The sequence below is a fragment of the Bacillus sp. z60-11 genome, from assembly GCF_046464135.1.
Taxonomy (GTDB): domain Bacteria; phylum Bacillota; class Bacilli; order Bacillales; family Bacillaceae; genus Bacillus; species Bacillus sonorensis_A.
The window spans coordinates 452,218-508,156 of sequence record NZ_JBIYSN010000002.1; the positions used below are offsets into that span (position 1 = coordinate 452,218).

A 55,939-nucleotide genomic window follows, 5' to 3' on the forward strand; every position below is an offset into this window, starting at 1 on the left:
AGGCAATGCTTTGCACTTGAACGCCACCCCGATCTTGTGTGTAAATGGCGACAAGCGGCTTCTCTGCACCTGTTTGAAAACCGCTTGTATTATGCCAATCTACCACGGCGCTTCCGGAAAAAATCGTCCCTTTATCATCCGGTTCGAGCGCAACCGGAAGGTGTTCCCATGAGACTAAATCTTTGCTTACCGCATGACCCCAGTGCATCGGCCCCCATTTGAGGCCGTATGGATGATATTGATAGAACAGATGGTATTCCCCTTTATAATAAACCATTCCGTTTGGATCGTTCATCCAGTTGGCTTCAGGTGTGAAATGGTACTTTGGCCGATGCTTTTCATCATAGTAGCCCGGGTCGGCTGCAGAAACAGGAAGGGCTGACAACCACATCATCATCAAAATGATTCCAACTTGCATACATGCCTTTTTCACTTTTTTGCTCCTCTCTTTTTCCTTTTTAACACCTTACCGCCGCTTCCTGCTGCAGCTAAGCTACTATGATTATTGTCCAACAGCTGCTAAACGGCCAAGAATGTCTACGGCCGCACAGCCCGCTTCCATTTCGCGGCTGACTTTCTCCCTACTTCAAAAATCCAGCCCAATAGCCGAGAATCCCAATTACAAAAATACCCAATATAATCAACAGAGGATTCACACCTTTGCGCAGCATCCAGGCCACGAACAATGTCAATCCCAAAGGGAGAGCTCCCGGCATGATGCTGTCTAACACATTTTGCACCGTTTGAACATCGACTTTGCCTGACTCATCCTTAATTCTTGACACCACGACCGGGATGTTGATGGTGGTCCACTTGGAGACGAGGGCTCCCATGACAAACAAGCCGAGGATGGTGGCGCCTTCCGTCAACTTTTGAATGCGGTTTCCGACCAAGTCTTGCAGAATTTCCATTCCTTTTACATAACCGTATTTTAAACCGTAATACTTCGTGCTTAATCGAATCGCATTGATTAAGAAGAAAAACAGCAAAGGACCGGCGATGTTCCCGCCTAAAGCGAGCGATGCCCCTAAAGCCGCCAGTACCGGGCGCAATGTTCCCCAGAAAATAGGGTCGCCCACACCGGCCAAAGGTCCCATTAATCCGATTTTCATTCCGCTGATCGCTTTGGCGTCAATTCCTTTATTGTTGGCCATTTCTTCTTCCATGGCGGCTGTGACGCCGAAAATGGGCGCTGTCAGCCATGGATGCGTGTTGAACCATTCCAGGTGGCGCTGGAGCGCTTCACTTCTTTTCGCTCCCGGGCCGTAAAGCTTTTTAATCGCCGGAATCATGACATAGCAATACCCCATGGCCTGAACACGCTCAAAGTTAAATGATCCCAGCAAAAAATTGGAACGTATAAACATGCTGAAAATTTCTCTTTTCGTTAATCTTTTTTCTGTATCCATCTTCATCCCTCCTTATGATTTAGGCATCGAGATCATCATCGTCGTCATCATAGACAGCCACACTGCTGTCGCTGGCAGCGGCGACTGCGCCATGCGCGGTGTTTTTTTGCATGACCTGCTGATATAAGAGCGCCAGACAAAGCCCCAGTGCGCCAAACCCAACCAGGTTGAAATCTGTAAATGCTGCCAGTAAAAATCCGATATAGAAAAATGGCTTTAAATAAGGGATGTTCATCATATTGATGACCATGGCATACCCGACGACAACGATAATTCCCCCGCCTACCTGCAAACCTTTTGTGATGACTTCAGGTATATTTCCCAAGAAGGCCTGAACGGCGCTGACGCTGATCAATGCCACAATCAAAGTCGGGATCATGACCCGCAGCGCTTGAAAGACCATCGCGGTGATGTGCATGATTTCGATTCCTTTAAAATTCCCGTCTTTCGCATATTTGTCAGCGCGATGAATGAGAAAGACGGTGATTGTGCGGACAAAAATGGTCAGCGCCTGCCCTGCAGCGGCGAGTGCGACAGCCACGGCAATGCCTTCACCGATTCCCTGATCAGCGGTAATGACTAAAATCGTTGAAATCACAGAGGCGATCGCTGTATCCGGCGCCATGGCAAGACCGACATTCATCCAGCCGAGCGCCATCAGCTCAAGTGTTCCACCGAGAATGATTCCCGTCTTTAAATCACCGAGCACCAAGCCGACCAATGTGCAGGCAATCAGCGGACGGTGCGTCTGCCCCTCGTCCAGCACGCTGCCTATGCCTGTAATGGCTGCGATGATCAGCAACAAAACGATTTGTATGGTCGTCATCTTGTTTCATCCTCCTTTTATTTTGCGGCGTTTCTTAAAAGCTGCATAAAATCTTCACTGTTATCGGAAGGAAGCTGCCGCAGCTCCAGTTTCACACCCATTTCATGCAGTGCTTCAAACGCCTCGATATCTTTTTCTGTAACACTGACCGATTTTGTTATTTGCCTGCGGTTATTCTCAAAGCGCATGCCGCCGACATTGACTGTCTCGATTGGTACACCTGCTTCAACGAGGGACACGATATCACCCGGTTTTTCAAATAAAAGCATCGCTGTTGTATCCTGATAGCGCGGACTGTGAAACGCTTTGGCCATCTTCGAAATCGAGACGGCGCTCGCTTTTACATTAGAAGGCGCCACAGAAAGGATCAGCGTTTTTCTCATTTCATCAGCCGCAATCTCATCTGAGACGATGATGATGCGGTCGGCGGCATGAATTTTAATCCACCTTGTTAGCACCTGGCCGTGAATGAAGCGGTCGTCAATTCTTGCAAGTACAATCTTCATAATAATTCATCCTCTCTTTCTTGATGGGAGATTTTTACTTTTTCTAAATGTTCACTGCACACTTGAAAGGTTTCTTGACTCATCTTTTTCAAATTGCCGAGCAGCTCTTTCAGCGGCATATGTCCTCTCAAGCTTAAGGCTTCCAACAGAATCGGCAGGTTGACGCCGGCGGCCATATCGATTCTTCGGTCGCTGACGATGTAAGGGGTGGCCGCGTTATATGGCGTCCCTCCAAAAATATCCACCAAAAACAGAACTTCATGTTCCTCGGGAATGCCCTTCAGCGTCTCTTTATATTTTTCTTGCAATGTTTGGATGCCTTCACCTTTCAAAAACGGCACCGCCATGAGGTTGTCTTCTTCACCGAATATCATGCCTGAAGACTCTTTTAATGCTGTGGGAAAATGTCCATGTCCACTGATAATGACTGAAATCATGATGTTTGCTCCTTTCCTTTTTTCGTTCGCTTATTATTCATGCAAGTATCGTGCCAAGGTAGGAGTATCAGCATTTTTTATTGAATCTTAAGTCGGTGATTTTTTCGGTATGAAACACATTTCAAATAAAAAATAAACCTGTATTAAAATGGGGGTCCATTTAATACAGGTTTATAGAAAAAAGGCGGATTTAAAACAGCCTGCATTTCATGAAGACTGCAATTCTTCGGCAAAAATCGAGGCGATAAACAGTTTTTCATCACGGCTGATGTTGAGTCCGAGCTTTTCTTCGTAAGGTATTAATGTCTGCTCCGTCACGCGGTAGACCCGTTCCAGCTGATCGGTTATCTCTTCTTCGTCCGCAAAAGCGATCGGGTTCTGTTTGATCACCCTTTCAAAAGCAAATGCGGTGTGTACGATGACTTTGATCATCACTGAGTTGTTTAAGATGATGCCCAATTCGTCCTGGATTGTTTGCAGCCACTCCAATAAAATCTCTGTAATATGGTACGGGTTCAAAAAGACCAGATACTTTTTCAAACTATCTTCGCAAAGCTCCCGCACAACGATATTCGGGCTGGTTAGTCCGACGTTTGCCGGTGCATGACCTTTTGTGATCGCCTGCTGAAGAATTTTTTCGCCTTCTCCTTCAATTAATACTTCCAAAGATACATGGGGAGCGTCGATTTTCGGGTTTTTCGTTCCGACTGTGGCAACGATCTCATATTCTTGTTCGATTTTTTTGATGCTGTTTGCCAATTTCATGGATGAAACGGTCAGGATTTTAATCGGATCATCAGATGCTTTGTTGACGATCGTTGTTAAAATCTCTTCCAGCTTTTTGGCCGTTCCGCTGCCTGTCGTGCAAATCGAGACCAGCGCCTTCCTTTTGCCGGATGCCGCAGGCTGCTGGTCCCATAATTCGATAAAGTCCTTTTTAACCGAATCATAGATCGCATGAAGGTTTAGATTCAGATAGTTCACCTTTCGAACCGCATCCAGCACCATTGCTGTGGTAACATTGCTGATCGTTTTGATTTTGACGCCGGTTTTTTCTTCGAGCCTGCTTCCCAGCATTGCAAGCGATCCCATGTCGACGAGCATTAAAACGCCCTCTCCTTCGTCCACTTCCTCAACCTTTACCGCCAGGCATTCGATGATTTCCGCCGGTGATACAGTAAGGGGCATATCCACGGCTACAATCGGGGTGCTGCCCAACAGTTCAGTTGCCACCTCCACCAGGGAACTTGCCATGCTGTTTCCGTGTGCAGCCACGACAATCCCCACCCTTTTCGTTTCCTCCAATGATTTGATCGAATGAATGAGCATCGTTAAATAGATGACTTCGATTTCCGGAATGACGACTCTAAAATATTCTTCAATCTTATCTTTGAAAATCAGGGCGACCTGATATTCTTTCACATGGGTGTCACGGATTTCGTCCGTCTCCTGTGTATTCAAGACATCAATTTGCTTTCCGCGCTTTAAAAATGAGTCGATATGCATGCTTAAAAAGTAGATGAATTTACGGTCAAATTTGCAATTCAGCTCATGTTCGGCAACTTCTTTTAATGCTTTCGTAATGTGAAGCACATCGTCTTCCACAAATTTCAGCAGGCTGTAGTTTTGAAATGTTCGTTGATGGAAAAAGCTGCGGACATGCAAATGGATATCAGTTAAAATGTATTGATTAATCTCCTTTTTTGATAAACCTTCCTGATTTAAGATTTTGACTTTTTCCTCTATCAAATGATACAGATTAAAGGAAAGATCGTCTTCGATCTTGGTTGTTTCATCCTCGACAATCGGCGAAATGATCGTGGTAATATTGACATATTCAGAAATCATTTTGCTTCTTTCAATATTTTTGCTGCTGGAAATCCAGTCTTGCTTGATGTCCTCCGGAAGGTCGCGGACGGTCAGTTCCACAACATCTTCCCGGTCCAGGTGGTTTAAAAACCCGTGTGCACAAACAAGCTGTACATTCGATTTCAGCTGTCCCACATTTCCGAATTTCGCCGAATGAATCAGCGCGTTGTACACATCAATGTGGACGCTTAAATTTTTCTTGATCCGCTCTGCTTCTTTCCCCAACAAAAACGTCGTCAGCTCGACTCTTTCCTGCAATGATCGTTCATCAAGCGAGGGAATATGTATCGTCATCGGAATTCTTCGCAGAAATGTTTTTAATAGAGCAGAGCTCGGGTTTTCTGTCGTCGCGCATATGAACAATACCTTTGCTGTCCGTTTATGTTCCGTCTCCCCAAGCCTGTTATATGTTCCGCTGTCAATAAAATAAAACAGCATTTCCTGTCCTTCCGGGGGAAGGCGGTGGATCTCATCCATAAACAGAATGCCGCCGTCGGCCTGTTCGACCAAACCGACTTTATCGTCGCCGGCGCCGGTAAAGCTCCCTTTTTTATGTCCAAACAATTGCGAAAGCAGCAATTGCGGATTGTTATAGTAGTCTGCACAGTTAAATGTAATAAATGGAGCGCCCGGCTTCAATATGTCGGAATAAATGGCGAACTGGTAAATCCGGTTGGCAAAAAGCGATTTGCCCGAACCCGTCGGTCCTAAAAGGAGCATATGGAGGCCGTGCGGAGGATAAAAGACAGCGGCTTTCGCTTGCGAGATCGCTTTTTTTAAGCTGCCTTTCGCCCCGATCATAAGTTCCAGCGGATTCGTGGAAATATCCCGGCGGGGCTTTTTCGAATGGCCGGCATACTGCTTCAGTTCCTCGACTTCCATCACGTCTTTATTCCATTTACGTCCGAACGTTTTTTCCACCGTTTCAACAGGGACATAACGAACAGGGAATGTTTTAACTTTGATGACCTTTTTCGAGCGTACAAGGTTGTTCAATTCAAAGCTAACATTGGAGCGCTCCATTTTCAGCTGTTCAGCGATTTCTTTTGCAGAATATCCTTGCACCTTTAAAAGGTGATCCAAGGTTGTTTCATGAAAATTTTGCATAAGCTGCTGATACACTTTATCGATTCTTTTCATGTCTATCATCCTTTGTCCTTTTTGGATATTGTCCGTTGCCGTTTGCTAGTTTTTTAGAAAATTCCGAATACGAATCCTGAGTGTTAGCCGGACGTTTGAACGCATCAAGCGTTTCATCTCATATTAAAAAGGATTCTAGATATTCCATATGCGATATTGGTCATAGATACCCCCTTCCAAAGTACTGTTTGTCAATAGTTTACCATTCTCTGAAACGATCATATATATCGATGATGATATTTTTCTTGCAAATGACAAGAGCGGAAGGTAAGGAATATTGATGCCTATTCAGATGAGTAGGATGCGGGGGAACGATTTCAAATCAAACGGCCCTCATCTGATGAGGGCCGTTTTAACCTTTGGCGGGAACATTCGCTTACTTGCCTCTATGCTTCGCTTTTGCCTTTTGCTTTTTCAAGCGGTATTTTTGCATGTTTTCCTGTTCCCGGCGGTGTTTATTCAAGCGTTTTTTCTTTTCTTTTTTGGCTTGCTGTTCCTGTTTGATGGCTTCTTGAGCTTTAGTGGATATCCGGGCATGCTTCATTTCTTTGGCCACTTGGCGCTGAAGCCTTTTCGGATTGATTTTCCTTTCGGGTTCAGCTTGTATCCGAATCCCTTCCTGTTCAGCATCTGCAATGATCCGCATAAGCTGATGGTTGACAAACTCGAGCACTTCCTTATCTTTCGGCTCCTGGCCAAACATATGGCGAAATGCCCTTAATTTGCCTTCCCGTACAACTTCAATAATCCCGACGTAAAACTGGCCATCATGGTAAATCGTTAATTTCATCACGATTCCCTCCTCTATTAAAACTTACGAAGAATGATGGACATCCCGAGGAGGGGAAGGTTACTGACATCATCAAGATGCATCTGGACTACCAACCGGATCGTGTTTTTTCATTCTTCTAGATCAATGTAGCAGACTTTTCAATTCAATGGAAGGGTGTTCCGTTTATTTTCTATGACCTTTTATGTCGCCCCCATCAGTTGCGGGCATTCGATGTGAATGTAAATGTCTCCTTTAACATTCTTCCTTCAGTTCCTTTTTCCGTCCATAGGATATCGACTTCTAATTCCGATGCTTTTTCGGCTACTAAAATATTGCTGTAGCTGACAGGCGTTCCATTATTCAAACTTTTGGCCAACAAAGCTTCCTCCTTGTGATCACGACGTTCGTCACGCTTGCCGAAAAGAGAATACTTCGTTTCGGAGTGCGGATCATTTCTAAAAAGATGAATTTCCGCTGAAGCTATATCGCGGCCGATTTTTTGAACCTTGACCGAATATGTTTGATATTTTCCTTGTTCAGCTTTTGCCAGGTTCTTTCCTTCTTTCGCTTTGCCGATTTCAACCGTCCATTGGTCTGTCTTCTGCTTGACCGGCAATTGCTGAATATTGAGCGCGTTTGCTGCCGAAATTGGCGAAAGCGCGCTTGCAATACAAAATGCACCAATGGTAAACAACAGTTTTTTCATCATAAACCTCCTCATGACGTTTTTAATATGTTGGCCCTCCCCCGTATGGATGATGCATTTGTTCATGAAAAAAGGAAGCGGATTGATCCGCTCCCTTTACGATTTAGACAATAACATTCTCAGTTTTGAAATCGTGTTTTCTTTTTCCAACGGTCTATACACCGTGAGCTTTAAATCAGGCGCATCGTATAATTGCAGAGTGACATGCTCCATAAACATCGTGCCGGCCGAAGGGTGATTAATTTCTTTTTCACCGGCGGGCGTGCCGAGGATGTCATGATGATTCCACCAGCTGCGAAATTCAGCGCTTTTTTGCGACAACTCATCGATCAACTCGTTGATCCATTCTTCTCCAATGAAGCGGGAAGCTGTGAATCGAAATTGCGCCAGCAGTCTTTTCGCATGGCTTTCCCAATCAGCCAGAAGTTTTTGATAGTCCTTGGAACAAAAACAGCGCCAAATCGCATTTTTTTCTTTATGACTCATCCGTTTAAAATCGCCGAACACCAAACACGCCGCTTCATTCCAGGCAATCACGTCCCACTTTTCATCTGTGACGTAGACGGGACAATCTTTTAAATGCTCAATCAGATGCTGAACGGCCGGGTTCAAGTGTTGTTTGGTGCTTTGCAGTTCATAGAGCGGGATTTGCTGTCCAGCCAACAGAAAGACATGCTTTTTTTCCTCATAGTTTAATTTGAGAACTCTCGAAATGCTTTCCAGCACCTGTGTCGATACTTGGATATCCCTCCCCTGCTCAAGCCACGTATACCAGGTCACCCCAATGCCGGCAAGCTGGGCCAGTTCTTCTCTTCTCAGACCTTTCGTTCTTCTTCTCTGTCCGAGCGGCATCCCGTATTCTTCGGGGGATACTGTTGACCTTTTTAATTTCAAAAAATCGCCCAACTCTTTTCTTTTCTCTTTCATTCCATCCAAAATACTCACTCCTCCTGCGTGGCGAACATCTTCTATTTAAGATTCTACATGAAAAAGGAGCGGAATGAAGATAGAACCTGCTATTTATTGTGATGAGTGGGATTCTTCTGGATCCCCGTTTCGCTCGGCAAACACTTCTGAGGCGACCGTTAATATTGTGTTAAGGCCGTTTGGAAAACCTGAATAAATGATCATCTGCATCATCACTTCGATGATCTCTTCCTTTGTCCATCCGGCATTTAGCGCACCATTGATATAAAACGGCAGCTGCTCTGTGTTTCCAAGCGCGGTTAGACCCGCTACTGACGCCAGCAGCCTGGACTTCAATTCAAGGCCCGGTCTTGAAAAGATCTGGCCGTAGTTAAACTCCACGGCCAACTTTCCAAGATCAGGGGCAATCGATTCTTTGAAACTGTTTACAATTTCTTCGTAATGGTCTTGATCAATTTGTTCTAATACTTTAAGTCCTTTTTTATAATTGTCGCACATTTGCATGATCTATTCTCTCCTCGCATTGAATTTTTTGGGCAGGCTTGTCGGAAATCAACAGTGATGTGAAGGCGATACCGGTCATCAGTATTCCGAGCGCACAAACACCTGGCCAATTGAAGCTGCTCCAGGTCAAAACGCCCAGGAATGAACCCAAGGCGCCGCCGAGGAAAACCATAACCATCAACATACCGTTGAGACGGCTTCTCATCTCACCGGACAATTGAAAGATCATAGCCTGGCTTACAACCTGATTGGCTTGCGTGCCCATGGTGACAAAGAGCGCTCCTATAATGACGGCTATTAAAGATATTTTCCCTAAAAAAAGGAGGATAAAAGCAAATAATGATAATGACATGCACAGCACATTTGCAAAAACGTGCCCCCTCTTGTCAATAATTCGCCCGATCACAGGAGCAGCAAAGGCGCCTCCGATTCCGACAAGCCCAATCATTCCTGCGCCCTGGCTTCCATAGGTATAAGGTGGATCATTCAGCAGAAAAACAAGCGTCGTCCAAAACAAACTAAAAGCGCCAAACATAAGACCTTGGCTCAAACAGGCTTTTCTCAGAGTTTTTTCCTGCAGGAGCAAAGGCCCCAGAGATGCCAAAAGTTTTCTATAGTGAACGGTGTTTGCAACCTTGCTTTTCGGCAAAAACAAACGAATCAGCACCATGATCATGACTGATGCCGCACACGTGATCCAATACACCGACCTCCAGCCGTACTGCGAATCAATGATGCCGCTAAAAAGCCTTGCTCCCAAAATTCCGCACACCAGGCCGATTGCAACATTGCCGATCACTTTTCCTCTCTCCGTCTCACGGGCAAGGTCTGCTGCAAAAGGAACGATCAATTGCGGGATGATCGTAAAAAACCCCAGCAGAAGCTGTACTGTCACAAGCCAGAAAAAATTCACGGCAATCGCTGAACTGGCAGAACAGAGACAGACAAGTAACAACAGATTTAAAATCAGCCGGCGCCTTTCAAACATATCGCCAAGAGGAACCAGCATTAAATTTCCCAATGCGTAGCCTGCCTGGGTGATTGTCGCGATCATGCCCGTCTCGGCGGCTGTTGTGTGAAACGTATGCGCCATGCTGACCAGAAGCGTTTGATTTAAATAGATATTTGCCACAGTAAATCCTGAAATCACCGCCATTAGGAGAATCAACCCTTTCGAGACCCCAGAATTCAGCTTTTCCATTTTGTCACCCCCTTACGCTATGCATTATAAGTGACTTCGAACATAGGAAAATAGCAGTGTATTGATCATAGTATCAGGAGTACCATGACTAAGAGCACCTGCTCTTCACGTTTTACTTTTACTTCCTCAAGGGTAAGAAAAAAGAGATGGGGGGAATGGAACAATGTCAAAAGAAGCAAACGAGATGCAGCAGCATATGGACCGATATGAATTGTTTTTCAAAAAAAGATATAAGGTGCTCCATACAGTAAACGACTTTCTCATCGGTCTTTTATTTTTTGTCGGGAGCTTCTTCTTTTTTTCGGCCACGTTGAAGCCCGCGGGAATCTGGCTGTTTGTCATCGGAAGTTTTCAGCTGATGACAAGACCTGCGATTCGCTTCATACACGATGTTCATTACAGAAGATATCTTGAACGCCGGTTGATGCGGACGAATTCAGATTAGGCGAACCTTTATATGAATCTTTTATTTGTGCTAAAATAAAGTCATCTTTTGACAGAAAGGAGTGCTACGATGAAAAAATATCTACTTATGACAACCAGAACCGAGAACTTTAACGATCAATATGTGCCGGCCCATTATGAATTTTTGGACAGGCTGAAAGCCGAGAACCGCCTGGACATGTTCGGCCCTTTCAGCGATGCATCCGGAGGTGCGTATCTCATCAGGGCAAAGTCTCTCAAAGAAGCAACAGAAATCGGACATTCCGATCCGATTGTTGAAAGCGGCTCTTCCACACTGGTGATCAAAGAATGGCAGATCAAATAAAAGCTTCATATGCAATATAAACCTTCCCTGCGCGGGAGGTTTTTTTATGAACATACTCCGTCCGAAAAAATATAAAGAAACGGCCTTTTCGACCGATACTTATTTTGACTCCAAAAAAACCTATTGAAAAATTGGGTATTTTAACCTATGATAATAGGAGTGTTCGTACTGAGAACAGGAGGTGGATATTCGAACAGATCAAAAGCCCGCTTATTTCAGCTGTATGGAGCGATTGAAAGAGGATCATTCCAAAAAGAACGTTGCCGGCAGGATGTAGGCCTAAAAAACAAGGTTCATTTTGGGGTGCAGAAAATCTTCATGGGCAACAATCTTAAACTTTTATTCTTTCACAGCAATTGGAATATGCAATGATTAAAACATTTATTTTTATTGCCGCTGTTCATAGAAGAAGTTTACGGTTGCTTGAAGCTTCGTTGCTGGAAGGGCAGATCATAAACAATGATGCAAGCATTTGACGGGTGACGGCAGCGATTTTGGACAAAGAAGCCTGTGCCAGTAACGGTACCGGCAAAAAAAAGGAGTTTTTACATATGAAAAGAACGACAGAATTTGTACTAGGTCTAATTGGCGGTATTTTCGGTTTTATCGGCGCTTTTATTGCATTGATGATCGGCGGCATCGACGCTGCATTCAGCTCATCCGGCACAAGTCAAATCGTTGGACTTGGATGGGGAGCGGTCTTCTTTTCCATTCTCGGTATTGTTGGATCAGTCATAGTGAGGAATAAAGCAAAACTTGGCGGAATCATGCTTTTAATTTCTGCAATCGGCGGATTTATTTGTATTTTCATGTTCTACATTTTATCGGGCGTTCTGCTTTTCATCGCCGGTATCATGGGATTGGTCAGAAAAGAGAAAACAATAGCTGCATAACGTATCAAAAAGAGGCCGGGTGTGTATCCGGCCTCTTTTCATTCCATTCACTTTTTCAGCCATTCCTCGCCGGAGTCAGCCAACCTCTGTAATTCATTCATAAAAACACCCGCATGCCAGCCGTCACACACCGCATGGTGAACCTGCAGGGAAACCGGCAGCAGCGTCTCTGTTCCATTCGAAAAGAATTTCCCGTTTGTGATGATCGGCAGCAAATGTCCGCTGTTTGCAAGGTTCAAATTGAAGCTTGTAAAGCTTACCCATGGAATAGAGGAGATCGAAAACGCGTTGGCCGGGATATTTTCCTTAGCCCACAGTCCTTTGTTGTTTCCAAAGCGAAGCATGTCTTTCAGATGGTTATGATAAAACCGCGAAAAATCAATATCATACTCCGTCCATACGGCGGAAAAGGTTTGTTCTTTATGATGAAAAACCGTATAGCAGGGATTCATCTGCTCCCATACCCCGAGCTCACCCTTCTCATTGTAGCCCGTTCTGAATTCTGGATAGGCTTGAACAACCCTTGAAACCATGTAAATAAACGCGGGATAAAGCTTGATGTTCTGTTCTTTCAGCACCTCCAGCATTGCACTGATATTCAGGTTTGCCGTCAGGCTGAAAGAGCATTTCCCTTCTGACATGAAGTGTTCAAAATAAGGTTTTCGATGCCAATGCTCCAGGTCTATTCTTTTAAAATTCATGCTTGATCCTCCTAAAATAATAGAATATTTATTTTAGGAGGCGAACTTCTCTGATTTCTTCATCAGTCTCACCCCATGGGTCTTTTATCCAAGTGTAGTCCTTTAAAGATTCAGAATCAAGTGCGGTCAGCCGCTTTCTGAGCACATGATTTTTTTCTTTGTCATCTTGCGATCCCATTCTTTACACGAACACATACACCCTTTTTCAGGTTATACTGACATACAGCGGGGTGATCATATGAACAGTAAATCGGAATTGACGCCTGAACGGTGGCGGGCGATTGTCGAAAACGACCGGTCTTATGACGGCGCTTTTCTTTATGCGGTAAAAACAACGGGAATCTTTTGCCGTCCCTCCTGTAAATCAAGGGCTCCCCAAATTGAAAATGTCCGTATATTCCAAAATGCAGAGCAAGCTCTAGCAGCGGGCTTTCGTCCGTGCAAGCGCTGCCGGCCGGACGGTGCGCTGCTTCCCGATGAAGAGCTTGCAGAACAAGTCGCACACATCATCGCCACACATTACCGTGAACCCTTGACGCTCAAAGCACTAGCCGACATAAGCCATGTCAGCCCTTTTCACCTGCAGCGGATATTCAAACGGATCAAGGGTGTTTCTCCGGTAGACTATATCCGGCAAAAAAGAATCTCTGAAGCGGGCAAGCTGCTCGCCTCTTCAAATCAACCGATGGCGGAAATTGCCGCGGCGATCGGCATCGCAAATGCGGATTATTTTGCCGTCCTCTTTAAAAAAATCAAAGGACAAACGCCGACAGAGTACCGGCAGATGAAGCGGAGGAAGTAGCCAATGATTGAAAAAATCTTGCAGTGGAGTCAGTTTGAATGGGGCAGCTGGACTCTCACAATCGCGGCATCAGCAAAAGGGCTTTGCTATACAGACTTCGATCAGAAGGGCTCACGGAAGCTGGCCGACTGGGCCAGTAAAAGGTTTCCGGACCTTGCTGTCGTCCGCGATGATGAAAAGCTTCAGCCATACACGGATGAATTGACGGCTTATTTTAGCGGGCGGTGCAGGCATTTCAGCCTGCCCGTTGCTCTCACCGGCACGCCTTTTCAGCTCTCGGTCTGGCACGCTTTGCGCATGATTCCTTATGGAGAAACACGCACATATTCGGAAATCGCCGTTGTGATCCAAAGGCCGGACGCTGTTCGGGCCGTTGGCGCCGCGATCGGCGCCAATCCGCTTTTAATCGTCATCCCCTGCCATCGTGTCATCGGAAAAAACGGCAAGTTGACAGGCTACCGGGGCGGTCTGGAGATGAAACAGCACTTGCTCAGGCTTGAAGGCCGACAGAGCGGAGATTTGGGAGACTAAGGCGCTGTTTGCTGTCAAATCTAAACTTTTTCATCTGAGACGATATGAATGTCGATACCGTCCGTATGCCGCATGATGCTGTTGACAATGGAACCTTTCGTGATTTCCTCCCATCTTGAGCGAGCGGACTGCCCCAGCACAATCTGGGTGATGCTTTTTTTCTTCGCGATCTCGGTAATCGTTTCTGACACATAGCGTTTGCCGGAAGGTTTAAATATAAAAATAAACTCGGCGCCAAATTGGGCACAGAGGCGTTCCCATTGACTGATTTTGTCGCGTTCGTGTTTTCCCAGCCGCTCTTTTGACTGGGGGGAAACCGTCAGCACAAACAGATTGGCTTTCAGCCTGCTCGCAATTCTCCAGCCGCGGCGAATCAGTTTTTCGGCATTTTTCCGTGCTGCACGCAGACGAGTATTTTTTCATTTGTTCCCCTTGGCCGCCGGCTCCCATTGAAACCGGTCCGCTCCATCCGGTCATCCACATCATCTGCCACTTCGCGCAAAGCGAGTTCTCTGAGCGCCGCTAAATTATTTTTGGTGAAAAAGTGGGATAAAGCCTGTTTTATTTTATGTTTTTCATAAATTTTTCCTTCCCGCAGCCGTTTTTGCAATGTTTCAGGGGTGACATCGATCAGGATAATTTCATGAGCCCTATCCAAGACGCGGTCAGGAATCCGTTCCCTTACTTTTACACCCGTCACATGCTGAACAATATCATGAACGCTCTCTACATGCTGAATATTGACCGCAGAGAGAACGTTGATCCCTTCTTTCAAAATATCTTCTGCGTCCATATAGCGTTTTTCATTCTTCGATCCGGGAATGTTTGTATGCGCTAGTTCATCTATGATCACAAGATCGGGCTTACGCTCAATGATCGCGTCGACATCCATTTCTTCGAGCATTTTTCCTTTGTATTCGATTTTCCTCTTTGGAATGATCTCCAAATCATTCATTAAAGCGGCCGTCTCTTTCCTGCCGTGCGTTTCGATTAGACCGATGACCACATCTATGCCCTCACGTTTTAAACCATCGGCCTCCTGCAGCATTCGGTACGTTTTCCCGACGCCGGGAGCCGAACCGATAAAAATCGTCCAATGCCCACTTTTCAGCATTTCAATTTCAGCCAATAGTTCCTCCGGTGTTTTTCTTCTAAAGTCCCGGGGGTTTTTTTGCAATAGTCAGCCCTCCTCGGAATGTCTTCCCCAATGTCTGCAGTATCTAGACATTGAGGAGACATCACTAATTCAGCCTTTCCTTCAAATCAATGTTTAGGAGCAGTACATTCACACGCGGTTCACTGAAGATGGAAGCATTTTTTGTATGTCTATGAACCAATTGTTCAAGATCTCTCTGTGAAACTCCTGTCAGTCTGCTGATTCTTGGAATTTGAACTCGTGCGCCGTCCGGGCTGATATCGGGGTCTAACCCCGATGCAGAATTCGTGATGACATCAACCGGAATCCCTTTGACAGGAACATCGGGATTTTCCTTTTTCCATGATTCAATTGAAGTTTTGATCCGCTTCAACAAAGCTGGATTTGACGATGCCTCATTCGGTGATCCCGACCCTGCCGCATCATAGCCGATGCTTGATTCCCTGCCGTGAAAAAAACGCGGATCTGTAAATGACTGCCCGATTAGCGCCGAGCCGATGATTTCTCCTTTTGGATTATAAACAAGACTTCCGTTTGATTTTTCAGGCATAACCGTCTGGGAAATTCCTGTCATCGCCAAGGGATACGCCAGCCCGCACATGATCATAAGTAGCAAGCTGACCCTGACAACCGCTCCTAATTCTTTCATTATCATCATCTGTCCTCCTTACATGATCTGAATCAACATATCAATCAGCTTAATCCCGATAAACGGAACAATCACACCTCCAAGTCCATAGATCAATAAGTTGCGGGCCAATAAAGCATTTGAGCTCATCGGTTTGTATGCTACTCCCTTTATCGCCAACGGGATGAGAAGCGGAATGATCACCGCGTTAAAAATCAGTGCCGATAAAATGGCCGACAACGGTGAAGCAAGCCCCATAATGTTCAGTGCTTTGATGTCGGGAATGGCCAGCATAAACATCGCCGGAATAATGGCAAAGTATTTGGCAATATCATTTGCAATGCTAAACGTCGTTAAAGCGCCGCGGGTCATGAGCAGCTGCTTTCCAATCGACACCACTTCAATAATCTTCGTCGGATTCGAGTCAAGATCCACCATGTTCGCCGCTTCTTTTGCCGCAGTCGTCCCGCTGTTCATGGCAATCCCTACGTCAGCTTGGGCCAGCGCCGGCGCATCATTTGTCCCATCTCCCGTCATGGCGACTAATTTTCCCTTCAATTGTTCCTCTTTGATGACGTTGATTTTATCTTCCGGTTTGCATTCCGCGATAAAATCATCGACCCCGGCCTCTTTGGCGATGGTTGCAGCGGTAAGCGGATTATCACCCGTACACATCACCGTTTTTATTCCCATTTTGCGAAGCTCTTCAAAACGTTCTCTCATCCCCGGTTTGACGGTGTCCTTCAAATAAATCAAACCGAACATTCGATCATCGGCCGCCACGGCCAGCGGAGTACCGCCTTCTTTTGAAATCTGTTCGCTTTTTTGATCAAGATCCTGCGGAATCGTTCCGCCGTTTTCTTCGACCCACTGTTTCACGGCATCGACGGCACCTTTGCGTATTTTTCTTCCATCCGGAAGATCAGCTCCGCTCATTCTTGTTTCCGCTTTGAAGTCGACGAAATCTCCGCCTTCAACAACAGATGAGTCGTATTGGATTGTCCGTTTTTTGGCGAGTTCGATGACAGAGCGCCCTTCCGGTGTTTCATCATGAACCGAACTGAGAGCTGCATATTCGCCGACAGACTGCAGTGTTTCTTCTCCGACCGGCACAAACTCACTAGCCATCCGGTTCCCAAACGTGATCGTTCCCGTTTTATCGAGAATGATCGTGTTAATATCACCGGCGGCCTCGACAGCTTTCCCCGACATCGCCAGCACGTTAAACCGGGTGACACGATCCATCCCCGCAATCCCGATCGCCGACAAAAGCCCTCCAATCGTCGTCGGGATCAGACAGACAAGCAGTGCAATCAGGATCGCGGGATCAAGTTGAAAACCGAGGTAAGCCGTAAACAACGGAAGTGTCACAACAACAATCAGAAAAATGATGGTCAAGCTCATTAACACGGTGTTCAAGGCAATTTCATTCGGGGTTTTCTGCCTTTCCGCTCCTTCGACCAAGGCAATCATCTGATCCAAAAAGGTTTCACCGGGATCGCTTGTGATTTCGATTGTAATCGAATCGCTGATGACGCGGGTCCCACCCGTGACAGAACTAAAATCGCCACCCGCTTCTTTGATAACCGGGGCGGACTCACCTGTAATGGCCGATTCATCAACGGAGGCGAGACCATCGATCACTTCGCCGTCTCCGGGAATCATTTCACCTTGGGATACAATGACAATATCCCCTTTTCGCAGATCGTCTGATGACACTTTTTCGCTTCTGCCATCCATTACTTTATTGGCCCAGATCCTTTTTTTCGTCTGTTTTAAAGAATCCGCCTGCGCTTTTCCCCTTCCTTCAGCCAATGCTTCAGCGAAGTTGGCGAACAAAACCGTAAAAAGCAAGATCACGGAAACTGCCGGGTTGAACCAAGGAGCCGCCGCGCTTCCGAAATACTGCGGAAAAATGGAAAGCAGAACGGCAATCAAAAAACCAACTTCCACCATAAATATAATCGGATTTTTAACCATACGTCTCGGATCTAATTTTAAAAAAGCATCTTTGATCGCAGCTTTTATGATTGTTTTGTCCATCATACGCTTTGGCTTGCGAACCGAATCTGAAACGATCGGCAAATCGTTCATTGATAAAGCCCCCCTATCATCATGTTAAAAACTCTGCAACCGGCCCCAACACCAACACAGGAAAGAAGGTGAGTGCTCCGACAATCAAAATCGAGGCAACAAAAATGCCGCCAAACAGACTTGTATCCGTCCGGAATGTGCCGGTCGTTTCCGGGACGGCTTGTTTTTTCAACAAAGATCCCGTGACAGCCAGCAATGTGACGATTGAGAAATAACGGCCGATGAACATCACGATCCCGGTTGTTATATTCCAGAATGGTGTGGCATCTCCCAGTCCTTCAAAGCCGGAACCGTTATTCGCGGCTGAGGATGTATACTCATATAAAACCTGGCTGATCCCGTGAAAACCGGGATTTGAGATCGCATCTTGCCCGGCCTGTGTATACATTGCAAGCGCTGACGCCCCTAGAATCAACAGGGGATGAATCAGCAGCGTGACAGCAATGAGCTTCATTTCTTTTCCTTCAATTTTTTTGCCTAAAAACTCAGGTGTTCTCCCCACCATTAAACCGGAGAGAAAAACGGAGACCATCGCATACAAAAGCATGTTCATAAATCCGGCACCAATTCCGCCAAAAACCGTGTTCAGCATCATGTTGAGCAATGCCATAAGCCCTGTGAGAGGCGCCAGCGTATCGTGCATCGTATTGACCGCACCCGTTTCAGTTGCGGTGGTGACCATCGCATAAAAGGCTGAATTCAATGTTCCAAAACGGACTTCTTTTCCCTCCATACTGCCTTCATCATGGCTGATCCCCAGCTCGCTGACAGCGGTGTTTCCTCCCGATTCCGTCATAAAGGCTGCACCGGCGGCGATTAAAAACAAAAGACCGGCCGATACAAAAAGGATCCGTCCCTGTTTTTTGTTCCCTACCATTTTCCCGTAGGTAAACGGCAGTGAAATGGTGATGAGAAGCATCAACAAGATTTGAACCGCATTGCTCCATCCATTTGGATTTTCATATGGATGGGAAGAGTTGACCCCGAAATACCCTCCTCCGTTGTTTCCCAGTTCTTTGATGGATAAAAAAGAAGCGACCGGCCCGCGCAAAATCGTCTGCTCCCCTCCGGTTAGCGTATGGGCTGTGGCGGTCGGGCTGAGCGTCTGAGGTACCCCTAAACCGACAAAAACAAGGGCCGCAACAACGGAGATCGGCAGTAAAATCCGGGTGATAGAGCGAATCAGATCGACAAAGAAATTGCCGAGCGGCTTTCCGGCAAGCCCCCGAATCATCGCCATCGCTGCAGAGAGGGCGGTGGCAGGCGCCGCAAACATTAAAAAGGTAATGGCGATCATTTGCGACAACAGAGAAAGACCGCTTTCACCGCTGTAATGCTGTAAATTCGTATTGGTCATAAAACTGACGGCTGTATTAAAGGCAAGCGTCGGCTCCATACCCGCAACGTTTGTCGGATTGAAAGGCAATACCCCTTGCAGGCGGAAAACGAGATAGACCGTGCAAATCATCACCGTGTTGGTCAAAACAAGGGAGACAGCGTATTTCCTCCATGATTGATTTTCCGTTTTCACACCGCCAATTCGATAAAACAGACGTTCAGCCGGCAGAAAAATACGGTCGATTTGAGACGGAGCGTAATCAAACACTTTAGCTATGTAAAGCCCCATCGGTTTAGCCGCCGACAATGCGATCAGCAGAATGAAACAGATCGACAAAAGCGATGTCATTTTCTTTTACCCCCAGTTAAAATTTTTCCGGATTCAACAAAGCATAGGTTAAATAAACAAACATGGCGATCACTATGGCAAAGAGACATATCATTTGGATTCACCCTCTCTATGAATGATCAGTCGTTTTTCCCGCCCACTTCACCAATAAAAGCAGCATCGCCGTTAAAGATGCGGTCACAGCCAGCATCACGATATCACGCACGTTTACTCACCTCCTCTCATTTCTGTTTTGAAGGCATGAAAAAAAGCCGCAAGAGAACAAACCTCTTACGGCTTTTTTTAGGCACAGTTAAGAAACCGTGCTTTCCGCACGTATTTGGGTTCTCTTTAAACGCTTACGAGGTTAGCTGTCGGATTCAGGTGCAAAGAGTCACCTTACCTTGAAAAAGGATTCACCCCAAGTGGCATGCCACAAAAAATTGGTTCCCCCGCTTCCGGTTGGAATTCAGCGGTTACGTAAATTGGAAATTTTATTCAGTTTTTTGATGAGATTTATATTACGCCCGTAAAACAGAAGTGTAAAGTTTCATAAGTGGTCAAATATGACGATATTCACCTTTTATCCCTCTATTATCATACTTTATTTCATACTTTCGTCTCTTTTCTTTAAAAATCTCACTTTTTCTAAAACGCAATTGTGAAAAAGCTGGACAACAAACACCGTTCGACCATCGAACGGTGTCATGACTTAAAAGTCAAAATTGTCAGGATCAGGGCCGACGCGGGTGTTCTCATTCAACCCGTCAATTTGCCTCATCTCCTCTTGTGTCAGCTCAAAATCGAATATATCCGCGTTTTCCGCAATCCGCTGCGGTTTGGTTGATTTCGGAATCGTGATGACGCCGTTTTGCAAATCCCAGCGCAATATAACTTGGGCAGCGGTTTTGCCGTGTTTTTTGGCGATGTCTTGTAAAAGCGGATGGTCGAGCAGCTGCCCCTGCATTAACGGAGACCAAGCTTCAAGCTGAATCCCGTGAACGCTGCAAAATGAATGAAGTTCTTTCTGTGTCAGGCGCGGATGGTACTCGACTTGATTGATCATCGGTTTGATTTTGGCATCCTTCAACAAATCTTCGAGATGGTGGATTTGAAAATTGCTGACTCCGATCGCTTTCACGCGCCCTGCTTCATAAAGGGTTTCCAGCGCCCTCCAGGCCTCTTTATACCGCCCTTCGACAGGCCAATGGATCAGATATAAATCCAGCGCATCAAGCCCCAATTTTTCAAGGCTCGCTTCATAGGCGGAGATGGTAGACTCATAGCCTAAATCATCATTCCATACTTTTGACGTGACAAATATATCATCTCTTGAAATACCGGCCGCCTTGATCCCTTCACGGATTCCCTGTCCGACTCCTGCTTCATTTCCGTAGATTGCCGCCGTATCAATGCTGCGATAGCCGTGGGCAATCGCCGTTTTGACCGCCTGAACCAGCTCAGGCCCTTCTTCCACCTTAAATACACCGAGCCCAAACCAGGGCATGTCCTTGCCGTTATGCAAAGTGATTCGATCTTGTAAATGTTTTGCAGTCATGATTGACCTCCTGATTAGTGTTGTTTTGATCAAGCGCAGTCTCCATCATCGGCAAAGAAGACTTTGTCAGCTTGATCATGTTTTTCATCTTTTCGTTCAAAGCTCCTGCATAAGCCTGTCAAAAGGACAGCGCCGAGCACCATAAACCCGCCGGCCCATGGCGTGTGGATCAGCCCGATCGAGTCTGTGATGATTCCTCCCACGTAAGAGCCGATGGCAATGCCTGCGTTAAACGCGGCGATATTAACGGCTGATGCGACATCCACCGCTCCCGGAACAAACCGCTCAGCCAGCATGACGACATAGACCTGAAGTCCGGGAACATTCATAAAAGCTAAAAACCCCATCAAAATGATCGTGATCAGCCCGGCTGTTTTAAACGGGGCTGTCGCTGTGAGAATGAAAAGCACTGCCGCCTGGGCTATAAACATATAAAATAATGCATCAAGCGGCTTTTGGTTTGCCGCCTTTCCGCCAATGATGTTGCCGAGGGCAATCGCAGCCCCGTATACGAGCAAAATAACCGCAACGGCTTCTGCCTTAAAGCCTGTTACATGCTGAAGCAGCGGAGATAAATACGTGAAGACGACAAATGTTCCTCCGTATCCAAGGGCCGTAATGATAAATAACAGGAGCAAGCGGCCGTTCGCCACAAGTTTAAACTGGCTCCGGAACGTCGTTCGCGCACCTTTCGGCAAATCAGCCGGGACAAGGATGCTGTTGGCGATCAACGCGAGCGCTCCAACGGCAACGATGGCCATAAAGGCCAATCTCCAGCCGAATTGCTGGCCGATGAAGGTGCCGATTGGAACACCTGTGATCGTCGCTACGGTCAGTCCGGTAAACATAATCGAAATCGCGCCGGCCCGTTTGTTTTCCGGCACCAGGCTCGCAGCAATCGTTGAACCGATTGACATAAACACACCGTGCGAAAACGCGGAAAGCACACGGGCGGCGAGCAAAACACCGATCGTTCCGGCACAAGCGGCGATCCCGTTTCCGATCATAAAAACGACCATAATCAAAAGCAGCAGCGTTTTCCGCGGGATCCGCGATGTCAATGATGTTAAAACAGGCGCTCCAAACGTCACGCCCAGCGCATATAAAGAAACCGTCAGCCCGGCCGTCGTCACGGGGATGTGCATGTCCCCGGCGATCAAAGGCAAGAGCCCGACGCTGATAAATTCCGTCGTTCCGATGGCAAATGCGCTGACAGCCAAAGCTAACAGCGCCAATATACTGCGCTTTTTATGCTGAATAGAAGACATTTTTCTCCTCCTTTTGTTATCGTGTATAGCAAACAACAGCCGGCACATGATATTATCATCCATATAGAGATCAAAGAAAAGTACGCACTTTTAAGTATGATAGGAACCTAAAAGTGATATAGGCACTTTTTTGTACCCAAAAGGAGGATAAACATGAAGCAGAAAAAGTACAATATATCAGTTGAAGCGACCCTTGAAGTGATCGGGGGAAAATGGAAATGCGTCATCCTGTGCCACTTGACGCACGGAAAAAAACGGACAAGTGAATTGAAACGCCTCATGCCGAACATCACTCAAAAAATGCTGACCCAGCAGCTGCGCGAGCTGGAAGAAGACGGCGTCATCAATCGAATTGTCTACCAGCAGGTTCCCCCAAAAGTCGAATATGAATTGAGCGAATACGGACGGACGCTTGAGGGCATCTTAGACTCCCTGTGCGCCTGGGGCGAAAAACATATTACGAAAGTATACGGTGATAAATTCGCTGTTTTGGAGGACAGTGTGTTGAATGATAAATTGAAACAGGATCATGAATAAAAATGAAAAAGGAATGGGGATTGATGGGGAAATTGTTTCTTTCCGGCGGCGGAGACAAAGAGCAGACGCAAGCGCTGGATCGGCGGTTTGCAGAGGAAGCGGGGCCAAGAAAGCCGCTATTGTATATTCCGATTGCAATGGATGCCTCCATGTTTGATGATGGCTTTCAGTGGATCCAAAGGGTTTTTAAGCCGCTCGGCATAAAAGACATCACCATGTGGACAAATCTGAAAAACAAAACGATTCAAGATTTAGATCATTTTTCCGCCGTTTATATCGGCGGCGGAAATACCTTTCAATTATTAAAGCATATTCGCGATGCCCAGTTCAGCGATGTATTCAAAAACTATTTCGCAAACGGCGGCATCATCTATGGGGGAAGTGCGGGAGCCGTCATTTTAGGGCAAAATATCATGACTTGTTCCCATCTTGATAAAAACACTTTCGGGGTGCGCCGTTTTCAAGGTTTACAGCTTGCAGGAGAGTACTCGATTTGGTGCCACTACAGTCATGAAAATGACCCATTAATCAAACAGTATATCAAGAAATTCCATAACCCTGTCATCGCACTTACTGAGGAAACAGGAGCCCTCGTCAGCAGCAAGGGCATTCTGGCGGTCGGATCGAAGCCCGCCTGTGTTTTCAGGGGGGAACGCAAATTTGTCGTTTACCCGGATGATTTTATCCATCTGTGACGAAAAAAACGCTTAGGCAGCCAGCCCAAGCGTTTTTTCGTTTTAAGCCTCCACGGTAATCAACTTCCATCAAACTCAGGGTTTCTGTCCGTCTCATAGAACCTGGACAGTTCAACGATCATCGCCCCCATCCGTTCGAGCTCAGGCGCAAGCAGCCGCACCACACCTTCTTCGCTCAATGCCTCTGCCGTCACCTTTCCGACGGCTGCTGCAAGGACGTGGTCCTGAAACGCTTGGACGATTTTCTCCCGCACTCCGTTTTCCTTTGCGAATTTGAAAAGCGAACGGACTTGGACGGCCGTTGTAAAGCAAACGGCATCCACTTCATGATCAAGCAGCTCTTGGCACAGTAAAGCAACGGTTTCCTCATCAGGCGCGACATGCTGATATGGAAGAAGCGGGAAGACAGCGGCGCCTTTTTCCTCCAAAAACGCAAGCAGTGATGGCGCGTTTTCGCCGTGGAGCTGAACCATAACCCGCTTACCGGTAAAATCATAAGGTTTAAGCGATTCAATCAACCCCTTCGTCGTTCCGTCATCATCAGAGGCTGTCGGCGTGATGCCGAGCTTTTTCAAGGCGGCGGCCGTTTTGTAGCCCCTTGATGCCGCTTTTGCCTGACGGATGACCTGCAAAAAGCGTTCGCCGATTCCAAGTTTCTCAGCCAGACTGACAAGTGTTTCCGTACCGATTCCGGTCGTGAAAATCACCCAATCGGCTCCTGTTTCAACAAATGTCTGCAAATCAGGCCCGACCTCTTTTTCCGCCAAAAACACGGTACCTTGCAGGGAGCGGACGACGGGAATTCCGCCCTGCTTTTTGATGAGTGTGCTCATTTCCTCAGTTTTACGCGATGCGCCGATGGCGATTCTTCTGCCGTTCAATCCTTTCCCCAATACAAATCCCTCTTTCTTTATCGTTTTCTATTCAGATCGCTGTTTACTAGCATCTTCCAAATGAGATATGATTGAATTATCAAAAAATAAGGAGGTTTTTTTCATGTCCACTCATTCTCAATTTGAAACGCGAATAGAGCATTTGACGAAACATGCCCGTTTTTTTGAGTATACCACTGCCTCGGACCCGATTGGAAGCGGAATAATCAGCCCGGTGCCTGTGAAAGAGTTCGGCCCTGAATTGTATGAGACAGGTGAAACGCGGATCATCCCGCTGGACATCTCCGAACAACTGAAGACGGATTATGCTGCTTCAAGCCCTTCCCTTCTCGCGCATTTCATCAAGATTTGTTCAGGCGACACGATCGAGACAGCGCCTCGTGCGACAAGCGAACTTTATTACGTCATTGAAGGCTCAGGCACTACAGATGTGAACGGTGAAACGATCAGCTGGAAAAAAGGAGACTTTTTTACACTGCCCGCAGAATCAAACAGCTGCCACCGCGCAGCCGCAGATACGGCCATCTATTATATTACAGATTCGCCACTCCTTGATTATTTAGGAGTCAAACCCGCTAAAGCACGCTTCAAACCAACCCTTTACACTGCTGAACAAGCAAAGGCCAAATTAGAGGAAGCAGCCGCATCCCCTGACGCCCATTTACGAAACCGCATCTCCGTTCTGCTCAACAACGAAATCTTTGACCAAACGCTGACGATCACACATGTCCTGTGGGCTATGTTCGGCATCGTCCCGCCCGGCTCCCGTCAAGCGCCGCACAGCCATAAATCGGTCGCTCTTGACTTTGTCGCCTATGCGGCACCGGGCACGTATACATTGGTCGGAAAGCAAATCGATCCTTCCACAAAAGAGATCATCGATCCGATTCGAGTGGACTGGGAAACCGGAAAAGCCTTTATCACACCACCCGGTCTGTGGCACTCCCATCACAATGAATCGAATGAGCCAGCCTACATTATTCCGATTCAGGATGCAGGTCTGCAAACTTATCTTCGCACATTGGATATTCAATTTCAGCATTACGAGTGAAAAAATGCTGCAGCGGGAAGCAGTCCTTCTGAGATAATGACTTCCCGCCGTTTTCCAAACTACTTTTCAGCCTGTTCGTTTTGCTTTACAAGCATATCGGCAATTTCTTCTGCCTGTGCTTGAACGGCGTTTGGATCATACGGCCAGAATCTGTCAGGGTCAAGGAAAAATACCCGGCCATTTTTCACCGCGTCAAGCGACTTCCAAACTGAATTGTCCTGATCAAGCTTTCCGCTGTAGGATTCATCGACGAATATGTAGTCTCCGGCATATTGAGGAAGAACTTCTAAGGAGATAACCTTGTATCCCTCTGATGCATCAATGGCATCTTTTTTGACAGAATCAGGCGGTGTCAGCCCCAGCTGCTGATAGATGGCTTCTCCTCCCCTATACCCGTAAGCGCCATAGACATACAACGATTTTGCATAGGCCCCGATCAAAGAAAACGTCTGATCTTGAACAGATGCAGTTTTTAGTTTCGCGCGGGCTGCTTCCATTTTTTGATTAAACGTTTTCGTCCATTCCTCAGCTTCTTTTTCCTTGCCGAGCAGCTCGCCGAATGTTTTCATTTCCTCGCGGGCATCCTTAAATGTGCCGAACGGATAGACAACAGTCGGAGCGATTTTTGACAGTTTTTCATAGACTTTTGGATCGTTATTCATCGAGACGATCAAATCGGGCTTCAGCTTAAAGATCTTTTCAACTGACACTGAAACGCCGTCTTTCGCCCCGATATCTTTCATTCCGGACACTTGCTCCTTAATATAAGGGTTTTCCAGATACTTCCCCGTTTCACCGACCGGCTTGATTCCGAATGCGAGCATTGTTGCCGCATAGCCGATCGTCACGACCCGCTTCGGATTGGCCGGGATCTTGACATTTCCATTGATGGTTTTCACCACTCTTGTTTTCTCTTCATTCTTCACTGATGCTGCTTGTTTCTGGCCGCTTTGACAGCCGGAAAGAAATAGAGCGAAAGCGAGTAAAACGATAAATATATAAGAATCATGCTTTTTCCTCATGTCCAATCCTCCAATTGATAATAATTATCATTATCAATATACAGGATATTCGTTATCTTGAGAAGTCCTTAATTGATTTATGGCTGGTCAGACCGCTCGTTCCGCCGATAGTATTCGCTGACAAATTCTTTAAAGTTGCGACGTGCTTACGGCGAGACCGATCTTCCCCTCAGAACGGTCGTCTGAAACCCGGCAAAATGCCACTGGAGAAAATGGACATGCTCTGCCGTTTTCGGCAGGATTGCCGCACCAAGCCCTTGCTGATACTAGACCCAAAATCGAAGACACTTCTTCCCCTTCAAAAGCAAGCTTCGGGCTGATGGATAGTTCCCGGCACATTTGTTGAACACATATCGAAGACCATACCCCGGCTTAAAACGGTGCAATTGACCGGCAAATGGCGGCCCTGTGGCCGCCAGACTTCGTTACGCTGATGCTCGCCTTTAATCTACTGCCGATACTTTCGTTACGGCTTTGATAGGATTCCACTATCCTGACGGGCAAGAGATCATACTAACAGATCATGAGAGCTGCTCCTTAACAGCAGTCACAAGTAACTTATCCATCTCACAAAGTGCTTATTAAACTTTGCAAACGCGCTGCCGTATCTGTTGAAGCTGTATAAATCATCATCTTCAAGTCGGGATTTTTTGACGGTTGGAGAATCACATGTTCAAACTCCATCTCTCCGATATGAGGATCGTAACTTCTTTTGTAGCGATCCGTAACGACCTGAACGTCATGTAACGGCCATAACTCACAAAACAGCTGACTGGTTTTCATTAATTCCTCAATGAGCTCATGAAACCTCGGATCATCGCGTAAATGTGCATAATCTGCACGAAACTGTGCGATCGCAATTTGTGCTTTGTATTTGTCCGACCCTAGCAAGCCGCTCGTTAAAAGGTGTTTCAACCAATTGGTTCTCTGCTGCATATGATTGGAAAATGGCGGTAATAGGAAAACGAATGCAGCCGCTCTGTTCCATATCAACAAATCCCAATATCTATTGAGAATAAAAGCTGGATGAGGTTCAAGAGCACTTATTGTCCGTTCCAAACCCATATTCATTTGCTCATTAACTGCCCTTTCCTGTTGTGCCGGTTTTGCAAGAAGGTGGAGGTGTTCACGTTCATCCTCCGTCAATCGCAACGCGTTTGCGATGCTATTGAGTACATCCTCTGATGGATTGACACTTCGACCTTGTTCCAATGAGGTATACCATGAAGTTCCAATATGGGCAAGCTGGGCTACTTCTTCCCTTCGAAGTCCCGACACCCGTCGTCGTCCATAAGATACCAACCCAACATCTTCTGGAGAAAGGCGTTCGCGACGAGAACGTAAAAAATCACCTAGTAACTTTTTGGAGGGAATCTCCTTCATCATACTCCTCCTTATCCTGATATTCCTAATCATACGATAAACACAGGAAGGCGGCTAATCGAGCCTTCTATTAAGCTAAACCTGAGACATTCAAAAGCTGAGGAGGATTAAAAATGAACATTTTTGTAACAGGAGCTACAGGTAAAATAGGAAGCCGTTTTGTCCCCCGGATGCTGGAGCGCGGACACCAAGTTAAATTGTTAGTCAGGAACACCGCAAAAGCGGATTGGCTTTATCAGCAAGGGGCCGAGCTTGTAGAAGGCGATCTTTTGCAGCCGGAAAGCTATATCGACGATCTCCAGGGCAATGATGTTGTGATTCATTTGGCTGCACAGTTCCGGGGGGTAGACGAGAATACGACTAGAACAGCAAACCTCGATGGCAGTATAGCCTTAGCTCATGCAACGTTGCAGGCGGATGTGCCAAGATTTGTTTTTACCAGTACCAATAACGTCTATGGTTCGGTTAATCGTTTGAGACCAAACCGCGAAGACGACGAGCTTAGACCCGTTCATCCTTATCCTCAAAGTAAAGTTGAGGCCGAAGAGGCGCTGCTGCAGCTTCATCGCGAACAGGGATTGGGAGTGCGCATCGTTCGGCTGCCCTTTGTTTATGGTGAGCGCGATCCCCACATCACGGAAAGTCTGCCGTACTTCCGTAGTTGGAATCCAGCCAAAAGAATCCATATGGTACACCATGCGGACGTAAGTCAAGCCCTGATGCTCGCCGCCATTATACCGGGTTTTGATGGCCGAATCTATAATGTTGGCGACGATGCGCCCATCTCGATTGCGGAGCTTTTTCAACTTGATAACAGCAAGATACCGTCAGAAGCACTGCAAAAGGATTATGATCCGTGGGAGATGGTCGTCGATACAACGCGAATCAGAGACGAACTAAACTATCGACCGATTTATCCTTCGTTCTACTCGGCAAGAGATGCAGGTGCATTGTAATAAATTTATGGTAACCGTAATGAGAACAAAAGCGACATTCCAAGAATGTCGCTATTTATTTATCCTCATAAACAGCTTGCATGGAAGGACGGTTTGTGAATATGCAATGCCATCGTTCTAATATGTTTATTTGGTTCTGACAACCACAACACCATTTTCTACGGGAGAACCTAACATAAGCTACTCCCATCTTAGCACAATTGATCGGGGACAACTGGAAGCGCTGTATCGATTGGGCTGGCCATGCCGCAAGATCGGGCATGAGCTAGGTCGTCATCCCTCTACCATCGCACGGGAACTGAAACGCGGCGGCAGCCGGCTGGGAAATCCTTTGTTCCTGGGCTGCTTTTGTAATTTTATGCCTGCTCACGGCCATGAAATGGTCAATTTGATAGTGTTCCAATGCTCATCCGCTCCTTCATAACTAAAACGCATGATGATGATAGTTATTATAAATTAGACACATCGCAAATGAAAGCGTACCATGAAACATAGATTCTCATTCTAGAAAAGAGGAGCTGCCATGACTTACATACAGCCGCATACGAAGGATTATCAAAAAGCAAGCATCGCCTTATTCATCAGCGGTTTTGTGACATTTGCCACGCTTTACACGACACAGCCGCTCATGCCTCTGTTTGCGGAGGAATTCGCCATATCGGCGGCAGCTGCAAGCTTAACATTATCCATTTCAACTGGAATATTGGCGTTTGCCCTACTGACTGCAGCCGCATTGGCGGACGGATTCGGCCGGAAAACGATTATGACGCTCTCGCTTTTTTCCACCTCTATCCTCGGCCTTTTGACAGCCTTCAGTCCGAACTTTGCATCTCTCATTGTGATGAGAGGCCTGCTTGGCTTTTTTCTGGCGGGTGTTCCGGCCATTGCGATGACATATGTCGGGGAAGAATTCGATCCGAAGGGCCTTGGCAAAATGATGGGGCTCTATATTAGCGGCACCAGCCTGGGAGGCATGAGCGGAAGGCTCTTGACCGGTCTATTAACAGACCTTTTCGGCTGGAGGGAAGCGCTCGGCATCATCGGCGCCATTTCCGTCATCCTAAGCTATCTGTTTTGGGTACTGCTGCCGAAGCCCCGGCACTCTGTGAAAAGAAGGGCCGATGTGAAAACAATTTGCGGCGCCTATAAGGCTGTCCTTGTCAACAGACGGCTGATGCTGTTAATTTCGCTTGGTTTCATCCTCATGGGAAGCTTTGTCACGATGTTTAACTATATCGGCTTTCAGTTGACCGCCCCGCCTTACCGCCTGTCACAAACCATCATCGGACTGATCTTCATCGTCTATTTGGCGGGAACGCTCAGCTCGGTTTATATGGGGAAGAAAGCCGACAGCTTCGGCAGTCCGTTCATGATCAAAATCGCCGTCGCTATCATGGCTGCGGGGGCATTGCTTACACTTTTCCCCCAGCTTCTTTTGAAAATAGCCGGCATTGCCGTCTTTACGTTCGGATTTTTCGGCGCCCATTCGATCGCCAGCTCCTGGGTTGGGCAGACGGCAAATGAAAAACGCGTTCAAGCCTCATCTCTTTATTTGCTCAGCTATTATCTCGGTTCAAGCTTAGCCGGTTCTTTCGGCGGTTTTTTCTGGAACCATTTTCACTGGACGGGAATCATCGCTTTCATTACAGGGCTCATTTTGCTCGCTTACCCGGTTATTTTCTTGGCCGAAAAGAAAAAATCAGAATATGGTGCATGCCGGGAAAAAGGCAATCACTTTAGCTAAACTTTTTTCAGGCTGTGCCGATATAAAGCTCAGGAGCCGGCATGGCAATTCCTTCTGAAGATCAGCCGTTTTTAAAAGATTGCACATAGTCCGTCATGTTGGCTTTTCCTTATACCGTTTTCTAAACGGATTCCTGACTTTTGTTTTTTTGAACATTTGCCACGGGTGGATATTGATCCAAGCGGCGCACCGCCAAATATCCTCTCCGCGGCAGCTTTATTTTGTATCACTTTGCCCCTTGGTCAATAATAAATAAAGAGACATTCTGATGACAGAATGTCTCTTTTTACCGTTCGCTCACCTTGTCTTAACAGCCTCAACTTCCGGCGTCATGTCTGAAACGCCGCCCCCGTCCCAGACATCTTTTGTATATTGTCCTTTCGCCTGGAGGGCGTTCAGCCAGTTTTCGGCTTCTTCTCGGCTGGCATGATTGACATTTTGATATGCCGCACACAGGGCATGCTCAACATCTGGAGCCATTCTGCTGCCGTCTCCGCAGACGTACAGGCGGGCGCCGTTATCGAGAAGGTGTATCAGCCTTTCCAAGTCCTCTTTGATCAGATCTTGCACATATGTTTTCGGCCGATTTTCAAGACGGGAAAATGCAGTATGCAAATGAACGAGCCCGTCTTGCACCGCTTTCTCCAGCTCCTCCTGATACAGGTAATCCTGCTCAGGGTGGCGGCAGCCGAAATACAGGTGCGCTTCACCGAGGTTCGCGCCGGCGTTTTGTTGGCTGCGGCGCGCCTGAAGAAAGCCGCGGTAAGGCGCAATTCCCGTTCCCGGCCCGATCATGATGATCGGCGTTTCCGGATCCTCAGGCAGACAGAAGCCCGACTGCGGCCGGTGAATAAAGCATGCGATCGTCTCTCCTGGGGAGAGGCCCGCCAGGTAGTTTGAGGCGACTCCGCGGTATTGCCCGCGTCCGCTTAGAGCAGGACCGTTTACAACAGCAACCGTTATGCTTGCTTGCCGCTGTTTATGCCGGGGCGAGCTTGAAATCGAATAATATCTCGGTTTGAGTGAAGGCAACAGCGCCAAAAAGCGGGCAAACGGCAGTTCACAAGCCGGATATTGTTCAAGCAGATCGAGCATCGTCAGACGTTTCCTTAAGACTTTTTCTTTATACAATTCGTCCTCCAGCAGCTCGTTGAGCTCCTGCTTATGCGGCGGACACGCTGTATAAGCGGCCAATTCGCGAAGCTGGGCTCTTGTAGCCGGCTCCTGGAGCTCAACACTGTTTGTCAAAAGGTCTGTTATCAGAACCGGGCGGTCTTGCGGCAAATGGGAGGCGCGGCCTCCGCTGATCTGCACGTGCTCATCCCCGTTTAAGCCAAACCGTTCAATGACCCTCCTGATCAGCTCCCCGCCGTTTTGCGGCAGCACGCCGAGATGATCTCCTTCGACATATTCGACCCCGTCAGGCAGGACAAGCTCAAGATGTCTTGTGCTTCTCCCGCTGCCTTCATACTGCAGCTCGCGGTTGACTGCGATTTGTGCAGAAAATGCAGCATAAGCTTTGGCAAGCGGTGCGGCGGCAGACGCCTTGACAAATTCGACAGATAGTTCTTGGCCGGCCGTTTCCGGCTGAGCGGGTTCTTTTAAAGAAAATGCTTTTCGTAAAGCCGGCCAAAGATCGCTTTGCCACTCTTCGAACTGCCCTTCAAAATCATCATTGGCATCCCCTTCACCCAGCTTTAACAGCCGCTTTGCCCCTTTTCTTTCCAATCCGCTGTCAATCAGACGGGGAATCCGCTGATAGGTGCTTGCCCAGCTCCGGTTTCCGCAGCCGAATACGGCATACTTGACACCGGACAAATCGTCTTGATGATCGCGTTCAAGCCAATCGACAAATTCCTTCGCATTATCCGGGGGATTTCCGTTATAGGAAGCTGTGACAACAATGACCGCTCCCTCTTTTGGAAGGCTGCCTTTATATTGGTCAAGCTCTGCCGTCCGGCACATAAAGCCTTGCCGGCGCGCCCGATCAGCGAGCTCGTTTGCCGCCTCTTCGGCCGTTCCAAGATTTGAACCGTAGAGCAGATAGAGAGGAATGCCATGCGCGTTTTCCTGCGGGGCTTTGGCGAAGCGTGCTTCCCCCGGTTCGCTCTCTTTTGCTTTGCCGGCTGGGACCGTCATCATGAGCTGCTGCTTTCGCGGTTTCACCCGCATCGTGAACCCTTCGGGCTTTAAGGTCAGCGTTTCTTTTATTTTTAATTGATAATTCGTATGGTCTTCCAGTTCAAAATGCTGAAGAATCATTCCGAGCACCAATGTGGCTTCATGCAGCGCGAACTGCATGCCGATGCATGCCCGCTGTCCATTGCCGAACGGTTTGTAGGCGTGCTGGGGAATGCTTTTCATCTGTTCAAAACGCTCCGGCCGAAAGTTTTCGGCATCTTCTCCCCAGACGCTCTGATCCCTGTGCAGTTTTGGTAATAAAACCGATACAACCTGGCCTTTTGGAATCAAGTATTTTCCGCCGATGACCGTTTCCTCCTTTGCGTATAAAGAAAAGGAAGGAGCTGTCGGCCAAAGCCTGATGGATTCGTTTAAAATCATGCGGATATACTTGAGCTTCTGTACTTGTTGATACGAAGGGACAGGATCTGTCAGCACGCGATCCGCTTCTTCATATGCTTTTTTTAGCTTATCAGGAGATTTCAGAAGGAGATAAAGTGCAAATGACAATAAGCCGCTGGTCGTCTCGTGCCCCGCGATCAAAAATGTAATGATTTGATAACGGATATTTTCATCATCCAGCTTTTCACCCGTCTCGGGATCCTTCGCATGAAGCATGAGGGACAAGAGGTCATCGCCGCTTTCTCCGCCGGCTTCTTTCCGTTCGGCGATGATCCGGTCGACAAGTGCAAACATCGATTCTATGTCGCGGTTAAATTTGCGCCTTGTGTTGACCATCAGTTTATCCTGCCATTCAAAACGCTTCGTCTGCCTCATCGCTTCATGCAACCCGCGGACCATGCTTTCGATGAACGGATGCTGTCCGTCGCGGTAAAAGCTGTTGAAGCGGAAGTTGAAGCCGCACAATCCGATTGTATCAAGCGTGAGACGCGTCATATCATCCGGAACATCAATGCTTTCATTTCGATTGAGCCGGGACCATTTTTGAATGAGCTGAACGGCAATGTCCTGCATCATCGGATGGTATCCCTTCATCGCTTTCTGGCTGAAGCTCGGGAGAAGAATATTGTGGGCTTTCCGCCAGTTGGGCTCGTTCGTCCAGCTTGTAAACAGCCCGTCTCCGCTGAATTCGCGAACCTTTAAAAGCCCTTTTCCCATGTTTTTATCGAACCGTGATTCATCACATACCTCTCTTGTCAGTTCATGGTTGGAAACGAAAACGCCGACGGCATCCCCGAATCGAAATTGAAAGATCGGCCCCAATTCGTCTGCGATTTTCCAAAGAGACTGGGACACTTTGTTTTTGTCAAGCAATGGGAGGTTGCCGAGCGGCCCGTATGTTTTCGGAATTGGAATTGAGCTTAATGCGTTCATGAACATCATCCTTTCTATTTTGAAAAAAGCAGGTTACCCATGATGTTTGATGGCATTCCAAGAACATGCCTGAATCTCTTCGATCAGTTCGGAAGGATCTTCAATTTCCCCAGCTTTGACGAGTTTTTGAATGTGGACAAATGCGCCGAACACCATCGCAGATAAAATATGGGAAGGCAGCGGACAAATGATGCGCGCTTCCTTTCCTTTTTCAAAAAATGCGTAGACAAAATCCAGCAGGTCATTCAGTACGTCCCGGCTTTCTTCAGTGAGATAATGGGAGGTTTTATCAATCTCCAGAAAATAGAGAGCATGGACATTTTCCTGGGAGAATCTGAACAGGCAGCGGAAAATATGCTGAAACTGCTCGCGTATGCCCGCAGAATGTCCGGGATGGCCCTCTTCCAGCTTTTTTTTGAAGCGTTTCACACTATCTTGAAAGAGAACATTTACAAGGCCTTCCTTGCTGTCAAAGTATCGGTAGATTGTTCCCGCTCCGACGTTTGCCCTCTCAGCGATCATCGGGATGGTTGCGGCATCAAAGCCCCGGTCTGCAAAAAGGACGAGCGCAGCCTCAATGATCCTCTGATATTTGCTTTTTTGTTCCACATGAATTTCCCCCAAGCAAAACGGAATGAACATTCATTCCGCAGATTCCTTTATATTCCCTTTTGACAGATCATCACAAAATTCCTTTTTCAATATAAAAATTTTTAATCAAAAAGCAAAATGAGGATGAACGGCCTATTTTTTGTTGTATGATAAATTACACAACAAAAAAAGATCAGGATATTCCTTCCTGTCTTTTGATAGTATTCTTATATATTAATTTTTATGTCTAATTTCGTTTGTGATATAACGGCTGCACAAAAAAAGAGCTGATGATGAACAGCTGGGTTTGTCTTTTGACGCGAGCCGACTTAAATTCTATGAAAAACGCAAAAACCCTCTCATGTTGAGAGGGTGGCTGCCTTTATTTTACCGCTGTTATGCAGCAATCTTTGTCACGCATATGTACGGTGATGTCCCTGAAATGGCTCTCTTCGAGCAGGCGCTTGATTTGCTGTTCGGTATATAGAGTATCTCCTTTTGCCTGTCTTGAATGTTTCGTTTGCCCGTTAAGGTGAACGGTGAAAAACACGGTGCCGTCGACCTGCAGCACTCGGTAAAACTCCTTTAATGCCTGCTGAATATCCGTCCCGCCATCCATCGCATGGATCGAGAATACTTTATGAAAAGAGCGGTCGGCAAAAGGAATGTGTTCGGCATGGCCGACTTTCACTTCCGCTCTCCCTTCTTTTCTTAAATGGCGGGTGCGGCGCAGACTTTGTTTTACCATCCTTTTGGCGGGATCAACCCCGCAGGCTGTTCCGCTTTCAAGCTTTTCCGCTACCCGGCATAGCACCGCTCCGCTTCCCGTTCCGATTTGCAGAATGCGTTCATGCGGGCGGACATCCAATAACTGAATGACCCATTCGTTTATATCATGATTCATATAAGAAGCGGTCCATTTCGAAAACATCCCCCACGGACTCCGCAATCGTTTTCCAAGCCATTGTTCAAACACGTTAAAACACCTGCTTTAATCTTTTTAGCCCGAATTTTGTTTTTAGCATCGGACAAATGAGAAAACAAAACGGGCCTTACTACATCATATCGGTCAGCAAGACAGAATATTAAAAGCATTGGCCAACATATCTTGACCCGCACTTCTCAAGACTAGACGGATTCATATCGGCAAATGTTTCGCGCACGCTGAAAAAGCCTGCAATGAAATGGACTATCCGCCCTTTCAATCATTGATATAAATGCATAGGATGTAAGGAACTTTCACTAAAAGGTGGTGCTATTTATGGGCTTTGGTTATGGCGGTTTCGGCCGCTGCGGCGGCTATGGCGGCGGCTATGGCTACGGCGGTGTCGGTTATGGCGGCGGCTTTGCGCTTATCGTCGTTCTCTTCATTCTTTTGATTATTGTTGGCGCTTGCTACGTCTGCTAAATGAAACGGAGGGGGTGTTGTTCACCTCCTTCATTTTGTTTTCCGCGCTTCCCAGACAAGCTGAAAAGTAAAAAGAGCAGAAAATAATTTTCTGCTCCTTCCTAATAATAGTACCAATAATAAGGCGTCCAATAACCGGATTGGCGCGCCCATTCCATTCTTTGGCGGCGATACGGATTTCCGTAGCCATGCTTAAAAGAATGGGGCATTGATGTATATCCATGGCCGATAAATGGCATTCTGCCGTCTTTCTGCATATTCATCACCTGCATTCATCTATTGCATTTCTAATCTATATTATGCAGACAAATGAAATGCGGAACCGATGCCGCCCCGGCTAAACCTGATCCTTCTCCTGTGTATAATGTGCCAGCAATTCCCTTCTGAATGTCATTTTTATCTCCTCCTTTATTGATTGTATGACTTCCGTGATCAGCGCTGGCTGTTCAAATAAAGGTACTTCAGCTGCTGATCTTTCATTTCACTGTACATTTGTTCGATCTCGTATTCTCGCTCGTACTCTTCCGGACTTTTAAATCGCTTTTGAATGGTTAATGTTAAAAAGAATAGATTAATCGTCATGTCGCTCACCTCCTTTCAAGTTTGCTGTTCAAAATAAAATAAGCCCGCAGATCATCTGACAAACCTGCGGGCGCAAACCAAAACCGCCAGATAAAAACAACAAAGTCTTTATCTTGCGAGGAGCAGCGTATTGTTTTTCCTTCCTAACGTTTCACTGTGCGGCATAAGCAGCGGTTAAGGAAGGGCACAATGTCTCCCACAGGTTGAATGAAGCATGGTATTCACAAAGTCTAGTGTATGTAGTCAATGTCTGTTTCATGTTCATCAACCTCCTCTGCTTTTTGTTTACTTTGTAAGTATATCCATCAAATTCCTGTTTGTAAACCTTTTTTTCAAAAAATGGACGCATTTTAGGGCGCTCAAAAAAGGCAGAGAACTCAATATGAGTTGCTCTGCCTATGATTCTTCCATTTCATCCAATTGTCTTTTGTATTTGAGCGAGCGTTTCACACAAAAGAAAGCGCCGGCCAAAAAGCCGCATGTCGCAAGCATCATCACCGTTTTTTGCCCTGCACCCAACCCTTGGCCGGGAATGATGGAGCCGATATATAAAAACGCGCTTACACTGAGAAGTGTAAAAGCAAATTGTTTGTAATCTTCCATTAACGATTTAACCTTTTTCTGATGCATGTATGATCACCTGCCTGGTTCATAGTCGATATGAATCAGAATAACATAGATTAACAGATGATCAGACATGTAATTTCAGCCAATTTATGAAAGCGGAGCGAGCGCCTGGCTCAAGTCTTCCAACAGATCATCCATGTCCTCAATTCCGACAGAAATGCGGATCAGTCCGTCTGTGATGCCAAGCTCGAGCCTCCGTTCGCGCGGGATCGATGCATGGGTCATCCGCGCCGGAACAGAGATCAGGGATTCCACCGCACCCAGACTTTCGGCGATGGTAAACAGCTTCAGTCGTCCTAAAACGATATCGACATTTTCCTCCTCGCCGATATCAAAGGAGATCATCCCGCCGAATCCCTTGCTTTGCCGTTTAGCCAGCTCATGCCCGGGGTGGGACGGCACCCCTGGGTAATACACCTTTTTGACGGCTTGATGCTCTTCTAAAAATCGGGCGATTTTCCGGGCATTTTGTTCATGGGCTTCCATTCTCAAACCGAGCGTCTTCATGCCCCTCATCAAAAGCCATGAGTCTTGCGGGCCAAGAATGCCGCCGGTGGAATTTTGGATGAAGTGAAGCTCTTCTCCGAGTTCTTGAGAAGCAGTCACCACAAGCCCCCCGACAACATCGCTGTGCCCTCCTAAATATTTTGTCGCGCTGTGAAGCACGATATCGGCGCCAAATGAAAGCGGGTTTTGGAAATACGGTGTATAGAATGTGTTATCCACGATCAGCAAGAGATCATGTTTTTTCGCTGTTTCAGCGACCTTTTGCAGGTCGGTGATTTTTAAAAGCGGGTTTGTCGGGGTTTCGACGTAAATCGCTTTCGTATTCGGTTTGATCGCTTTCTCAATGTCGCCAGTGTTGCTCGTGTCGCTGAAGGTCGATTCGATGCCGATGCGGTTCATCACCTTTGTCATGACACGGTAGGTGCCGCCGTAGACATCATCTGTCAAAACGACATGATCGCCGCTTTTAAACAGCATCATGACCGCTGTTATGGCCGCCATTCCAGATCCGAACGCATAGCCTGCTGCCCCTCCTTCAAGATCTGTGATTAAAGCTTCCAGCGCGCTTCGCGTCGGATTTGCTGTTCTTGAATATTCATACCCCGTATGCTGTCCGGCCCGCGGCTGTTTGTACGTGCTGACTTGATATATCGGAACCGAGACGGCGCCTGTTTTTTCATCTCCCGTTATACCGCCGTGGATCATTTTCGTTTTTTGCTTCATCTTACATTCCTCCTTCATAGATGTTTTTGCTTAAATAACGGTCGCTGCCGTCAGGAAAAATCGTCACAATGTTTGTGCCCGGCTCCGCTTTTTCTGCTTCTTTCAATGCCGCAAATAAAGCAGCGCCAGACGAGCTTCCGATCAGGAGGCCTTCTTTTTCAGCGGCTTCCTTGACGAGCCGGAACGCATCTTCATCGAGGACGGTGTAGATCTCATCAAAGTGCTTTTCGTCCATGTAATCGGGAATGAACTCCATTCCGATTCCCTCTGTTTTGTGTCCGTGCGGTTCTCCTCCGTTTAATATCGAGCCTTCCGGTTCAACAATGACCGTTTTAACGGCCGGATTTTGTTCTTTCAAAAAGCGGGCAGTCCCGGCAAAAGTCCCGCCTGATCCGGCTCCGGCGACAAACACGTCAACCTTCCCGTCAAGATCCTGCCATATTTCCGGCGCAAGTGTTTTGTAGTAAACCAATGGATTTACTCGGTTTTTAAACTGTAAAACGCAATAAGAATTTGGAATTTCCCTCTCCAATTCAAGAGCCCTGTCAATCGCGCCTTTCATCCCTTTCTTTCTCGGCGTGTGAACAATCTTTGCTCCGAGCGCTTTCATGATCGACCGCTTTTCCATGCTGAAATGCTCGGGCACGCAAAAAATGGCGGTGATTCCGTGTTTTCTGGCGGTCATGGCCAATCCGATCCCTGTATTGCCGGCCGTTGCTTCAATGATCGTGCCGCCCGGTTTCAGCTTTCCTTGCTGGAGTGCGTGATCAATCAGCACTTCTCCAAGGCGGTCCTTAATGCTCCCGCCGGGATTCATCATTTCCAGTTTTGCATAGATGTTGACCCCCTTAGGTATGGGAAAATTCAACAGCTGCAATAAAGGGGTTTTGCCGATTAATTGTGTGATATCTGTGATCACATTCATATTCTTTCCTCCTTCAGGAAGGTGCAAAACAGAGGGGAAAGCCCCCCTGTTTTAATTGATTCTTTTGATCATGCGGAGTACGAGGTCTGTCGAATGCTTTGCAGCCTGATCCAAGAATTTGTCAAATGATACTTCAGATTCCTTTCCGGCAATATCTGAGAGCGCCCTGATCACAACAAACGGGGTGTTAAATTGATGACAGACTTGTGCGACAGCCGCCGCTTCCATTTCCACCGCATAAAGATCTTCAAATTTGCCGCGGATGAAAGCCACCCGTTCTGGGTCGCTCATAAAGGAGTCGCCTGTTGCGATCGTTCCTTTGACCACCTGGATATGCCCCAGTTGTGCCGCTTCTTCTTCGGCTGTTTTGACCAATGCGCCGTCAGCCTGAAATGCGGCCGGAAGATTTGGAACCTGTCCATATTCATAATCAAAAGCCGTGACATCGACGTCATGATGGCGGACTTCCGTAGATATGACGATGTCCCCGACATTGAGGGAGTGATGGAAGCCCCCGGCTGAACCGGTGTTGATCACAACATCCGGTTTAAAACGGTCCAGCAGGATCGTCGTACTCATGGCCGCATTCACCTTGCCGATGCCTGATTTTAAAAGGACGACGTCTTTTCCTTCATAGCTCCCGCTTGTGAATTCACAGTTTGCAATCACTTCCCGGTTTGTCTCTTCCAATTTGCTCCGCAAAATCGTGACTTCTTCTTCCATTGCTCCGATAACTGCTATTTTCATATCATAACATCCCTTCAAATTTACAATTTTGCCGCTTCCATTACCCAGACAAAATCATTATGCTTTTGAAAGGCGATCCTGAATTGTTCTGAGGTAAAGATCGTTTCCATCTCGGAAAGCGTCGGATAATGTTCTGTTTCAAGGTCTTCCGCCAATTGGTGAAATTCTTTTTCCTTCGCCTGTTTGACGGCGGAAACAAAGGCTTCGCTATCCTTGAAGACGGTATCAGCAAACACTATTTTACCATGCTTTTTAAGCATTTTTCCATATCGCCTTACCGCTTCCTGTTTTTCTTCGTTTGTCAGATGATGAAAAGCATAAGAACTCACGATGGTATCAGGTGTAAACGGAACTGACGGAAAGTCGAGAAAATCTCCGTCCAAAATGGCTGTGTCTTTCGGCAGCTTGCCTCTGGCAATGGCTCTCATCGCTTTTGACGGTTCAACAGCGCAGACTTTTTTTCCGGCATCGAGCAACTTTGCAGTCAGATTGCCTGTGCCTGGCCCGAACTCGAGCACTCGCTCGCCGGAACGCCTGACGACATCGTCCAAAATACCGTCATAATTTCGAAAAACTTCTTGATACTGTATGTCACGCCCCACGACTGTGTCATCATAGGAATCTGCCCAATGATCAAATAAAGAAATAAATTCTCTTCCCATTGTATCGCCACTCTCCACTTATTTTTATAATTCCTATAAGTATAGTATGATTTAACGATTGATTAGTTCTTATCCTAACATCATTTATTCATTTTGCATACAAAAATGGTTTGGCTTTGTTTCTTCTTGCCACAAGACCCGCTTCTTTGATTTAATAAGAATGACTTGAAGCAAACGGAGGATTGGTTTATGAAATTCGAACTGGATCTGATCAAGGAAAAAGTTGAATTTTTTGAAGCCCCGACACTGGAGGAGCTGGAAAAGAAAGTGAATCAGCAGATCGAAAACAATCAGGCGATTTTGTTAAAGGTCCATTCGGTTTCCCACCAGACGGCGGTCATCGACGGACGGATCCTATACAGTGCTGTGGTTCATTTTAAAGCGGAATAAAAAAAAGCGGCCGGGTTCATTTTAACCCGCCGCTTTTTCCTTTATTTCAGCTTTTCGACCTTTGTCGGTTTCCAGCCTTTTCCGTCAACCCATGTGATGGCCACTTGATATTTCACTCCGCTGTCATTGGTTTGAATCGTTCCTTTCGCGTCTTGAGGACTACCGTTGTTTCCAAGCCAAATCACGGTCATGTTGTCTTTGGAAACGCCTGTTGCATAAGAGATGGCTTCAAGCATCTCGGCCCAGTCTTGTGAAGAAGAATCGTATGTGGCCGTATGCTCTCCGCTTTGTTTTGTGCCGACAGGCTTCCAGTTCGGGTTGATGATCGTCTTTTCGACGTTGGCGCTGGAGCCTCCTTCTTTTACTTCGGCCCCTTCAAACGGATCGTCGGATTTTTCTTTGTCTTCGTCTGAAGCGGTCTCTTTTTCCTGATCTTTATCAGCATCGGAATCTGATGCGCTGTCTTCTTTGTCAGCTGAGTCGTCTTTCGTTTTACTGTCATCTTTGTCTTTCACATCTTCATCAGAGGTTTGTTTTTTATTGTCTGATGCAGGCGCTTCTTTCGTCTGTTCAGAGTCGTTTTTTGAGACGTCCTGTGTCGCCTGCTCTTTCGGGCTGTTCATCATCAGGCTGCTGGCGACGACAACAATCAACACCAATACGATGCCTATTAAAATGTTAAGCACAAGATTTGCTTTCCTGCGCTTATCACGATTTTCAAATCGAGATTCCCTTGATTCGCTCAATTCTTTGCACTCCTTTACTCCCTCTTGCCTCGCTTCTTATTTTATCATCACCGGAGGCTTTCTTCTATGTCTGGTTCTTTTCAATTTCATATACTTTTTTAACAATATCATAAAATACTGCATTTGTCGCAGCCTTACCTTCCGGCGTATCCATATGCACGACTGCGAGCGCGTATTTTGGCTTGTCCGCCGGAAAATAACCGGCAAACCACTTATGGTAAAGCGTTTGTTCATCTTTTGACTTCCGCCCGGTTTGCGCAGTGCCCGATTTCCCCGCCACTTCAAAGGGAAGGTCGCGGAAGCGCCGGCCTGTCCCCTCGTCTGATGTGACAACTTTTCTGAGCAGCTTTTGCAGCTTCTGCGCAGTATACGGATCAATTGTTTCTCCCGGCAGATCCTGGTCTTTAAAAGCCGTCATCAATGTGCCGTTTTTGTATTCGATCTCATCAGCGATTTTGACTTGCTTTTTCTCGCCGCCTCTCGCGATCGTAGACATCATATTGGCGATCTCCAGAGGCGTCAGCTTCACATTCTTTTGGCCGATGGCGGTCTGCGCCACCGCTTTTTTGACTTGTTTATCCCGGTCATCCCCCCAGATCGACCCGGCTGTTTCACGGTAAAACTGCCTGAAATGGTCTTGATGGTAAAGCTTCCCTTCCCAGCCGACGCGTTCGGTCAGGCCGAGCTTTTGCGCTGTCTTTTCAATGATGGAGCTGTTTTTTTCCACAAGCTGCCCGGCGAGGGTTGTAAACGTGTAGTTGCAGCTCTGTGCAAAGCTGTCTTCGATATTCAGTTTCCCTTTGTCTTCCCCTGGTTCACCGTAAAGGTTCAAATTGCAGTTGAATGTTTTCGACGGATGATCCAAACCGTTTTCAACGGCTGCTGCTGCGATCACCGTCTTAAAAACGGAACCCGGGTACATCGGTGTGAGCATGTAGTTTTGCCGCGTTTTTTGCGAAGCCATGTTTAAGTCGGGCTTGCTGGCGATCGCCAGTACACTGCTGTTTTCGATATCGATTAGAACAGCGCCGCCTTTTTCTAATTTTTGCTCACTTAACACGTCTTCCACCGATTCCTGAATCTTTTTATCAATCGTCGTTTTGACTTGCAACGGATAAAACGGATTTGCGTCAGCTGTATATTTGACGTCCATACCGAACAAAGGGTTTCCCATACCGTCAACATGATATAAAAGCTTCGTTTCTTGTTCGGGAAGCAGGAATTCATCAAATGTCCGTTCCATGCCGAATGTGCCGATTTTTGTGCTGATGGACAAGTCGTCTTTATGCGGGTATTTGCTGCGGAGAAGGTCCGGATCTTGGTTTGTCATGCCAAGCGTATGGGCTGCGAGTCTGTTTTTTTCTGTTTCTTCTATGTATACGCCGTAAAGTCCCGGATATTTCAACTTGTTGATTTTTTCGAGCGCCGTCTTTGAAATGGGCTTCCCCTCATGTTTCGTGAGAATGACCGGTTTTTTCGCGCTTTCCAGCTTTTGCTTGATCTCTTTTTTCGATATGTTTAAAATTCCGGCCGCTTCCTCAATCGGCCATTGCTGTTTATTTAAAAAAGGAAAGAAGATGATGGCCGGCTTTTGACTGACGGACAAGTGTTCGCCGTTTCGGTCTAAAAAAGATCCTCTTCCATCTGAAATCTGAACCGCTTCGGTACGCTGTTTGACACTTTCCTCAATAAGGTTCACATTCCGTTTTGAAAAGGATTCCGTAAAAAACAGTTGGATTTCCGCCAATCTGAACAGCAGAAATAAAAGGGCGGCTGAAATCAGTATAGAGACCCATTTCATACGCTTTCGCAATTTCATCATAAAAACACCTCATCCACATTGTGGACGAGGCTATGATCTGCTAAACAAATTTTAAGAAATTTTCACAATTTTTACAAGCATTTCTCCGCCCGGGGTCTGTACAGTGACCTCGTCTCCGACCTGTTTGCCGATCAGGCTTTTGGCAATCGGGGAATCGTTGGAGATTTTTCCTTCAAACGGATCGGCCTCCGCGCTGCCCACAATCGTATAAGCTTCTTCTTCACCATCGGGAAGCTCCTTAAATGTGACGGTTTTTCCGAGGGTGACAATGTTTGAATTTGCACCATCGTCTTCAATAATCTTCGCATTCCGAATCATATTGTCAAGGGTCGTAATACGCCCTTCTACAAAGGCTTGTTCTTCTTTTGCAGAATCGTACTCGGAGTTTTCAGAGAGGTCTCCAAAGCTTCTCGCGACCTTGATGCGCTCGACAACCTCTTTGCGTTTAACCGTTTTCAAATACTCGAGTTCTTCTTCAAGTTTTTTCTTCCCTGATTCAGTCATAGGAAATACTTTCTCTTGTGCCATTGTTCCTTCACTCCTTCTAGTTGGTCCCTCATCACTTGTATGTGAGAGTATAGACTTGAATATACAAGAATGAGGACAACCCATGTCCCCTTCTTCTCTCCCATATTTGTAAAGTATAATGAAAACCGGATGGAAGGCTCCGGTCAATCGTGCTTATACAGTTAAAGAAGGGCTCAAAGCGAGATCCCTTCAATTTCTATACATAATATGGTCAGAGTAGTCTTTGTCTATGCTATGTTATTATAAAATCGCGTTTTGTTCAAGAATTGTTTGTATTTTGGTCACCATCAGGTCGATTGCGACGCGGTTCTGGCCGCCCTCAGGAATAATGATATCAGCATAACGTTTTGTCGGTTCGACAAATTGATTATGCATCGGTCTGACGACGGAAATGTACTGCTCAATGACAGAATCAATCGAGCGTCCGCGCTCTTTAATATCCCGAAGCATTCTTCTGATAATCCGCAGGTCGGCGTCCGTATCGACATACAGCTTGATGTCCATTAAATCGCGGAGCCTTTCATCCTCAAGAACAAGGATTCCTTCCAAAATAATAACATCTTTCGGATCGACATGCACGACTTCTTCTGAGCGCGTATGCAGCTTATAGTCGTAAATCGGCTTTTTAATCGGCCTGTATGCCAGCAATTCGTTCAAATGCTCGATTAAAAAGTCATTATCAAATGCAAGCGGATGGTCGTAGTTTGTATTCAGCCGTTCTTCAAATGGCAGATGGCTTTGATCTTTGTAATACAAATCCTGCTCAAGCATTAAAATGGAGTGGCCCTTGAACTGTTCATAGATGGATCTGGTGACGCTCGTCTTGCCCGATCCTGAGCCTCCAGCTATTCCAATGACTACCGGTTTCTTCCCCATGCCATTACTGCCCCTTTCTCATCATGTTGCTCGGATAAATCTTCTTGTTGACTTTAAATTTGACGATTTGCAGGGGATGGCGGGCTGCATCAAGCACATTGCCTTTTTCGTCCCAAATCGTTTCAATCTTGGTTGTGAAATTGTCTATTTCCGGGCCGAAAAATTCGACTTCATCTCCGGTTTTAAAGAAGTTGCGCTGCTGGAGCGTGACCATTTTTGTTTCCTCATCATAATCAAGGACAAGGCCGACAAAGTCGTATGTTGTTTTCTTGCCGTGGACGCCGAACATCTGCTCCTCATAGCCCGGCGTTCCTTCAAAGAAGGCGGGAGCGGTGTCTCTGTTTGCACATTTGTCGAGTTCCTTCAGCCACTCTTCTTGAATGACGAAGTTTTCGGGATCTGCGCAATAAGCATCGATCACCTTTCGATAGACGCTGACGACGGTTGCAATATAGTGGATCGATTTCATCCGTCCTTCGATTTTGAGGCTGTCAATGCCGATTTCGATCATTTGCGGGATCGATTCAATCAGCTTCAAGTCTTTTGGACTCATCGCAAACGGCGCATCTTCTTCTTCGTAAAGCGGAAGCGCGTTTGCACCGTTTGTCTGGTACAGGTCATAATCCCAGCGGCAGGACTGGCAGCAGCCTCCGCGGTTTGAATCCCTTGCCGTCATATGGTTGCTGAGCACGCAGCGTCCTGAATAAGCGATGCACATTGCACCGTGAATGAACGTTTCGATTTCGATATCGACTTTTTCTTTCATTTCCTTGATTTCCAGAGCACTTGTTTCACGCGCAAGCACGACCCGCTCAAGGCCTTCTTCCTTCCAGAACTGAACAGCTTTCCAGTTTGAAAGGGACTGCTGGGTGCTCAAATGCACTTCAAGCTTTGGTGCAACCCTGCGGCACGTTTCAATGATCAGCGGGTCGGCGACGATAATACCTGAAACACCTGCGCCTTCAAGATCGCGCAAATAGCCTTCAAGGCCGTCGATATTTTCTTCATGGGCAAAAATATTGGTCGTCACATAAATCTTTGCACCATATTTTTTTGCAAACTCAACGCCTTCAGCCATTTCCTCAATCGAAAAATTATCTGCGTTTGAGCGGAGTCCATATTCACGTCCGCCGATAAATACCGCGTCTGCTCCGTAGTGGACGGCGATTTTCAGCTTTTCCAGATTTCCCGCCGGAGCCAATAGTTCAGGCTTTTTCGTAATGACGCGTTTCCCATTGACGATTTTGGAAATTTTATCTTTTACTGCAGACATGGTGATCCCTCCCTTAATATACTGTCTCTTTGAAAAAGAACCCGGTGTCGATGCTGCGGTTGACAGGCTGAATCTCTTCAATCCGCTCGATCCACTGTTCTTTTTTATCTTCGTACGCTTGTCTGTCTGTGATGCAAAGATCGATGGCCTCGCGGTACATGGCCGTCACCTCTTGGATGTAGTCAGGCGTTTTTAAAATGCCGTCGATTTTAAAGGAGTCGATTCCGGCATCGATTAAATCTTCAAGCTCGTCGATGATGCAAACATCATTCGGGCTCATAATATGCGTGCCGTTTTCATCTTCAAAAATCGGATATTTGTTGCCGCGTTCTTTGTCATGAAGATACATGCCTTTTTCTTTTTTCTTGCCTTCGATGTCCATGACTTTGCCTTGGTATTCAAAATAATTTCCGATCAATGAACGCTTGGACTGAAACATGCACGTCATCCCGTGAACTTGGATTTCGATTTCAACTTCAGCCTGGTCTTTAATGTCGATCATGCTGTCCATATTCAGCTCTCTTGCCAACACCGCGCGCTTGGCTCCCTTGCGCCCCCAATAATTGCAGGAATAATGGTTGGTTGCGGTCGTCTCCGTATTCCAATGGAGCTTCATGTCCGGCGCCGATTCGCGCGCAGCCATCAGAACTGCGGGGTCGCCGAAGACGACTGCATCGGCGCCTGCCGAGGCCAAAAACGAAAGATAGTCATTGAGCTCAGGCACTTTATCATTATGAAAGATCGCGTTCATGGCGACATACACTTTTGCGCCGGCTTCATGGGCCTCCCGGATCGCTTCCTCGATATCCTTCCGAGAAAATTCCCCGGCCAGGCGCAATCCGTATCTTTGTTCGCCGATGATAAATGCGTCGGCGCCCGCTTTAGCCAAAGGCTTAATATCTTGAACAGCTGTCGGTGTTACAAGCAGTTCAGGTTTTTTCATATCCGTTCACCTCTTTTTGCTGACGGCCAATCCGTCTCCGATCGGCAATATCGCCGTTTGATAATCGGGATGGTCCATCAGCCAATGATTATAATGATCTATTTTAGAGACAAGTTTTTTGATCCGCTTGCTTTCGATTTGATCGCAGCCGCCGGCGACAAGCCCTTTAAACAGGACATTGTCGGTGAAGATGATTCCATCATCCGCCAGCATCTTTTCATACATCGTAAAAAACTTTTGATATTGTCCTTTTGCTGCATCAATAAAAAGCGCGTCGTAAGGAGCCATCGACTGAACGGCGTCTGACTCGCTGAGCGCATCTCCGAAAATCACGCGGATTCTGTTTTCCATCTGAAAGGATTTGATATTTTTCAGCGCTTCATGATACCTTTTTTCATCGCGCTCAATTGTTAAAATGTCAGCTTCAGGGAGATGAAGCGCCATCCGAATGGCCGAGTATCCGATGGCGGTGCCGATTTCAAGAATCTTTTTCGGGTTTTTGAGCGAAAGAAGCTGCAGCAGCGCTTCAATACCGGTCGGTTCCATAATGGGCACACCATGCTCTTCGGCATAATATTCCAATTCCATAATTTCCGGCGGCCGCGGCTTGATAAGCCGTTCCAGATAGCCGGTTAGTTCCTCATGTCCGATCTTCACGGCGGATGAGCCTCCCTTTCATAAAAAGAGCTTTAGGTCAGATGTTGAACTCTCCTAAAGCGGTACATGTCTTTTCTCGAATAAACAACCCGATATATTTTACCATAAAACCTTTCTGTTTGCGAATAAAAGGAGAGTATTTTTTTACTCTCCCTCTCCTTCGTCCGAATTCACTCGCTTTGATTGTTGGTGATGTACTTTGATTTGGCTTTATTGTGCTCCTGAAGTGTTTTTGTAAAAACGACTTCTCCATTTTTCTTGGCGAGAAAGTAGACGTATTCTGTTTGATCAGGGTTAAGTGCCGCTTCCCATGACGATTCCCCCGCGTTGGCAATCGGTCCCGGCGGGAGTCCGGTATTTTTATACGTATTATATGGGGACTTCGCCTTAAGATCTTTATAGACGACGCGGCTTTTATGTTTTCCAAGCGCATACAAAACCGTCGGATCCGTTTGCAGCGGCATTTTTTTGGCCAAACGGTTATAGAACACGCTCGAAATTTTGTGGCGGTCCGCTTTTTCCGTCGCTTCCTCTTCGATCAGTGAAGCCATTGTCAGCGTTTTGTGGACGGACATTTTTTTATCGTTCATCTGCGACTCGTATTTTTCGGCCCGTTTATCGGTTTGCTTGATCATCGCTTCGATGATGTTCTCAAGCTTTGTCTCCGGATCATAGAAGGGATATGTCGCAGGGTAAAGATAACCCTCAAGCGGATGTTTAATATTCTTGTTGAAAACCTCATCCGTGATCAATTTCGGATACTTCTTTTTTAATGTGTTGATAAAATCACGGTCATCCAGCTTGTTCATGACTTCTTGTTTGGAGTAGTTCGTTTCTCCGGCAATGATGTCGGCGATTTCACTCAGCTGTCTGCCTTCGGGAACGACGATTTTAAAGGCCGGAACATGTGACGCGCTTGTCAGCTTTTTGATCATATCGGCAGGTTCCATGGACTGGCTGAGCTGAAAATTTCCCGCTTGAAAACCGGATGCGCTTTTAAATTTCACATAAGCGATGAACACTTTTTCGTTTTTAATTAAGTGCTGTTCTTTTAGTTTTGCAGCAATGGAAGAAACTGACGATCCTTTCGGAATATAGACGTTGACCATTTTTTTGCTGTTTTTATCGACCGGTTCAAGTGCGGATTTTACATATAGAGAAAAACCGCCCGCGCCAATGATGAGCAGCACGGCTGCCACGGCGAGACAAAACTTTATTTTATGATTAAGGAGTTTTTGAAAAAATGTGTTTTTAGTCTGATCTGCAAACATTAAAGTCCTCCTCTCCTCCCATGCTATATACTACATGATTCGTATTCATTCGGCAATTTATTACAAAATGTTTTCATAAAAAAAAGCCGCCCTGCGGCAGCTTTTTTATTCTTGCTCTTCTTCATCAGCCAAAAACGTGTTCAGCGTCTCTTCGATCATATCCCATTCTTCTTCTGTTTCAATCGGCATCAATTCGCCGTTCTCACCGTTTTCATTCGGAGTGAAGCTTGAAGCGTGAATTTCGATTTCTTCTTCATCCTGTGCTTCAACTGGATAATACAGCACATATGATTTATTAAATTGATCGCTGTCAAATGTGAAGAGCACCTCACAAAGCTGTTCATTTCCTTTATCGTCTACAATCGTAATGTTTTTTTCTCCATGTTCCACCATGATCACCTCATTAGTTTAGGCTGTCGAGATATCCTTGCAGGATCATCACAGCTGCCATTTTATCGATTACTTTTTTTCGTTTTTGCCTGCTGACGTCTGCTGATATCAGCATCTTTTCGGCCGCCATCGTCGAGAGCCGCTCGTCCCAAAGCACGACGGGTACATGAAACGCGTCTTCAAGCACCTGCGCAAACTTCTGGCTGGCTTCTCCCCTCGGGCCGACGGAACCGTTCATGTTTTTGGGAAACCCGAGTACAATTTTATCTATTGTATAGTCTTTCGTTAACTCAGCGAGGCGGCTCAGGCCGTAATCACCATTCGCTTCGTCAATTTTAATCGTTTCAATGCCTTGAGCCGTCCAGCCCATTTCATCGCTGAGGGCGACGCCGAGCGTTTTTGAACCTAAATCCAGACCTAATATTCGCATTTGTATTTACGCCTCTTTATGCTGTTCTAAGTACGATTTAACCAGCTCTTCGATTATCTCGTCTCTCTCTATTTTCCGAATCAGATTGCGTGCATCTCGATGCCTTGGAATGTAAGCGGGATCACCTGATAGCAAATATCCGACAATTTGGTTGATCGGGTTATAGCCTTTTTCCTGAAGCGCGTCGTGGACGGTTATCAGCACCTCATTTACATTTGTCTCCATTGAATCGTCGGAAAAGTTAAATTTCATCGTCTTATCAAATGAGCTCACCGTTTTGCACCTCTTTCCCAAATTCGCAGGCAAAGTTCCAGCCTGATTGCCTTCTCATCATCATTCTACACCACATCGGTCATTTATAAAACGGATTTCACCCATTCTTCTGCAGAAGATAAAGCTTCTTCCAATTTTTCAGGCTGTTTTCCTCCCGCCTGAGCCATGTCAGGACGGCCGCCGCCACCGCCTCCGCACGCCTCGGCGACTTGTTTAACAAGTTTGCCGGCATGGAATCCTCTCTCTATTAAATCTTTTGTAACTCCGGCAGAAATATTCACTTTTTCATGTTGAACCGTCGCAAGCACGATGACGGCAGAACCCAACTTCGCTTTCAGGTCATCGACCATTGTGCGCAGATGGTTCATGTCTTTTGCATTGACTTTTTCCGCGAGCAGTTTCACCCCGCCGATTTCTTTCACTTTTTCCAGGATCTCTCCCGCTTCTTTGTTGCCGAGCTTCGCGAGCAGGGATTCGTTTTCCCTTTGGGCTTCTTTTAAATCGGACTGCAGGGATTCGATCCGCTTTGGTACTTCTTTTACATTGGTTTTCAGCACTTCTGCCGCAGCCTCGAGAACTTGGAGCTTGGCGTTCATCTCCTCGTAAGCGCCTTTGCCTGTGACGGCTTCGATCCGGCGGGTCCCGGCTCCGATGCCCGATTCTGACACGATCTTAAAGAGGCCGATTTCAGCCGTGTTTTTCACGTGGCAGCCGCCGCACAGTTCGATGCTGTAATCGCCGACTTGGACGACGCGGACGATATCCCCGTATTTTTCTCCGAACAATGCCATGGCTCCCATTGCTTTCGCTTCATCGATCGGTTTCAAATCGATTTGCACAGGAATTGAAGCCCAGATTTTTTCATTTACTTTTGCTTCAATTAGCTCAAGCTCTTCTTTCGTCACTTGGCCGAAATGGGAGAAGTCAAAGCGCAGACGGCTGTCTGACACAAGCGATCCGGCCTGGTTGACGTGCGTTCCGAGCACATCTTTCAATGCTTGATGGAGCAGGTGTGTCGCCGTATGGTTTTTGACGATATCCTTTCTGAGCCGGTTTGTTACTTCAGCGGTCACCATCATCCCTTTTTCAACTGTTCCGCTTTCAACCGTACCTTCATGCAAATGCTGTCCGTTCGGTGCTTTTTTGACATCCGTGACGCGGACAGCAGCATCGCCGCTTCTGACCCAGCCTTTGTCGCCGATTTGTCCGCCGCTTTCGGCGTAAAACGGTGTTTTCTCCAAGATGAATTGGACGGATTGACCTGCATGAACTTGATCAGCAACCTCTCCGTCTTGAAGAAGCTCGGCGATTTTCGTTTCCGTTTTCAGATCCGTATAGCCGATGAACTCGCTTTCGGTCATGATATCGCGGAGAACGCCACCTTGAACCTGCATGCTGCCGACATCCTGGCGGGCCTGGCGCGCGCGTTCGCGCTGCTTGTCCATTTCGCGTTCGAAGCCTTCATGGTCAACATTCATGCCTTCGTCTTCGGTGTACTCTTCCGTCAGTTCGACAGGGAATCCGTACGTATCGTACAGCTTGAAGACATCTTCTCCGGAAATAACGCTGTTTCCTTTCGCTTTCTCCTTTTGAATGACTTCAGACAGGATGGCAAGCCCTTCGTTCAATGTTTCATGGAAACGCTCTTCTTCCGTTTTGATGACTTTCGCGATGAAATCGGCTTTCTCTTTTACTTCCGGGTAGTAAGCGGCCATAATGTCAGCCACAACGGGAACGAGTTCATACATAAACGGACGATTGATATTGATTGATTTGGCATAGCGAACAGCGCGGCGGAGCAGCCTTCTGATGACATAGCCGCGCCCTTCGTTGGACGGAAGCGCTCCGTCACCGATGGCAAACGCAGCCGTCCGGATATGATCGGCGACAACTTTAAAGGCCGTATCTTTTTCAGCAGATGTGCCGTACTTTTCTCCTGAAATGGCTTCTGTCGCCTTGATGATCGGCATAAACAGATCTGTATCATAGTTTGTCTTGGCATCTTGAATGACGGAAACCATCCGTTCCAGACCCATCCCTGTATCAATGTTTTTCTTCGGCAGGGGTGTGTATGTTCCGTCAGGATTGTGGTTGAACTCGGAGAACACAAGGTTCCATACTTCTAGGTAACGCTCGTTCTCCCCGCCCGGGTAAAGTTCCGGATCAGACAGATCATTTCCATAATCTTCACCGCGGTCATAGAAGATTTCGGTATTCGGTCCGCTCGGGCCTTCCCCGATATCCCAGAAGTTCCCTTCAAGCCTGATGATACGCTCTTCGGGAACACCGATTTTTTTCGCCCATAAATCGTAGGCTTCATCGTCTTCCGGATGAACCGTCACCGACAGGCGCTCAGGATCGAAGCCGATCCATTTCGGATCAGTCAAAAATTCCCATGCCCATTCGATCGCTTCTTTTTTAAAATAATCACCGATCGAAAAGTTTCCGAGCATTTCAAAGAACGTATGGTGGCGGGCCGTTTTTCCGACATTCTCGATGTCATTTGTCCTGATCGATTTCTGCGCATTACAGATGCGCGGATTTTCCGGGACAACCCGTCCGTCAAAGTACTTTTTCAGCGTCGCTACACCGCTGTTGATCCAAAGCAGTGAAGGATCTTCATGCGGAATAAGGGAAGCGCTCGGCTCAACGGCATGTCCTTTTTCCTTAAAAAAGTCTAAAAACATTTGCCGCACTTGTGCGGATGTTAACACCTTCATATTCAAACTCCTCCTTTAGTTGCTCACATGCAATATAAAAAGCTCCCGCCCCATGCAAACAAGCGTTTACACAGGGACGAGAGCTCCATCTCGCGGTACCACCCTGATTATGGGCAAAAAGAACGCCCATCACCTCATATCCGAATAACGCCGGATGAAACGGCAGGTTTTAAGCCTGCACTCAGGATTAGCTTCTACTGCTCTTCTGCTTAAAGCTCTTTCACCGCACGGAGCTTCTCTCTTTTAAACAGGGCTTCAGTATACTCGGATCCGTCAAACGAGATACGTATGTATGTCTATTTCGACATTATAGACAACGAAAAGGGGAATGTCAATCTTCTTCATTCAAGCCTTTCTCGCCGCCAGAAAATGGGCGAACATGACCTTTAAAACAGCCATTACGGGCACGGCTAAAATCATGCCGATAATTCCGGCCAATTCGCCGCCGGCAAGCAGCCCGAGCATAATCACGACAGGGTGCATATGAAGGCTTTTCCCGACAACAAGCGGCCCGAGAATGTTGCCTTCAATAAACTGCAAAACCAAAATGGTGATTATGACGACGATAACCAGTCTCGCGGACAGCGCGGCGGCAATCATCACAGCTGGAATCGCGCCGATGACCGGACCGAAATAAGGAATGATGTTCGTCGCGCCAATAATCAGGCCGAGGATCAGCGGATAGGGCAGATCGAAAAACCAAAACGAGAGGCTTGCGCCCAAGCCGATCACAAGGCAGACAAAAAGCTGGCCTCTGATATAGTCTCCAAGCGAATCATCGACATCTTTGATAAACGCGCCGCCTCTCTTCCTCCACGAACGAGGGGTTAAATACCAGACGGCTTTTTTCATCACATCAATATCTTTGACCATATAAAACACCAAAAAAGGAATGACAGCCGCAACAAGCATATAGTCAAAAACAAAACGGATGCTTGTAATCGTCCGTTCCGCCCAGCTTCCCACGAATTCTTCGGTCTGATCGACATACTTGTCGATTCTGTCATGCATCCCGTCAGGCCAGCCATCTGTATGGTGATGCAGTTTTTCGAGCATGTTTTCATAAGATGCAGCAAGGACGGGAATCCCTTCAGACAGCTCGGTCAGCTGTTTGATGAAAATGGGGACGCCTTTGTAAAAGGCATAGCCGAGCCCCCCGAAAAACAAGAAGTAAATCAGCAAGATGCTCAGCGTCCGCGGCACACCCGCGCGGTGGATTTTTTCCACGATGGGCAGAAGCAGATAAGTGATAAAAACCGCAATCGCCAGAGGGATCAAAATCGATTTGAGTAAAATGCACGCCGGCTCCCAGATCATTCTGAGCTGCAAAAAGATATAGACGGTCAACAATAAGAGCATGAAAATTGTGATCCACATTAAAAGGTGCAGCGGTTTTTTCAGCATTTTTTTCACCCCTTGTTAGCTTTTGAAATCTGTTTGTATTTATTCCCCAAGAAAAAAAGGATGCCCTGTCATAAGGGCACCCTTAGGGTGTTAAAACATTTTCATGACGCGTCTTCTGAGCTTTCTCATGTTCCGTCTGTTCAACATGTCGTTTTGCGACATCATGCGGTACATCAAAGCTCCGGCTCCTAAAGAAATGAGAGAAGTCATTGTCCGATTCAAATTACGAACCCCCATTCAAAGGTTAATCGTACGTTCGTCATCTGTAAACAGATCGTCAAGGCTGCTCAATGTTCCGTCTTCTTCGACTTGATGGGTTGAAATTTTTCCTTTTGAAAGGGTCAGCTCAATGAAACATCCCCAGCAATAATATTGATTCACACCGATTTTGCCGATGTTTTTACTTTTGCAGTTCGGGCAAATAAGCATTTGAACACACACCTCTTATTCATTCAAGACGATTGTGTTTCTGCCTATTTCAAGCGGTTCTCCTGATGACTGAACTTGCTTTTTATCGCCTGACAAATCGGCAAAAAAACCGTCTGATAGTTCATATGCTACGATTATGCCCGAGTCTGAAGAAAAGTATACATCTTCCAGCATCCCCAGTGTTTCACCAGAGCCGTTTTTGACCATTTTTTGCTTCAGCTGGTCGTAGGATAGAGCCTGCTTCGGGATGTGCATCGGCTTAAATTCGGTGAAATCAACATATACGCCGTCTGTTGTAATGTCCGTGACAGCGGGAAGCGGAAGAAGGGAACGATGATGATAAAACCGCCGTTTTTCTTCCATAATAAATCCGAGACATGTCCCTTCCTGCGAAAAACAGATATCCGTCACCATCCCAAGCAAAAGAGAAGACTGTTTATCATAAACATTGAGCCCTTCCAGCTCATTGCATGTTCTCAAAGTGTGATCAACCACCTTTTGTCGAACAGTCTTAGCTTCTGCCGCAAGAAAGGGACTCATACGATGTAATGGATTCCATGAAAAGATCCTTATTCCGCCTCTTCTTCCATAAAATCAAACGGTGTGACACCCTCCATTCCGATATTGGCGTCAAATACGCTGAAAGGCAGTTCCTTTTGGAGCGCCATCAGCTCTTCATCTTCTTCATGGGCGGCCTGTTGCAGCCTTCTTTTAAGAGACGTCTGCCGTTCCGAGGATTCTTTATTTCTGACGCCCCATTCAAGAGCCTCCTCTTCTCCGCACAAAATCAGGAATTTTTTGCTTCTTGTGATGGCTGTATACAGCAGGTTTCTTCTCAGCATCCTGTAATAGCTT

Annotated in this window: 61 protein-coding genes, 3 pseudogenes and 1 riboswitch (2 of these 65 running past the window's edge); of the genes and pseudogenes, 13 read left to right on the forward strand and 51 right to left on the reverse strand. The window is 46.7% G+C overall.

Going from position 1 to position 55,939, the window contains the following annotated elements; genetic code table 11:
* The 11 genes from ACINLD_RS09120 to ACINLD_RS09170 all read right to left on the reverse strand — a co-directional run.
* A protein-coding gene (locus ACINLD_RS09120) for a GH32 C-terminal domain-containing protein (protein WP_409444593.1) crosses the window boundary here: on the reverse strand, positions 1–433 show its 5' end (the start). It extends 1,601 nt beyond the left edge of the window; only the first 433 of its 2,034 coding nucleotides appear in the window; its start codon is at positions 431–433; its stop codon lies beyond the left edge, outside the window.
* 148 nt (positions 434–581) lie between these two features.
* Positions 582–1,409: a PTS fructose transporter subunit IID gene (gene levG / locus ACINLD_RS09125; protein ID WP_026588017.1), complete on the reverse strand. Its 828-nt coding sequence runs from the start codon at positions 1,407–1,409 to the stop codon at positions 582–584.
* Positions 1,410–1,428: 19 nt separating this feature from the next.
* The gene (gene levF / locus ACINLD_RS09130; RefSeq protein ID WP_026588018.1) at positions 1,429–2,235 is read right to left on the reverse strand and encodes a PTS fructose transporter subunit IIC; all 807 of its coding nucleotides are present in this window, start codon (positions 2,233–2,235) and stop codon (positions 1,429–1,431) included.
* Positions 2,236–2,252: 17 nt separating this feature from the next.
* Positions 2,253–2,741: a PTS system mannose/fructose/N-acetylgalactosamine-transporter subunit IIB gene (locus ACINLD_RS09135; protein ID WP_026588019.1), complete on the reverse strand. Its 489-nt coding sequence runs from the start codon at positions 2,739–2,741 to the stop codon at positions 2,253–2,255.
* Complete coding sequence (locus tag ACINLD_RS09140) at positions 2,738–3,178, reverse strand: mannose/fructose/sorbose PTS transporter subunit IIA (protein WP_077736352.1); 441 nt, start codon at positions 3,176–3,178, stop codon at positions 2,738–2,740. Before ACINLD_RS09140 ends, ACINLD_RS09135 begins: the two co-directional genes overlap by 4 nt.
* Before the next feature lie 207 nt (positions 3,179–3,385).
* Positions 3,386–6,187 (reverse strand): sigma 54-interacting transcriptional regulator, encoded by a 2,802-nt coding sequence (locus ACINLD_RS09145; RefSeq protein WP_026588021.1) that lies wholly within the window; start codon positions 6,185–6,187, stop codon positions 3,386–3,388.
* Positions 6,188–6,563: 376 nt separating this feature from the next.
* Positions 6,564–6,977 (reverse strand): YjdF family protein, encoded by a 414-nt coding sequence (locus ACINLD_RS09150; protein WP_026588022.1) that lies wholly within the window; start codon positions 6,975–6,977, stop codon positions 6,564–6,566.
* Positions 6,978–7,173: 196 nt separating this feature from the next.
* Complete coding sequence (locus ACINLD_RS09155) at positions 7,174–7,665, reverse strand: hypothetical protein (protein ID WP_026588023.1); 492 nt, start codon at positions 7,663–7,665, stop codon at positions 7,174–7,176.
* A 96-nt stretch (positions 7,666–7,761) separates the two neighbouring features.
* Entirely contained in the window at positions 7,762–8,601 is an 840-nt protein-coding gene (locus ACINLD_RS09160) for a helix-turn-helix transcriptional regulator (protein ID WP_026588024.1), read from the reverse strand.
* A gap of 84 nt (positions 8,602–8,685) precedes the next feature.
* A complete protein-coding gene (locus tag ACINLD_RS09165) occupies positions 8,686–9,096 on the reverse strand; it encodes a carboxymuconolactone decarboxylase family protein (RefSeq protein ID WP_035428218.1) in 411 nt (136 codons plus the stop codon).
* Entirely contained in the window at positions 9,074–10,297 is a 1,224-nt protein-coding gene (locus ACINLD_RS09170; RefSeq protein ID WP_077736350.1) for an MFS transporter, read from the reverse strand. Before ACINLD_RS09170 ends, ACINLD_RS09165 begins: the two co-directional genes overlap by 23 nt.
* 163 nt (positions 10,298–10,460) lie before the next feature.
* Here ACINLD_RS09170 and ACINLD_RS09175 point away from each other — a divergent pair, with 163 nt between their 5' ends.
* The 3 genes from ACINLD_RS09175 (at position 10,461) to ACINLD_RS09185 (ending at position 11,959) form a co-directional block, all read left to right on the forward strand.
* A complete protein-coding gene (locus tag ACINLD_RS09175) occupies positions 10,461–10,742 on the forward strand; it encodes a YrhK family protein (RefSeq protein WP_026588026.1) in 282 nt (93 codons plus the stop codon).
* A gap of 69 nt (positions 10,743–10,811) precedes the next feature.
* Complete coding sequence (locus ACINLD_RS09180) at positions 10,812–11,066, forward strand: YciI family protein (protein ID WP_026588027.1); 255 nt, start codon at positions 10,812–10,814, stop codon at positions 11,064–11,066.
* Positions 11,067–11,617: 551 nt separating this feature from the next.
* Positions 11,618–11,959 carry a DUF4064 domain-containing protein gene (locus ACINLD_RS09185; RefSeq protein ID WP_026588029.1) on the forward strand — a complete coding sequence of 114 codons (342 nt, stop codon included), beginning with the start codon at positions 11,618–11,620 and terminating at the stop codon, positions 11,957–11,959.
* Positions 11,960–12,006: 47 nt separating this feature from the next.
* On the opposite strand, the gene catA is transcribed toward ACINLD_RS09185, so the two are convergent.
* A complete protein-coding gene (gene catA / locus ACINLD_RS09190; protein ID WP_026588030.1) occupies positions 12,007–12,660 on the reverse strand; it encodes a type A chloramphenicol O-acetyltransferase in 654 nt (217 codons plus the stop codon).
* A 238-nt stretch (positions 12,661–12,898) separates the two neighbouring features.
* Between catA and ACINLD_RS09195 the strand changes: the two genes are divergently transcribed.
* Positions 12,899–13,462: a bifunctional transcriptional activator/DNA repair enzyme AdaA gene (locus tag ACINLD_RS09195; RefSeq protein ID WP_026588031.1), complete on the forward strand. Its 564-nt coding sequence runs from the start codon at positions 12,899–12,901 to the stop codon at positions 13,460–13,462.
* A gap of 3 nt (positions 13,463–13,465) precedes the next feature.
* A complete protein-coding gene (locus ACINLD_RS09200) occupies positions 13,466–13,993 on the forward strand; it encodes a methylated-DNA--[protein]-cysteine S-methyltransferase (RefSeq protein WP_409444592.1) in 528 nt (175 codons plus the stop codon).
* 20 nt (positions 13,994–14,013) lie between these two features.
* Here ACINLD_RS09200 and kdpDN read toward each other — a convergent pair.
* The 7 genes and pseudogenes from kdpDN to ACINLD_RS09235 form a co-directional block, all read right to left on the reverse strand.
* Positions 14,014–15,107 (reverse strand): annotated as a pseudogene (kdpDN, locus tag ACINLD_RS09205) (KdpD-like non-kinase potassium sensor).
* A gap of 127 nt (positions 15,108–15,234) precedes the next feature.
* Positions 15,235–15,804 (reverse strand): potassium-transporting ATPase subunit KdpC, encoded by a 570-nt coding sequence (gene kdpC, locus ACINLD_RS09210; protein WP_236251145.1) that lies wholly within the window; start codon positions 15,802–15,804, stop codon positions 15,235–15,237.
* A gap of 12 nt (positions 15,805–15,816) precedes the next feature.
* Positions 15,817–17,871 carry a potassium-transporting ATPase subunit KdpB gene (gene kdpB, locus ACINLD_RS09215; protein WP_409444590.1) on the reverse strand — a complete coding sequence of 685 codons (2,055 nt, stop codon included), beginning with the start codon at positions 17,869–17,871 and terminating at the stop codon, positions 15,817–15,819.
* A gap of 19 nt (positions 17,872–17,890) precedes the next feature.
* Entirely contained in the window at positions 17,891–19,558 is a 1,668-nt protein-coding gene (gene kdpA, locus ACINLD_RS09220; protein WP_409444589.1) for a potassium-transporting ATPase subunit KdpA, read from the reverse strand.
* Positions 19,559–19,574: 16 nt separating this feature from the next.
* Positions 19,575–19,652, reverse strand: coding sequence for a K(+)-transporting ATPase subunit F (gene kdpF / locus ACINLD_RS09225; RefSeq protein ID WP_077737193.1), 78 nt, complete (start codon positions 19,650–19,652; stop codon positions 19,575–19,577).
* Between the two features lie 225 nt (positions 19,653–19,877).
* A riboswitch (cyclic di-AMP (ydaO/yuaA leader) is annotated at positions 19,878–20,022 on the reverse strand.
* A 227-nt stretch (positions 20,023–20,249) separates the two neighbouring features.
* Positions 20,250–21,095, reverse strand: a complete 846-nt coding sequence (locus ACINLD_RS09230; RefSeq protein ID WP_142246099.1) for an aldo/keto reductase — start codon at positions 21,093–21,095, stop codon at positions 20,250–20,252.
* 29 nt (positions 21,096–21,124) lie between these two features.
* Positions 21,125–22,363, reverse strand: coding sequence for an MFS transporter (locus tag ACINLD_RS09235; RefSeq protein ID WP_026588038.1), 1,239 nt, complete (start codon positions 22,361–22,363; stop codon positions 21,125–21,127).
* A gap of 153 nt (positions 22,364–22,516) precedes the next feature.
* Here ACINLD_RS09235 and ACINLD_RS09240 point away from each other — a divergent pair, with 153 nt between their 5' ends.
* Both ACINLD_RS09240 and ACINLD_RS09245 read left to right on the forward strand, forming a co-directional pair.
* Positions 22,517–22,900 carry a winged helix-turn-helix transcriptional regulator gene (locus ACINLD_RS09240; protein WP_026588039.1) on the forward strand — a complete coding sequence of 128 codons (384 nt, stop codon included), beginning with the start codon at positions 22,517–22,519 and terminating at the stop codon, positions 22,898–22,900.
* Positions 22,901–22,902: 2 nt separating this feature from the next.
* Positions 22,903–23,595 (forward strand): Type 1 glutamine amidotransferase-like domain-containing protein, encoded by a 693-nt coding sequence (locus tag ACINLD_RS09245; RefSeq protein WP_236251146.1) that lies wholly within the window; start codon positions 22,903–22,905, stop codon positions 23,593–23,595.
* Between the two features lie 59 nt (positions 23,596–23,654).
* Here ACINLD_RS09245 and ACINLD_RS09250 read toward each other — a convergent pair whose 3' ends face one another.
* Positions 23,655–24,488, reverse strand: coding sequence for a uroporphyrinogen-III synthase (locus tag ACINLD_RS09250; RefSeq protein ID WP_077736348.1), 834 nt, complete (start codon positions 24,486–24,488; stop codon positions 23,655–23,657).
* Positions 24,489–24,591: 103 nt separating this feature from the next.
* On the opposite strand from ACINLD_RS09250, the gene ACINLD_RS09255 reads away from it, so the two are divergent.
* Positions 24,592–25,539, forward strand: coding sequence for a cupin domain-containing protein (locus ACINLD_RS09255; RefSeq protein WP_026588042.1), 948 nt, complete (start codon positions 24,592–24,594; stop codon positions 25,537–25,539).
* Between the two features lie 59 nt (positions 25,540–25,598).
* Here ACINLD_RS09255 and ACINLD_RS09260 read toward each other — a convergent pair whose 3' ends face one another.
* The 3 genes and pseudogenes from ACINLD_RS09260 to ACINLD_RS09270 all read right to left on the reverse strand — a co-directional run bounded on the left by ACINLD_RS09260 (position 25,599) and on the right by ACINLD_RS09270 (position 27,944).
* The gene (locus ACINLD_RS09260; protein ID WP_026588043.1) at positions 25,599–26,561 is read right to left on the reverse strand and encodes an iron-hydroxamate ABC transporter substrate-binding protein; all 963 of its coding nucleotides are present in this window, start codon (positions 26,559–26,561) and stop codon (positions 25,599–25,601) included.
* A gap of 77 nt (positions 26,562–26,638) precedes the next feature.
* A pseudogene (locus tag ACINLD_RS09265) lies at positions 26,639–26,938 on the reverse strand (LysR substrate-binding domain-containing protein); the annotation flags it as partial.
* Positions 26,939–27,128: 190 nt separating this feature from the next.
* Positions 27,129–27,944: a helix-turn-helix transcriptional regulator gene (locus ACINLD_RS09270; protein ID WP_026588044.1), complete on the reverse strand. Its 816-nt coding sequence runs from the start codon at positions 27,942–27,944 to the stop codon at positions 27,129–27,131.
* A 113-nt stretch (positions 27,945–28,057) separates the two neighbouring features.
* Here ACINLD_RS09270 and ACINLD_RS09275 point away from each other — a divergent pair, with 113 nt between their 5' ends.
* Positions 28,058–28,900 carry an NAD-dependent epimerase/dehydratase family protein gene (locus ACINLD_RS09275; protein WP_077736347.1) on the forward strand — a complete coding sequence of 281 codons (843 nt, stop codon included), beginning with the start codon at positions 28,058–28,060 and terminating at the stop codon, positions 28,898–28,900.
* A 175-nt stretch (positions 28,901–29,075) separates the two neighbouring features.
* A pseudogene (locus ACINLD_RS09280) lies at positions 29,076–29,219 on the forward strand (helix-turn-helix domain-containing protein); the annotation flags it as partial.
* On the opposite strand, the gene ACINLD_RS09285 reads toward ACINLD_RS09280, so the two are convergent.
* Complete coding sequence (locus tag ACINLD_RS09285; RefSeq protein WP_236251299.1) at positions 29,166–29,303, reverse strand: hypothetical protein; 138 nt, start codon at positions 29,301–29,303, stop codon at positions 29,166–29,168. The pseudogene ACINLD_RS09280 and the gene ACINLD_RS09285 sit on opposite strands and share 54 nt — an antisense overlap.
* Before the next feature lie 120 nt (positions 29,304–29,423).
* Here ACINLD_RS09285 and ACINLD_RS09290 point away from each other — a divergent pair, with 120 nt between their 5' ends.
* On the forward strand, positions 29,424–30,644 hold the full coding sequence (locus tag ACINLD_RS09290) for an MFS transporter (RefSeq protein WP_077736346.1): 1,221 nt from the start codon (positions 29,424–29,426) through the stop codon (positions 30,642–30,644).
* A gap of 297 nt (positions 30,645–30,941) precedes the next feature.
* Here ACINLD_RS09290 and ACINLD_RS09295 read toward each other — a convergent pair whose 3' ends face one another.
* The 3 genes from ACINLD_RS09295 to ACINLD_RS09305 all read right to left on the reverse strand — a co-directional run bounded on the left by ACINLD_RS09295 (position 30,942) and on the right by ACINLD_RS09305 (position 35,727).
* A complete protein-coding gene (locus tag ACINLD_RS09295) occupies positions 30,942–34,160 on the reverse strand; it encodes a bifunctional cytochrome P450/NADPH--P450 reductase (RefSeq protein ID WP_077736345.1) in 3,219 nt (1,072 codons plus the stop codon).
* Positions 34,161–34,193: 33 nt separating this feature from the next.
* Positions 34,194–34,769 carry a TetR/AcrR family transcriptional regulator gene (locus tag ACINLD_RS09300; RefSeq protein WP_026588047.1) on the reverse strand — a complete coding sequence of 192 codons (576 nt, stop codon included), beginning with the start codon at positions 34,767–34,769 and terminating at the stop codon, positions 34,194–34,196.
* A 364-nt stretch (positions 34,770–35,133) separates the two neighbouring features.
* On the reverse strand, positions 35,134–35,727 hold the full coding sequence (locus tag ACINLD_RS09305; RefSeq protein WP_026588048.1) for a class I SAM-dependent methyltransferase: 594 nt from the start codon (positions 35,725–35,727) through the stop codon (positions 35,134–35,136).
* A gap of 285 nt (positions 35,728–36,012) precedes the next feature.
* On the opposite strand from ACINLD_RS09305, the gene ACINLD_RS09310 reads away from it, so the two are divergent.
* Positions 36,013–36,159, forward strand: a complete 147-nt coding sequence (locus tag ACINLD_RS09310; RefSeq protein WP_077736344.1) for a YjcZ family sporulation protein — start codon at positions 36,013–36,015, stop codon at positions 36,157–36,159.
* A 101-nt stretch (positions 36,160–36,260) separates the two neighbouring features.
* Here the strand turns inward: ACINLD_RS09310 and ACINLD_RS09315 are convergent, their stop codons facing one another.
* The 7 genes from ACINLD_RS09315 to ACINLD_RS09345 form a co-directional block, all read right to left on the reverse strand.
* Positions 36,261–36,416, reverse strand: a complete 156-nt coding sequence (locus ACINLD_RS09315) for a hypothetical protein (protein ID WP_236251281.1) — start codon at positions 36,414–36,416, stop codon at positions 36,261–36,263.
* A gap of 175 nt (positions 36,417–36,591) precedes the next feature.
* The gene (locus ACINLD_RS09320; protein ID WP_077736343.1) at positions 36,592–36,741 is read right to left on the reverse strand and encodes a YrzI family small protein; all 150 of its coding nucleotides are present in this window, start codon (positions 36,739–36,741) and stop codon (positions 36,592–36,594) included.
* A 396-nt stretch (positions 36,742–37,137) separates the two neighbouring features.
* Positions 37,138–37,371 carry a YrhC family protein gene (locus ACINLD_RS09325; protein WP_026588049.1) on the reverse strand — a complete coding sequence of 78 codons (234 nt, stop codon included), beginning with the start codon at positions 37,369–37,371 and terminating at the stop codon, positions 37,138–37,140.
* 84 nt (positions 37,372–37,455) lie between these two features.
* A complete protein-coding gene (locus ACINLD_RS09330; protein ID WP_410206974.1) occupies positions 37,456–38,598 on the reverse strand; it encodes a bifunctional cystathionine gamma-lyase/homocysteine desulfhydrase in 1,143 nt (380 codons plus the stop codon).
* A 1-nt stretch (position 38,599) separates the two neighbouring features.
* Positions 38,600–39,523, reverse strand: a complete 924-nt coding sequence (locus tag ACINLD_RS09335) for a PLP-dependent cysteine synthase family protein (protein ID WP_410206975.1) — start codon at positions 39,521–39,523, stop codon at positions 38,600–38,602.
* 51 nt (positions 39,524–39,574) lie between these two features.
* Complete coding sequence (gene mtnN, locus ACINLD_RS09340) at positions 39,575–40,270, reverse strand: 5'-methylthioadenosine/S-adenosylhomocysteine nucleosidase (protein ID WP_026588052.1); 696 nt, start codon at positions 40,268–40,270, stop codon at positions 39,575–39,577.
* 20 nt (positions 40,271–40,290) lie between these two features.
* Positions 40,291–40,932 (reverse strand): class I SAM-dependent DNA methyltransferase, encoded by a 642-nt coding sequence (locus tag ACINLD_RS09345; protein ID WP_409444584.1) that lies wholly within the window; start codon positions 40,930–40,932, stop codon positions 40,291–40,293.
* 189 nt (positions 40,933–41,121) lie between these two features.
* On the opposite strand from ACINLD_RS09345, the gene ACINLD_RS09350 reads away from it, so the two are divergent.
* Entirely contained in the window at positions 41,122–41,322 is a 201-nt protein-coding gene (locus tag ACINLD_RS09350) for a DUF2536 family protein (protein WP_026588054.1), read from the forward strand.
* Positions 41,323–41,363: 41 nt separating this feature from the next.
* On the opposite strand, the gene ACINLD_RS09355 is transcribed toward ACINLD_RS09350, so the two are convergent.
* From ACINLD_RS09355 to ACINLD_RS09435, 17 genes are all read right to left on the reverse strand, one after another.
* Positions 41,364–42,068: a YrrS family protein gene (locus tag ACINLD_RS09355; protein ID WP_077736338.1), complete on the reverse strand. Its 705-nt coding sequence runs from the start codon at positions 42,066–42,068 to the stop codon at positions 41,364–41,366.
* A gap of 64 nt (positions 42,069–42,132) precedes the next feature.
* Positions 42,133–43,887: a peptidoglycan D,D-transpeptidase FtsI family protein gene (locus tag ACINLD_RS09360; protein ID WP_026588056.1), complete on the reverse strand. Its 1,755-nt coding sequence runs from the start codon at positions 43,885–43,887 to the stop codon at positions 42,133–42,135.
* A gap of 54 nt (positions 43,888–43,941) precedes the next feature.
* Positions 43,942–44,418: a transcription elongation factor GreA gene (gene greA, locus ACINLD_RS09365; RefSeq protein WP_026588057.1), complete on the reverse strand. Its 477-nt coding sequence runs from the start codon at positions 44,416–44,418 to the stop codon at positions 43,942–43,944.
* Between the two features lie 240 nt (positions 44,419–44,658).
* Positions 44,659–45,294: a uridine kinase gene (gene udk, locus ACINLD_RS09370; RefSeq protein ID WP_026588058.1), complete on the reverse strand. Its 636-nt coding sequence runs from the start codon at positions 45,292–45,294 to the stop codon at positions 44,659–44,661.
* A 4-nt stretch (positions 45,295–45,298) separates the two neighbouring features.
* On the reverse strand, positions 45,299–46,567 hold the full coding sequence (locus tag ACINLD_RS09375; protein ID WP_077736337.1) for a peptidase U32 family protein: 1,269 nt from the start codon (positions 46,565–46,567) through the stop codon (positions 45,299–45,301).
* Positions 46,568–46,580: 13 nt separating this feature from the next.
* Positions 46,581–47,510: a peptidase U32 family protein gene (locus ACINLD_RS09380; protein WP_077736336.1), complete on the reverse strand. Its 930-nt coding sequence runs from the start codon at positions 47,508–47,510 to the stop codon at positions 46,581–46,583.
* A 6-nt stretch (positions 47,511–47,516) separates the two neighbouring features.
* Positions 47,517–48,167, reverse strand: coding sequence for an O-methyltransferase (locus tag ACINLD_RS09385; RefSeq protein ID WP_026588061.1), 651 nt, complete (start codon positions 48,165–48,167; stop codon positions 47,517–47,519).
* 170 nt (positions 48,168–48,337) lie between these two features.
* Entirely contained in the window at positions 48,338–49,438 is a 1,101-nt protein-coding gene (mltG, locus tag ACINLD_RS09390; RefSeq protein WP_410206976.1) for an endolytic transglycosylase MltG, read from the reverse strand.
* A gap of 105 nt (positions 49,439–49,543) precedes the next feature.
* On the reverse strand, positions 49,544–49,828 hold the full coding sequence (locus ACINLD_RS09395; protein WP_026588063.1) for a DUF1292 domain-containing protein: 285 nt from the start codon (positions 49,826–49,828) through the stop codon (positions 49,544–49,546).
* 13 nt (positions 49,829–49,841) lie between these two features.
* Positions 49,842–50,258 (reverse strand): Holliday junction resolvase RuvX, encoded by a 417-nt coding sequence (gene ruvX / locus ACINLD_RS09400; RefSeq protein WP_026588064.1) that lies wholly within the window; start codon positions 50,256–50,258, stop codon positions 49,842–49,844.
* Between the two features lie 6 nt (positions 50,259–50,264).
* On the reverse strand, positions 50,265–50,531 hold the full coding sequence (locus tag ACINLD_RS09405; protein WP_003183920.1) for an IreB family regulatory phosphoprotein: 267 nt from the start codon (positions 50,529–50,531) through the stop codon (positions 50,265–50,267).
* A gap of 83 nt (positions 50,532–50,614) precedes the next feature.
* Positions 50,615–53,251, reverse strand: a complete 2,637-nt coding sequence (alaS, locus tag ACINLD_RS09410; protein WP_410206977.1) for an alanine--tRNA ligase — start codon at positions 53,249–53,251, stop codon at positions 50,615–50,617.
* A gap of 345 nt (positions 53,252–53,596) precedes the next feature.
* Entirely contained in the window at positions 53,597–54,655 is a 1,059-nt protein-coding gene (locus ACINLD_RS09415) for an AI-2E family transporter (protein ID WP_410206978.1), read from the reverse strand.
* A 90-nt stretch (positions 54,656–54,745) separates the two neighbouring features.
* Positions 54,746–54,877 carry a YrzQ family protein gene (locus ACINLD_RS09420; protein WP_077736334.1) on the reverse strand — a complete coding sequence of 44 codons (132 nt, stop codon included), beginning with the start codon at positions 54,875–54,877 and terminating at the stop codon, positions 54,746–54,748.
* 15 nt (positions 54,878–54,892) lie between these two features.
* Positions 54,893–55,084: a hypothetical protein gene (locus ACINLD_RS09425; RefSeq protein ID WP_006637793.1), complete on the reverse strand. Its 192-nt coding sequence runs from the start codon at positions 55,082–55,084 to the stop codon at positions 54,893–54,895.
* 15 nt (positions 55,085–55,099) lie between these two features.
* Entirely contained in the window at positions 55,100–55,564 is a 465-nt protein-coding gene (locus ACINLD_RS09430; RefSeq protein WP_026588067.1) for a PRC-barrel domain-containing protein, read from the reverse strand.
* Between the two features lie 89 nt (positions 55,565–55,653).
* Positions 55,654–55,939: the 3' portion of an ATP-dependent RecD-like DNA helicase gene (locus ACINLD_RS09435; RefSeq protein WP_277692935.1), read on the reverse strand. It continues 2,087 nt past the right edge of the window; only the last 286 of its 2,373 coding nucleotides appear in the window; its start codon lies beyond the right edge, outside the window; its stop codon occupies positions 55,654–55,656.

What these genes read in the sequence shown, in the direction of transcription:
- alaS (WP_410206977.1), bottom strand. Translation starts at nt 53,251, where the DNA reads ATGAAGGTGTTAACATCCGCACAAGTGCGGCAAATGTTTTTAGACTTT.
- udk (WP_026588058.1), bottom strand. Translation starts at nt 45,294, where the DNA reads ATGGGGAAGAAACCGGTAGTCATTGGAATAGCTGGAGGCTCAGGATCG.
- kdpF (WP_077737193.1), bottom strand. Translation starts at nt 19,652, where the DNA reads ATGATATGTCTCTTTGCCATAGTGATCGCCATGTTTGTTTATTTAACC.
- ACINLD_RS09350 (WP_026588054.1), top strand. Translation starts at nt 41,122, where the DNA reads ATGAAATTCGAACTGGATCTGATCAAGGAAAAAGTTGAATTTTTTGAA.
- catA (WP_026588030.1), bottom strand. Translation starts at nt 12,660, where the DNA reads ATGAATTTTAAAAGAATAGACCTGGAGCATTGGCATCGAAAACCTTAT.
- ACINLD_RS09360 (WP_026588056.1), bottom strand. Translation starts at nt 43,887, where the DNA reads ATGAAATTGCGAAAGCGTATGAAATGGGTCTCTATACTGATTTCAGCC.
- ACINLD_RS09335 (WP_410206975.1), bottom strand. Translation starts at nt 39,523, where the DNA reads ATGAATGTGATCACAGATATCACACAATTAATCGGCAAAACCCCTTTA.
- levG (WP_026588017.1), bottom strand. Translation starts at nt 1,409, where the DNA reads ATGGATACAGAAAAAAGATTAACGAAAAGAGAAATTTTCAGCATGTTT.
- ACINLD_RS09325 (WP_026588049.1), bottom strand. Translation starts at nt 37,371, where the DNA reads ATGCATCAGAAAAAGGTTAAATCGTTAATGGAAGATTACAAACAATTT.
- ACINLD_RS09180 (WP_026588027.1), top strand. Translation starts at nt 10,812, where the DNA reads ATGAAAAAATATCTACTTATGACAACCAGAACCGAGAACTTTAACGAT.
- kdpC (WP_236251145.1), bottom strand. Translation starts at nt 15,804, where the DNA reads ATGATAATGAAAGAATTAGGAGCGGTTGTCAGGGTCAGCTTGCTACTT.
- ACINLD_RS09310 (WP_077736344.1), top strand. Translation starts at nt 36,013, where the DNA reads ATGGGCTTTGGTTATGGCGGTTTCGGCCGCTGCGGCGGCTATGGCGGC.
- ACINLD_RS09330 (WP_410206974.1), bottom strand. Translation starts at nt 38,598, where the DNA reads ATGAAGCAAAAAACGAAAATGATCCACGGCGGTATAACGGGAGATGAA.
- greA (WP_026588057.1), bottom strand. Translation starts at nt 44,418, where the DNA reads ATGGCACAAGAGAAAGTATTTCCTATGACTGAATCAGGGAAGAAAAAA.
- ACINLD_RS09185 (WP_026588029.1), top strand. Translation starts at nt 11,618, where the DNA reads ATGAAAAGAACGACAGAATTTGTACTAGGTCTAATTGGCGGTATTTTC.
- ACINLD_RS09230 (WP_142246099.1), bottom strand. Translation starts at nt 21,095, where the DNA reads ATGACTGCAAAACATTTACAAGATCGAATCACTTTGCATAACGGCAAG.
- ACINLD_RS09165 (WP_035428218.1), bottom strand. Translation starts at nt 9,096, where the DNA reads ATGCAAATGTGCGACAATTATAAAAAAGGACTTAAAGTATTAGAACAA.
- ACINLD_RS09415 (WP_410206978.1), bottom strand. Translation starts at nt 54,655, where the DNA reads ATGCTGAAAAAACCGCTGCACCTTTTAATGTGGATCACAATTTTCATG.
- ACINLD_RS09245 (WP_236251146.1), top strand. Translation starts at nt 22,903, where the DNA reads ATGAAAAAGGAATGGGGATTGATGGGGAAATTGTTTCTTTCCGGCGGC.
- ACINLD_RS09170 (WP_077736350.1), bottom strand. Translation starts at nt 10,297, where the DNA reads ATGGAAAAGCTGAATTCTGGGGTCTCGAAAGGGTTGATTCTCCTAATG.
- kdpA (WP_409444589.1), bottom strand. Translation starts at nt 19,558, where the DNA reads ATGACATCGCTTTTGTCGATCTGTTTCATTCTGCTGATCGCATTGTCG.
- ACINLD_RS09375 (WP_077736337.1), bottom strand. Translation starts at nt 46,567, where the DNA reads ATGTCTGCAGTAAAAGATAAAATTTCCAAAATCGTCAATGGGAAACGC.
- ACINLD_RS09290 (WP_077736346.1), top strand. Translation starts at nt 29,424, where the DNA reads ATGACTTACATACAGCCGCATACGAAGGATTATCAAAAAGCAAGCATC.
- ACINLD_RS09255 (WP_026588042.1), top strand. Translation starts at nt 24,592, where the DNA reads ATGTCCACTCATTCTCAATTTGAAACGCGAATAGAGCATTTGACGAAA.
- mtnN (WP_026588052.1), bottom strand. Translation starts at nt 40,270, where the DNA reads ATGAAAATAGCAGTTATCGGAGCAATGGAAGAAGAAGTCACGATTTTG.
- ACINLD_RS09270 (WP_026588044.1), bottom strand. Translation starts at nt 27,944, where the DNA reads ATGAAGGAGATTCCCTCCAAAAAGTTACTAGGTGATTTTTTACGTTCT.
- ACINLD_RS09200 (WP_409444592.1), top strand. Translation starts at nt 13,466, where the DNA reads ATGATTGAAAAAATCTTGCAGTGGAGTCAGTTTGAATGGGGCAGCTGG.
- ACINLD_RS09235 (WP_026588038.1), bottom strand. Translation starts at nt 22,363, where the DNA reads ATGTCTTCTATTCAGCATAAAAAGCGCAGTATATTGGCGCTGTTAGCT.
- ACINLD_RS09145 (WP_026588021.1), bottom strand. Translation starts at nt 6,187, where the DNA reads ATGAAAAGAATCGATAAAGTGTATCAGCAGCTTATGCAAAATTTTCAT.
- ACINLD_RS09175 (WP_026588026.1), top strand. Translation starts at nt 10,461, where the DNA reads ATGTCAAAAGAAGCAAACGAGATGCAGCAGCATATGGACCGATATGAA.
- mltG (WP_410206976.1), bottom strand. Translation starts at nt 49,438, where the DNA reads ATGTTTGCAGATCAGACTAAAAACACATTTTTTCAAAAACTCCTTAAT.
- ACINLD_RS09315 (WP_236251281.1), bottom strand. Translation starts at nt 36,416, where the DNA reads ATGCAGAAAGACGGCAGAATGCCATTTATCGGCCATGGATATACATCA.
- ACINLD_RS09195 (WP_026588031.1), top strand. Translation starts at nt 12,899, where the DNA reads ATGAACAGTAAATCGGAATTGACGCCTGAACGGTGGCGGGCGATTGTC.
- ACINLD_RS09345 (WP_409444584.1), bottom strand. Translation starts at nt 40,932, where the DNA reads ATGGGAAGAGAATTTATTTCTTTATTTGATCATTGGGCAGATTCCTAT.
- kdpB (WP_409444590.1), bottom strand. Translation starts at nt 17,871, where the DNA reads ATGAACGATTTGCCGATCGTTTCAGATTCGGTTCGCAAGCCAAAGCGT.
- levF (WP_026588018.1), bottom strand. Translation starts at nt 2,235, where the DNA reads ATGACGACCATACAAATCGTTTTGTTGCTGATCATCGCAGCCATTACA.
- ACINLD_RS09150 (WP_026588022.1), bottom strand. Translation starts at nt 6,977, where the DNA reads ATGAAATTAACGATTTACCATGATGGCCAGTTTTACGTCGGGATTATT.
- ACINLD_RS09425 (WP_006637793.1), bottom strand. Translation starts at nt 55,084, where the DNA reads ATGCTTATTTGCCCGAACTGCAAAAGTAAAAACATCGGCAAAATCGGT.
- ACINLD_RS09380 (WP_077736336.1), bottom strand. Translation starts at nt 47,510, where the DNA reads ATGAAAAAACCTGAACTGCTTGTAACACCGACAGCTGTTCAAGATATT.
- ACINLD_RS09135 (WP_026588019.1), bottom strand. Translation starts at nt 2,741, where the DNA reads ATGAAGATTGTACTTGCAAGAATTGACGACCGCTTCATTCACGGCCAG.
- ACINLD_RS09295 (WP_077736345.1), bottom strand. Translation starts at nt 34,160, where the DNA reads ATGAACGCATTAAGCTCAATTCCAATTCCGAAAACATACGGGCCGCTC.
- ruvX (WP_026588064.1), bottom strand. Translation starts at nt 50,258, where the DNA reads ATGCGAATATTAGGTCTGGATTTAGGTTCAAAAACGCTCGGCGTCGCC.
- ACINLD_RS09140 (WP_077736352.1), bottom strand. Translation starts at nt 3,178, where the DNA reads ATGATTTCAGTCATTATCAGTGGACATGGACATTTTCCCACAGCATTA.
- ACINLD_RS09275 (WP_077736347.1), top strand. Translation starts at nt 28,058, where the DNA reads ATGAACATTTTTGTAACAGGAGCTACAGGTAAAATAGGAAGCCGTTTT.
- ACINLD_RS09260 (WP_026588043.1), bottom strand. Translation starts at nt 26,561, where the DNA reads ATGAGGAAAAAGCATGATTCTTATATATTTATCGTTTTACTCGCTTTC.
- ACINLD_RS09240 (WP_026588039.1), top strand. Translation starts at nt 22,517, where the DNA reads ATGAAGCAGAAAAAGTACAATATATCAGTTGAAGCGACCCTTGAAGTG.
- ACINLD_RS09320 (WP_077736343.1), bottom strand. Translation starts at nt 36,741, where the DNA reads ATGACGATTAATCTATTCTTTTTAACATTAACCATTCAAAAGCGATTT.
- ACINLD_RS09155 (WP_026588023.1), bottom strand. Translation starts at nt 7,665, where the DNA reads ATGAAAAAACTGTTGTTTACCATTGGTGCATTTTGTATTGCAAGCGCG.